Origin of the sequence: Variovorax sp. 278MFTsu5.1 (assembly GCF_048305045.1) — a bacterium.
Lineage (GTDB): Bacteria > Pseudomonadota > Gammaproteobacteria > Burkholderiales > Burkholderiaceae_C > Variovorax > Variovorax guangxiensis.
Genome location: NZ_CP157622.1, coordinates 5,605,179 through 5,660,886, shown reverse-complemented (window position 1 = coordinate 5,660,886; position 55,708 = coordinate 5,605,179). Strand labels below are relative to the sequence as shown.

The 55,708-nt window shown below is 68.4% G+C and carries 54 protein-coding genes (2 of these 54 only partly in view); 25 read left to right on the top strand and 29 right to left on the bottom strand.

What is annotated here, in order from left to right; genetic code table 11:
- From pxpB to ABL844_RS26210, 9 genes are all read left to right on the top strand, one after another.
- Window positions 1-622: the 3' portion of a 5-oxoprolinase subunit PxpB gene (pxpB, locus tag ABL844_RS26250; RefSeq protein ID WP_418129542.1), read on the top strand. The gene continues 35 nt to the left of window position 1, outside the view; only the last 622 of its 657 coding nucleotides appear in the window; its start codon lies off the left edge, out of view; its stop codon occupies window positions 620-622.
- Window positions 619-1,608 (top strand): biotin-dependent carboxyltransferase family protein, encoded by a 990-nt coding sequence (locus ABL844_RS26245; RefSeq protein ID WP_418129541.1) that lies wholly within the window; start codon window positions 619-621, stop codon window positions 1,606-1,608. The genes pxpB and ABL844_RS26245 overlap by 4 nt, the downstream gene beginning before the upstream one ends.
- On the top strand, window positions 1,605-2,003 hold the full coding sequence (locus ABL844_RS26240; RefSeq protein WP_418129540.1) for an acetyl-CoA carboxylase biotin carboxyl carrier protein: 399 nt from the start codon (window positions 1,605-1,607) through the stop codon (window positions 2,001-2,003). Before ABL844_RS26245 ends, ABL844_RS26240 begins: the two co-directional genes overlap by 4 nt.
- Window positions 2,004-2,032: 29 nt before the next feature.
- Window positions 2,033-2,797 (top strand): LamB/YcsF family protein, encoded by a 765-nt coding sequence (locus tag ABL844_RS26235; protein WP_418129539.1) that lies wholly within the window; start codon window positions 2,033-2,035, stop codon window positions 2,795-2,797.
- A 191-nt stretch (window positions 2,798-2,988) separates the two neighbouring features.
- Window positions 2,989-3,741 carry an SDR family oxidoreductase gene (locus ABL844_RS26230; RefSeq protein ID WP_418129538.1) on the top strand — a complete coding sequence of 251 codons (753 nt, stop codon included), beginning with the start codon at window positions 2,989-2,991 and terminating at the stop codon, window positions 3,739-3,741.
- Window positions 3,742-3,780: 39 nt separating this feature from the next.
- Window positions 3,781-4,482, top strand: a complete 702-nt coding sequence (locus ABL844_RS26225) for an amino acid ABC transporter permease (RefSeq protein WP_184642220.1) — start codon at window positions 3,781-3,783, stop codon at window positions 4,480-4,482.
- A 12-nt stretch (window positions 4,483-4,494) separates the two neighbouring features.
- Window positions 4,495-5,259 (top strand): amino acid ABC transporter permease, encoded by a 765-nt coding sequence (locus ABL844_RS26220; RefSeq protein WP_369660944.1) that lies wholly within the window; start codon window positions 4,495-4,497, stop codon window positions 5,257-5,259.
- A gap of 47 nt (window positions 5,260-5,306) precedes the next feature.
- The gene (locus ABL844_RS26215; RefSeq protein ID WP_418131958.1) at window positions 5,307-6,041 is read left to right on the top strand and encodes an amino acid ABC transporter ATP-binding protein; all 735 of its coding nucleotides are present in this window, start codon (window positions 5,307-5,309) and stop codon (window positions 6,039-6,041) included.
- Window positions 6,042-6,109: 68 nt separating this feature from the next.
- Entirely contained in the window at window positions 6,110-6,952 is an 843-nt protein-coding gene (locus ABL844_RS26210) for an ABC transporter substrate-binding protein (RefSeq protein WP_369660945.1), read from the top strand.
- An 8-nt stretch (window positions 6,953-6,960) separates the two neighbouring features.
- Here the strand turns inward: ABL844_RS26210 and ABL844_RS26205 are convergent, their stop codons facing one another.
- The 4 genes from ABL844_RS26205 to ABL844_RS26190 are packed head-to-tail and all read right to left on the bottom strand — an operon-like array spanning window position 6,961 to window position 11,936.
- A complete protein-coding gene (locus tag ABL844_RS26205; RefSeq protein WP_418129537.1) occupies window positions 6,961-9,351 on the bottom strand; it encodes an LPS-assembly protein LptD in 2,391 nt (796 codons plus the stop codon).
- A gap of 37 nt (window positions 9,352-9,388) precedes the next feature.
- Entirely contained in the window at window positions 9,389-10,078 is a 690-nt protein-coding gene (locus tag ABL844_RS26200; protein WP_418129536.1) for a response regulator, read from the bottom strand.
- Window positions 10,079-10,082: 4 nt separating this feature from the next.
- Window positions 10,083-10,820 (bottom strand): nuclease-related domain-containing protein, encoded by a 738-nt coding sequence (locus ABL844_RS26195; protein WP_184642215.1) that lies wholly within the window; start codon window positions 10,818-10,820, stop codon window positions 10,083-10,085.
- A gap of 18 nt (window positions 10,821-10,838) precedes the next feature.
- On the bottom strand, window positions 10,839-11,936 hold the full coding sequence (locus ABL844_RS26190) for a hypothetical protein (protein WP_418129535.1): 1,098 nt from the start codon (window positions 11,934-11,936) through the stop codon (window positions 10,839-10,841).
- 222 nt (window positions 11,937-12,158) lie between these two features.
- Here ABL844_RS26190 and ABL844_RS26185 point away from each other — a divergent pair, with 222 nt between their 5' ends.
- Together ABL844_RS26185 and pilQ are read left to right on the top strand one after the other, a co-directional pair.
- Entirely contained in the window at window positions 12,159-13,319 is a 1,161-nt protein-coding gene (locus ABL844_RS26185; protein WP_184642193.1) for a porin, read from the top strand.
- Window positions 13,320-13,476: 157 nt separating this feature from the next.
- Window positions 13,477-15,600: a type IV pilus secretin PilQ gene (gene pilQ / locus ABL844_RS26180; RefSeq protein WP_418129534.1), complete on the top strand. Its 2,124-nt coding sequence runs from the start codon at window positions 13,477-13,479 to the stop codon at window positions 15,598-15,600.
- 153 nt (window positions 15,601-15,753) lie between these two features.
- On the opposite strand, the gene ABL844_RS26175 is transcribed toward pilQ, so the two are convergent.
- From ABL844_RS26175 to ABL844_RS26155, 5 genes are all read right to left on the bottom strand, one after another.
- Window positions 15,754-16,236, bottom strand: a complete 483-nt coding sequence (locus tag ABL844_RS26175; RefSeq protein WP_418129533.1) for a hypothetical protein — start codon at window positions 16,234-16,236, stop codon at window positions 15,754-15,756.
- Between the two features lie 80 nt (window positions 16,237-16,316).
- Complete coding sequence (locus tag ABL844_RS26170) at window positions 16,317-18,401, bottom strand: TonB-dependent siderophore receptor (RefSeq protein WP_418131957.1); 2,085 nt, start codon at window positions 18,399-18,401, stop codon at window positions 16,317-16,319.
- Window positions 18,402-18,645: 244 nt separating this feature from the next.
- On the bottom strand, window positions 18,646-18,930 hold the full coding sequence (locus ABL844_RS26165) for a hypothetical protein (protein ID WP_184642210.1): 285 nt from the start codon (window positions 18,928-18,930) through the stop codon (window positions 18,646-18,648).
- A 95-nt stretch (window positions 18,931-19,025) separates the two neighbouring features.
- The gene (locus ABL844_RS26160; RefSeq protein WP_418129532.1) at window positions 19,026-19,817 is read right to left on the bottom strand and encodes a fumarylacetoacetate hydrolase family protein; all 792 of its coding nucleotides are present in this window, start codon (window positions 19,815-19,817) and stop codon (window positions 19,026-19,028) included.
- A gap of 155 nt (window positions 19,818-19,972) precedes the next feature.
- Window positions 19,973-20,416 (bottom strand): Lrp/AsnC family transcriptional regulator, encoded by a 444-nt coding sequence (locus ABL844_RS26155; RefSeq protein WP_418129531.1) that lies wholly within the window; start codon window positions 20,414-20,416, stop codon window positions 19,973-19,975.
- Window positions 20,417-20,555: 139 nt separating this feature from the next.
- Here ABL844_RS26155 and ABL844_RS26150 point away from each other — a divergent pair, with 139 nt between their 5' ends.
- On the top strand, window positions 20,556-21,458 hold the full coding sequence (locus ABL844_RS26150) for a DMT family transporter (protein WP_418129530.1): 903 nt from the start codon (window positions 20,556-20,558) through the stop codon (window positions 21,456-21,458).
- Window positions 21,459-21,477: 19 nt separating this feature from the next.
- Here the strand turns inward: ABL844_RS26150 and ABL844_RS26145 are convergent, their stop codons facing one another.
- The 7 genes from ABL844_RS26145 to ABL844_RS26115 all read right to left on the bottom strand — a co-directional run bounded on the left by ABL844_RS26145 (window position 21,478) and on the right by ABL844_RS26115 (window position 31,520).
- Complete coding sequence (locus ABL844_RS26145; RefSeq protein ID WP_418129529.1) at window positions 21,478-24,606, bottom strand: efflux RND transporter permease subunit; 3,129 nt, start codon at window positions 24,604-24,606, stop codon at window positions 21,478-21,480.
- 16 nt (window positions 24,607-24,622) lie between these two features.
- Complete coding sequence (locus ABL844_RS26140) at window positions 24,623-25,762, bottom strand: efflux RND transporter periplasmic adaptor subunit (RefSeq protein WP_418129528.1); 1,140 nt, start codon at window positions 25,760-25,762, stop codon at window positions 24,623-24,625.
- A 234-nt stretch (window positions 25,763-25,996) separates the two neighbouring features.
- Window positions 25,997-26,539, bottom strand: coding sequence for an Rrf2 family transcriptional regulator (locus tag ABL844_RS26135; RefSeq protein ID WP_418122459.1), 543 nt, complete (start codon window positions 26,537-26,539; stop codon window positions 25,997-25,999).
- A gap of 34 nt (window positions 26,540-26,573) precedes the next feature.
- Window positions 26,574-27,272 (bottom strand): Bax inhibitor-1/YccA family protein, encoded by a 699-nt coding sequence (locus ABL844_RS26130; RefSeq protein ID WP_126024971.1) that lies wholly within the window; start codon window positions 27,270-27,272, stop codon window positions 26,574-26,576.
- Between the two features lie 196 nt (window positions 27,273-27,468).
- On the bottom strand, window positions 27,469-27,864 hold the full coding sequence (locus tag ABL844_RS26125; RefSeq protein WP_418129527.1) for a hypothetical protein: 396 nt from the start codon (window positions 27,862-27,864) through the stop codon (window positions 27,469-27,471).
- A 77-nt stretch (window positions 27,865-27,941) separates the two neighbouring features.
- Window positions 27,942-30,161 carry a YccS family putative transporter gene (gene yccS, locus ABL844_RS26120; protein ID WP_418129526.1) on the bottom strand — a complete coding sequence of 740 codons (2,220 nt, stop codon included), beginning with the start codon at window positions 30,159-30,161 and terminating at the stop codon, window positions 27,942-27,944.
- Window positions 30,162-30,224: 63 nt separating this feature from the next.
- Entirely contained in the window at window positions 30,225-31,520 is a 1,296-nt protein-coding gene (locus ABL844_RS26115) for an NUDIX hydrolase (RefSeq protein ID WP_418129525.1), read from the bottom strand.
- Between the two features lie 142 nt (window positions 31,521-31,662).
- On the opposite strand from ABL844_RS26115, the gene ABL844_RS26110 reads away from it, so the two are divergent.
- On the top strand, window positions 31,663-32,880 hold the full coding sequence (locus tag ABL844_RS26110) for an acyl-CoA dehydrogenase family protein (protein WP_126024968.1): 1,218 nt from the start codon (window positions 31,663-31,665) through the stop codon (window positions 32,878-32,880).
- Between the two features lie 31 nt (window positions 32,881-32,911).
- Here ABL844_RS26110 and ABL844_RS26105 read toward each other — a convergent pair whose 3' ends face one another.
- Together ABL844_RS26105 and ABL844_RS26100 are read right to left on the bottom strand one after the other, a co-directional pair.
- Window positions 32,912-33,613 (bottom strand): response regulator, encoded by a 702-nt coding sequence (locus ABL844_RS26105; protein WP_184642200.1) that lies wholly within the window; start codon window positions 33,611-33,613, stop codon window positions 32,912-32,914.
- Entirely contained in the window at window positions 33,610-35,247 is a 1,638-nt protein-coding gene (locus tag ABL844_RS26100) for an ATP-binding protein (protein WP_418129524.1), read from the bottom strand. The genes ABL844_RS26105 and ABL844_RS26100 overlap by 4 nt, the downstream gene beginning before the upstream one ends.
- A 176-nt stretch (window positions 35,248-35,423) precedes the next feature.
- On the opposite strand from ABL844_RS26100, the gene ABL844_RS26095 reads away from it, so the two are divergent.
- On the top strand, window positions 35,424-35,585 hold the full coding sequence (locus tag ABL844_RS26095; RefSeq protein WP_369660971.1) for a hypothetical protein: 162 nt from the start codon (window positions 35,424-35,426) through the stop codon (window positions 35,583-35,585).
- Entirely contained in the window at window positions 35,582-36,472 is an 891-nt protein-coding gene (locus ABL844_RS26090; protein WP_418129523.1) for an intradiol ring-cleavage dioxygenase, read from the top strand. The genes ABL844_RS26095 and ABL844_RS26090 overlap by 4 nt, the downstream gene beginning before the upstream one ends.
- Here the strand turns inward: ABL844_RS26090 and ABL844_RS26085 are convergent.
- From ABL844_RS26085 to ABL844_RS26075, 3 genes are all read right to left on the bottom strand, one after another.
- Entirely contained in the window at window positions 36,438-37,157 is a 720-nt protein-coding gene (locus ABL844_RS26085; protein ID WP_418122446.1) for a response regulator, read from the bottom strand. The genes ABL844_RS26090 and ABL844_RS26085 overlap by 35 nt on opposite strands.
- A gap of 16 nt (window positions 37,158-37,173) precedes the next feature.
- Window positions 37,174-39,576 (bottom strand): outer membrane protein assembly factor BamA, encoded by a 2,403-nt coding sequence (gene bamA / locus ABL844_RS26080; protein WP_369660974.1) that lies wholly within the window; start codon window positions 39,574-39,576, stop codon window positions 37,174-37,176.
- A gap of 83 nt (window positions 39,577-39,659) precedes the next feature.
- Entirely contained in the window at window positions 39,660-40,331 is a 672-nt protein-coding gene (locus ABL844_RS26075) for a nuclease-related domain-containing protein (protein WP_184642194.1), read from the bottom strand.
- Window positions 40,332-40,533: 202 nt separating this feature from the next.
- Between ABL844_RS26075 and ABL844_RS26070 the strand changes: the two genes are divergently transcribed.
- The 8 genes from ABL844_RS26070 to ABL844_RS26035 all read left to right on the top strand — a co-directional run bounded on the left by ABL844_RS26070 (window position 40,534) and on the right by ABL844_RS26035 (window position 47,768).
- A complete protein-coding gene (locus ABL844_RS26070) occupies window positions 40,534-41,694 on the top strand; it encodes a porin (RefSeq protein WP_184642193.1) in 1,161 nt (386 codons plus the stop codon).
- A gap of 122 nt (window positions 41,695-41,816) precedes the next feature.
- Window positions 41,817-42,080 (top strand): hypothetical protein, encoded by a 264-nt coding sequence (locus tag ABL844_RS26065; protein ID WP_418129522.1) that lies wholly within the window; start codon window positions 41,817-41,819, stop codon window positions 42,078-42,080.
- On the top strand, window positions 42,080-42,691 hold the full coding sequence (locus ABL844_RS26060; protein ID WP_418129521.1) for an ATP-binding protein: 612 nt from the start codon (window positions 42,080-42,082) through the stop codon (window positions 42,689-42,691). Before ABL844_RS26065 ends, ABL844_RS26060 begins: the two co-directional genes overlap by 1 nt.
- A gap of 233 nt (window positions 42,692-42,924) precedes the next feature.
- Window positions 42,925-43,608 (top strand): response regulator transcription factor, encoded by a 684-nt coding sequence (locus ABL844_RS26055; RefSeq protein ID WP_369660977.1) that lies wholly within the window; start codon window positions 42,925-42,927, stop codon window positions 43,606-43,608.
- On the top strand, window positions 43,605-44,975 hold the full coding sequence (locus ABL844_RS26050) for a sensor histidine kinase (protein WP_418129520.1): 1,371 nt from the start codon (window positions 43,605-43,607) through the stop codon (window positions 44,973-44,975). Before ABL844_RS26055 ends, ABL844_RS26050 begins: the two co-directional genes overlap by 4 nt.
- Window positions 44,976-45,108: 133 nt before the next feature.
- Window positions 45,109-45,597, top strand: a complete 489-nt coding sequence (locus ABL844_RS26045; protein WP_418129519.1) for a tripartite tricarboxylate transporter TctB family protein — start codon at window positions 45,109-45,111, stop codon at window positions 45,595-45,597.
- A gap of 50 nt (window positions 45,598-45,647) precedes the next feature.
- The gene (locus tag ABL844_RS26040; RefSeq protein ID WP_184642187.1) at window positions 45,648-47,159 is read left to right on the top strand and encodes a tripartite tricarboxylate transporter permease; all 1,512 of its coding nucleotides are present in this window, start codon (window positions 45,648-45,650) and stop codon (window positions 47,157-47,159) included.
- 78 nt (window positions 47,160-47,237) lie between these two features.
- Window positions 47,238-47,768: a hypothetical protein gene (locus ABL844_RS26035; RefSeq protein WP_184642186.1), complete on the top strand. Its 531-nt coding sequence runs from the start codon at window positions 47,238-47,240 to the stop codon at window positions 47,766-47,768.
- A 39-nt stretch (window positions 47,769-47,807) separates the two neighbouring features.
- On the opposite strand, the gene ABL844_RS26030 is transcribed toward ABL844_RS26035, so the two are convergent.
- Window positions 47,808-49,385, bottom strand: coding sequence for an ATP-binding protein (locus ABL844_RS26030; RefSeq protein ID WP_418129518.1), 1,578 nt, complete (start codon window positions 49,383-49,385; stop codon window positions 47,808-47,810).
- Window positions 49,382-50,863, bottom strand: a complete 1,482-nt coding sequence (locus ABL844_RS26025; RefSeq protein ID WP_418117696.1) for an ATPase domain-containing protein — start codon at window positions 50,861-50,863, stop codon at window positions 49,382-49,384. Before ABL844_RS26025 ends, ABL844_RS26030 begins: the two co-directional genes overlap by 4 nt.
- Window positions 50,864-50,874: 11 nt before the next feature.
- Here ABL844_RS26025 and ABL844_RS26020 point away from each other — a divergent pair, with 11 nt between their 5' ends.
- A complete protein-coding gene (locus ABL844_RS26020) occupies window positions 50,875-51,144 on the top strand; it encodes a hypothetical protein (RefSeq protein WP_418117695.1) in 270 nt (89 codons plus the stop codon).
- A complete protein-coding gene (locus ABL844_RS26015; protein WP_126024654.1) occupies window positions 51,134-51,313 on the top strand; it encodes a DUF3606 domain-containing protein in 180 nt (59 codons plus the stop codon). The genes ABL844_RS26020 and ABL844_RS26015 overlap by 11 nt, the downstream gene beginning before the upstream one ends.
- Before the next feature lie 43 nt (window positions 51,314-51,356).
- Here ABL844_RS26015 and ureG read toward each other — a convergent pair whose 3' ends face one another.
- The 6 genes from ureG to ABL844_RS25985 form a co-directional block, all read right to left on the bottom strand.
- Window positions 51,357-52,010, bottom strand: a complete 654-nt coding sequence (gene ureG, locus ABL844_RS26010; protein WP_184642184.1) for an urease accessory protein UreG — start codon at window positions 52,008-52,010, stop codon at window positions 51,357-51,359.
- A gap of 16 nt (window positions 52,011-52,026) precedes the next feature.
- Window positions 52,027-52,749: an urease accessory protein UreF gene (locus tag ABL844_RS26005; RefSeq protein WP_418129517.1), complete on the bottom strand. Its 723-nt coding sequence runs from the start codon at window positions 52,747-52,749 to the stop codon at window positions 52,027-52,029.
- Entirely contained in the window at window positions 52,700-53,329 is a 630-nt protein-coding gene (gene ureE, locus ABL844_RS26000) for an urease accessory protein UreE (protein WP_418129516.1), read from the bottom strand. The genes ABL844_RS26005 and ureE overlap by 50 nt, the downstream gene beginning before the upstream one ends.
- Window positions 53,330-53,421: 92 nt before the next feature.
- Window positions 53,422-55,140 carry an urease subunit alpha gene (gene ureC, locus ABL844_RS25995; protein ID WP_418129515.1) on the bottom strand — a complete coding sequence of 573 codons (1,719 nt, stop codon included), beginning with the start codon at window positions 55,138-55,140 and terminating at the stop codon, window positions 53,422-53,424.
- Window positions 55,140-55,445 (bottom strand): urease subunit beta, encoded by a 306-nt coding sequence (locus ABL844_RS25990; RefSeq protein ID WP_126024658.1) that lies wholly within the window; start codon window positions 55,443-55,445, stop codon window positions 55,140-55,142. Before ABL844_RS25990 ends, ureC begins: the two co-directional genes overlap by 1 nt.
- A gap of 10 nt (window positions 55,446-55,455) precedes the next feature.
- Window positions 55,456-55,708 carry the 3' portion of a HupE/UreJ family protein gene (locus ABL844_RS25985; protein WP_418129514.1) on the bottom strand. The gene runs 347 nt beyond the window's last position, so 253 of the gene's 600 nt are visible here — the last part of the coding sequence; its start codon lies off the right edge, out of view; the stop codon is at window positions 55,456-55,458.

The window sequence follows — 55,708 nt, the reverse complement described above, 5'->3', positions numbered from 1 at the left end:
CACCGCGCTGCTCTTCGAGGCGCCCGGCGGCATGAACCTGCCTTCGCAGCAGCGCATCTGGGCGCTGGCGCGCGAGGCCGAGCGCTGGCCCGAGGTGCGCGAGGCCGTGCCGGGCATGAACAACCTGATGCTCAGCTTCACGCGCGCGCCGCGCCAGCTCGACGCGTTGCGCACGCGCCTGTGCGAAGCCTGGGACGTGGCCACCGCCTTGCCGCGCGAGGGCCGCATCGTCGAGCTGCCTGTGGTCTATGGCGGCGAGGGCGGTCCGCACATGGCCGACGTGATGGCGCACACGGGGCTTGGCATCGACGCCATCGTCGAGCTGCACAGCACGCCGCTCTATCCGGTGTACGCGTTGGGCAGCCACCCGGGCTACTGCTACCTGGGCGGCATGGACCCGCGCATCGCCACGCCCCGGCGCAAGGTGCCGGTGCTGAGCATTCCCGGCGGCGCCGTGTCCATCGGCGGCGCGCAGACGGGCGTGTCGGCATCGGCCGGCCCCAGCGGCTGGAACACCATCGGCACCACCTCGATGGTGTTCTTCGACCCCGCGCAGGACCCGCCCGCGATGCTGCAGCCGGGCGACATGATCCGCTTCCGCGTGGAGGGCATCGTCCGATGATCGAGATACTTTCCTCCGCCGCGCTCGCCACCGTGCAGGACCTGGGCCGCACCGGCAGCCTGCGCTGGGGCGTGGGCACTTCGGGCGCCATGGACAACCTCGCGCTGGCCGCCGGCAACCTGCTGTTGGGCAATGCGCTCGGCGCGGCCGCCGTCGAGGTGCCGGTGTTCCCGTTCAAGGTGCTCTTCGACGACGACTGCGCCTTCGCACTCACCGGCGCCGACTGCGCCGCCCGGCTCGACGAGCAGCTTCTGCTGCCCTGGTGGGTGCACCAGGCGCGCGCAGGCCAAGTGCTCACGCTGGGCCTGCCGCGGGGCGGCGCCCAGCGCGGCAGCCGTGCCATGCTGTGCGTGGCCGGCGGCATCGACGTGCCCGAGGTGCTGGGCTCGCGCAGCACCCAGCTGCGCGGCGCCTTCGGCGGCCATGAGGGGCGCGCGCTGCGCAAGGGCGATCTGCTGCGCGCGGCTGGAGCCGGGGCTGTGTGCCGCACCGGGTTCGGTCTGGTTCCTCCGTCGCTCGCGCTGCCGCTGGAGCGCGGCGGCGTCGCGGCCGTGCGCGTGCTGCCCGCCGCCGAGTACATGGCCTTCGAGCCAGCCTCGCGCGAGGCCTTCTGGGGCGGCGAATGGAAGATCACGCCGCACAGCGACCGCTACGGCTACCGCCTCGAAGGCGAGGCGCTGCGGCCCATCGCACCGATGGAGCTGCGCTCGCACGGCATCGTGCCCGGCGTGATCCAGGTGCCGCACAGCGGGCAGCCCATCATCCAGATGCGCGACGCCCAGCCCTCGGGCGGCTACCCCAAGTTCGGCACCGTGATCGAGGCCGACATGTGGCGCCTGGGGCAGGCGCCCATCGGCAGCCGCATCCGCTTCATCGAGACCACCTGGGACGAGGCACTGGACGCGCTGGACGAGGTGCGCGGCTGGCTCGACAAGGTGGCGCGGATGGTCGAACTGCACCGCGGCGCGCCCGCCGCCACGAAATGACCGGCATGCAGGACGTCTCCCGACTCGCCGCCTGGCTGGCCGGCACCGACATCGGTTTGCTCGAACTGCGCACGCCGCAGGGCACGCTGCGCCTCGGACGGAAGGGCGACTACATCGTCGAGCTGCCGGAAGAAGAGGAGGAAGAAGAGATCGAACTCGTATCGATCCGCGCCCCTTCGCTCGGCGTCTTCCTGCACGGCCATCCGATGGCCGCCGTGCCGCTGGCACGCATCGGCGCGCGCGTGGCGGCCGGCCAGGCCGTCGGCCTGCTGAAGATCGGCCCGCTGCTGCTTCCGGTGACGGCGCCGCAGGCGGGCATCGTCGACGGCATCCGTGCGGCCGACGGTGTCGCCGTCGGCTACGGCAGCCCGCTGATCGATCTGCATCCTTTCTGACAGAACGAGAAAGAGAAGGACTCCCCATCATGGACATCGACCTGAACGCAGACCTCGGCGAAGGCTTCGGCCCCTGGCGCATGGGCGAGGACGAAGCCCTGCTGGACATCGTCTCCTCCGCCAACGTGGCCTGCGGTTTCCACGCGGGCGACCCGGTCATCATGGACCGCACCGTGCGCATGGCGCGCCAGCGCGGCGTGGACGTGGGCGCGCACGTGGGCTTTCCCGACCTGATGGGGTTCGGGCGCCGCCAGATGCAGATCGAGACGAAGGAACTGGTGGCCTATGTGCTCTACCAGTTGAGCGCGCTCGACGGCATGGCCCGCACCGCCGGCCACCGCATGACGCACATGAGCTTTCATGGCGCACTGGGCAACATGGCCGCGGCCGATGCCGCGCTGGCCGAGCCGCTGGTGCGGGCTGTGGCCGACTTCGACCCCACGCTCACCGTCAGCACCTCCGCCAGCCGAGCCATCGAGGACGCGGCCGAGCGCTGCGGCCTGCGCGTGCGCCGGACCTTCCTGGCCGACCGCGCCTGTGGAGACGACGGCCTGCTGGTGCCTCGCAAGCTGCCCGGCGCCGTCATCCATGAGCGCGACGCCGTGCTGGCGCGCGCGCGCCAGCTGCTGGAAGACGGCACCGTCACCAGCGTCACCGGCCGGAAGATCCCGATGCGCGTGCATTCGATCCTGCTGCACGGCGACACCCCCGGCGCGGTGGAGCTGGCGCGTGCCGTGCGCGGCGTGGTGGAGCAGGCGGGACGCGTGGTGCCCATCTCCAGGCAATCCACTTGACCGCACCTGAGCGCGCCTGACCGGTGGGGCGTCGGGGCACGAACATGGTGCTAACCCTTACCCATATGCACGGATCGCGGGCGACATAAGGGCGGCTTATCTCTCCACAGCCAATCCGTCTTGGCGCCGCCCGCGGGCGCTGGCTACAGTGAAATCCAGGCACTCATCTGCCCCCAACGAAAGAACCGAACATGCCGTTTTCCGACTACAAGACCGCACTGGTGACCGGAGCCTCCTCGGGCATCGGCGCCGCCGTCGTCGAGCGCCTGAGCAAGGAAGGCCTGAAGGTGCATGCGCTGGCGCGCAGCGCCGGCAAGCTGGCCGACCTGGCCGCGCGCACCGGCTGCGTTCCGCACGCCGTCGACGTGAGCGACGTCGCGGGGATCACCCGGCTCGCGCAGGAAGTCGAGTTCGACGTGCTGGTCAACAACGCCGGCGTCGATCGCCCCGGCTCCATCCTCAAGGCCGACGCCGAGGGCATCGATCTGCTGGTGGACGTGAACCTGCGCGCCGTGCTGCACCTGTGCCGGCTCGTGGTGCCGGGCATGGTCGCGCGCGACCGCGGGCACGTGGTCAACATCAGCTCCATCGCCGGCGCCTACAACTTCGGCGGCAACAGCACCTACCACGCGACCAAGGCTGCGGTGAGCATGCTGTCGCGCCAGCTGCGCATCGACTGCTTCGGCAAGCGCGTGCGCGTGACCGAGATCTGTCCGGGGCGCGTGGCCACGGACATCTTCGCGCACGTGCACGGCGACTCCGAGGACACCTACAAGCGCTTCGTCGAGGGATTTGAGCTGCCGCAGGCCGAGGACATCGCCGGCGCCATCGCCTTCGCCATCGCGGCGCCCATTGCGGTGAACGTGGGGCACATGGAGATCACGCCCACGCTGCAGGTGCCCGGCGGCCTCTCGACCACCCGGCCCGAAACTCCGCGCGGCTGATTCCCCCAGGTCCATGCACGCCAGCCAAAGGAACAGCGCATGAAGGACTTCGACCTGTTGGCGATCCTGCTGAAACCGGAGTTCGGCGACATGCTGCTGCACGGCATGCTGGAGACGCTGAGGATCGCGGCCGGCTCCTGGCTGCTGGCGATGACCATGGCTGTCGTGCTGCTGGTGGTGCGGCTCACGCCGAACCGCATCGCCGAACGCGCGGTGGCCGGTTATGTCTCCTACCACCGCAACGTGCCCACGCTGGTGCAGCTCATGTTCTGGTACTTCGGCATCTTCAGCCTGCTGCCCGACGCGCTGCAGGGCTGGCTGTCGGCCAACAACGCGGAGCGGCTGCTGTCGATCGTCGCGCTCGGCCTGTGCCAGGCCGCCTACTTCAGCGAGGACATGCGCTCGGGGCTGCGCGCCGTGCCGGCGGGGCAGGCCGAGGCCGCTCGCGCGCTCGGCCACGGCTACATCGGCTCGATGCGCCACGTGATGCTGCCGCAGGCGATCCGCAATGCGGTGCCGGCGCTGGTCAACCACAGCGTGTCGCTCTTCAAGAACAGCAGCCTGGCCATGGCCATCGGCGTGGCCGAGCTGACGCACGCGGTGAAGGAGATCGAGAGCCAGAGCTTCCGCACCTTCGAGGCCTACAGCGTGGCCACCGTGCTGTACCTGGTGTGCTCGCTGCTCATCATGGCCGTGGGCGGATGGCTGTCGCGGCGCTATCGCATCGCGGGAACAAGGTAAGCGGGGCATCGCATGTACAGCGTCTACGAAATTCTTCGCGACAACTGGCTGCTGCTGCTGGTCGGCCAGTACCCCAACGGTCCGCTCGGCGGCATCGTCGCCACGCTGATCCTCTCGGTGCTGGGCATTGTGCTGGCCTTTCCGCTGTCGGTGCTGCTCGCGCTGGCGCGGTTGTCGCCCTGGCGCGTGCTGCGCTGGCCCGCCACCGTGCTGGTGTACGTGGTGCGCGGCGTGCCGCTGCTGATGGTGATCCTGTGGGTCTATTTCCTGGTGCCGCTTCTCATCGGGCGCGAGGTGTCGGGCTTCACCACCATGCTGTGCACGCTGGTGATCTACGAGGGCGCGTATCTCTCCGAGGTGGTGCGCGCGGGCATCCAGGCCCTGCCCAAGGGCCAGACCGAGGCGGCGCGCGCGCTGGGCCACAGCCACCTGGGAACCATGTGGTTCGTGATCCTGCCGCAGGCGCTCTACAACATGCTGCCGAGCATGCTGAGCCAGTTCATCTCCACCATCAAGGAGACCACGCTGGGCTACGTGATCAACGTGCAGGAACTCACCTTCGCGGCCAACCAGATCAACAACCAGCTGCTGACCAAGCCCTTCCAGGTGTTCTTCATCCTGGCGATGACCTACTACGTGGTCTGCTTCAGCCTGACCCAGCTCACCCAATGGCTGGAGCGGCGCATCGCGCACAAGCGGCTCGGCGCGGTGCAGGTCCAACCCGCGGCCGGAGACAGCACGCCGCTTCCTTCGCCGGTGGCGGCGCCACAGCCATGACCATGACGACGCCCGCTCCCCACACATCGCCCGCCAGGGACGACACCATGATCCTGTTCTCGAACATCAACAAGTGGTACGGCGACTACCAGGCGCTGGCCGACATCAACGCCGAGGTGAAGAAGGGCGAGGTGGTGGTGGTCTGCGGCCCTTCGGGCTCGGGCAAGTCCACGCTGATCCGCACCGTGAACCGGCTGGAGGAAGTGAAGTCGGGACAACTGCTCTTCGACGGCCACGACATCCACGCACCCATGGGCAGCGCGGCGCTGAACAAACTGCGCAGCCGCATCGGCTTCGTGTTCCAGAGCTTCAACCTGTTTCCGCACCTGTCGGTGATGGAGAACATCATGCAGTCGCCGATGCGCGTGCTGGGTGTGAAGCGCGCCGACGCGAAGGCCAAGGCCGGGCAGCTGCTGGAGCGCGTGGGCCTGTCGAACAAGGCGGGCGCATACCCGGCACAGCTCTCCGGCGGCCAGCAGCAGCGCGTGGCCATTGCCCGCGCGCTGGCGATGGAGCCGCCGGCCATGCTGTTCGACGAGCCCACCAGCGCGCTCGACCCCGAGATGGTGGGCGAGGTGTTGTCGGTGATGCGCGCGCTGGCGCACGACGGCATGACCATGATGTGCGTCACCCACGAGATGAACTTCGCCCGCGAGGTGGCCGACCGCGTCTGGTTCATGGACGCGGGGCGCATCCTCGAGAAGGCCGACCCCGCCACCTTCTTCGGCAGCCCGCAGCATCCGCGCGCGCAGCGCTTCCTGTCGGACCTGCGCGCGCACTGAGCCGCACCGGTTTTCTCTTCGCCTTTCTCTCCGCTTTCTCGCCTCGAATCCCACACAAGGAGTTCCCCATGTCGAACCAGACCGTCTTTCGTCTCTGCGCCGTCGGTGCATGTCTTGGCGCGGCCTCGCTGCTCGCGCACGCCGACCAGTGGAGCGACATCAGCCAGCGCAAGGAACTCAGGTGCGGCACCTTCGCCGACGTTCCGCCCTTCGCCGCGCCCGACCCCAAGACGCGCGAGATGGTGGGCCACGACGTCGACCTGTGCAACGCGCTGGCCAAGGAGCTGGGCCTCACCGCCAAGGTCACGCCGCTGTCGGTGGAAGCGCGCGTGCCCGAAGTGAAGCTCGGCCGCGTCGACGTGACCATCGCGAACCTGGCCTACACCAGGAGCCGCGGCGAGCAGATCCAGTTCAGCGACCCGTACTACGTGGCCAAGGAGATGCTGGCCGTGAAGGCCTCCGACCCCGGCACCACCAAGGCCGACTTCAAGGGCAAGCGCCTTAGCTCGACCAAGGGTTCCACCTCCGAGCTGTCGATCAAGATGAACGGCTCCGAGCCGGTCACCTTCCAGGACACCGGCTCGGCCTTCATGGCGGTGCAGCAGAACAAGTCGGTGGGCATGGTCGCCAACACCATGACCATCACCAAGCTGGTCAACCAGTCGAAGACCGGCGGCGTGGCGCTGAAGATGATCAGCGAGCCGATGGTGCTGCAGCCCGTGGGCATCGGCATGAAGAAGGACGAGCCCGTGCTGCTGTCGAAGGTGAACGCGGCCCTCTATGCGCTGGAGAAGTCGGGCGAACTCGACCGCCTCTGGGCCAAGTGGCTGGGCCCGAACACCGAATACAAGATGGTGCGCGAAGAGAAGGTCACGCCGCTGGCCGAGCTCAAGTTCGAGATGCTGCCCTGAGCTGAGCCTCAATCGTAGTTGGTGAAGCGGCTTGGTTCCTGCGTTTGGGTGTTCAGCGGCTGATAGCCCTGAATGTTCTGCAGCAGCGTGCTCGTCGGGTTCGAGCCGATGTTGCCGAAGCCGTTGAACTGGATCTGGAACATCAGCCGCGTGTCGGGCGTCGTGCGGCCCGACACCAGCCGCTCCAGCACCACGCGGCCGACCCAGCAGCAGGCGTTGTACTCGGCGCCGATCAGGCTGTCTGACATCGCGCGGTCGTGCAGGCTGTAGCTCAGCCGGCCCACCGCGTACCAGCGGCCCGGGTCGCCGGGTTTTCTTTCGCCGAAGAGCCCTCTGGTCAGCTCGCTCAGCGGCCACTGCCAGTTGAAGTCCACCGTCTTCGTGCCGTCGTTCGCGGTGGTGGTGCTGTCGGCCTGGTAGCGGAAGGCCGCGGTGAGCGTGTGATACGGCGCGGGCGTGTAACGCAGGGTGAGCGCGTCGCGCGTGCTCTTGCCGGTGTCCATGTTGTACTGGGCCAGGCCGTCGATGCTCCACTTGGGGTTCCAGTGCACCTGCCCGCCGAGGATGAAGTCGCCCGAGCGGTCGGTCACTGCGGTGCCGCCCGGCAGCGTGACGTTCTGGTCGCTTAAGCGCAAGCGCTGCGCGATGCCGAAGCGCGCCGACTCGGCGCCGGTGGTCGGGTCGATCAACCGCGTGGTCACACCCGTGGTCAGCGTGTTGGTGTCGGAGATGCGGTCGTTGCCCGAAAACGCGTTCTCCGTGTAGAGGGTGGCGAAGCTGATGTCGTTGGCGGCCGTGTCGTACACCGGCAGCTGGCTCTGGTCGCGGTAGGGCGTGCGCACGTAGAAAGCTCGCGGTTCCAGCGTCTGGCGCCATGCGCGGCCGAAGAGATTGGTGTCGCGCTCGAACACCAGGCCGCTGTCGAGGCTCACGGTGGGCACCACGCTGCTGATGGAGGTCGCACCGCTGGCCAGCGCCGAGTCGAGCTGGTAGGAGGCCGTGTGCAGCAGCAGCTTCGGAATGACGTAGCCGCCCGGCGTGATCCACGGCCGGCTGATCTGCAGGTTGCCCACCATTCGCTCGCCATTGGGCTGCTTGATGCCGTTGAGCGTGGGCGAATAGGCCGAGTCGACCTCGAAGCGCGAGTAGTCCAGCGTGCCCGACACGTCGAAGCCGTGCCAGTCGTACTTGTTGTAGTTGGCCGTGATCTGCGGCACGCGGTTGTACGAGGGCGTGATCGGCGAGGCCGCGTATTGCAGCGTCTGGTAGGAGAGAGTGCGCGCCTGGCCGCTCCAGTCGCCCTTGCTCCAGTTGAGGTCCACCTCGTTGGTGAGCGTGCGCGAGGTCAGCGTGGGCGAGTGCGTGAAGTCGCGCCAGTAGTCGTCGTCGCTCACGCGGTTGATGTTGAACGAGGTGCTCAGCGAATCCAGCCCGAAGGGCTTGGGGTCGAACTGCTGGCTGTGCCTGGCCCACAGGCCCCAGCGGTTGCGGTCGCGCAGGCTGTCGCTGGGCATCTCGTCGATGCGGATCTGGCCGCTGTAGGTCTTCTCCAGGTAGCGGAACTCGGTGCCCAAGTTCACGCCCCGGTTGCTCATGAGTTCCGGGTACAGCGTGAGGTCGCGGTTCGGCGCGATGTTCCAGTAGTAGGGCTGCAGATACTCGAAGCCGTTGGTGGTGTCGAAGCCGATCACCGGCGGGAGCAGGCCGCTCTGGCGCGCGTTGTTCAGCGGGAAGCTCACCGACGGTATGGGCGGCGTGGTGATGCCGAGGAAGGTGATCTGTGCGTCGGTGGCGGTCGCGAGGTTGGTCTCGGAGTCGGTGGCCATCGTGACCGCAGTCAGCATCCACGCGGGCATCCAGCCCGGGTAGTTCTCGCGCAGGCAGGTGGTGTAGGTGACATGCCGCGCCACAGACACCTTCGGATCGACGAAGTCGATGCGCTCGGCCTTGCCGTGCGCGCCGTTGGCCAGCAGCGTGTAGCGCACATGGTCGAAGAAGCCTTCGAAGCTCTCGACCTTCAGGTGCAGCTCGGGGCCTTCGTACACGTTGCCGGCCTGGTTCAGGTGCACGTTGCCGGTGGCCGAGGCGAGGTCGCCCGGCGGCTGGTATTCGAGCCGGTCGGCGGTGATGCGCGTGTCGCCGCGCCGCAGCGTGGCATTTCCCTCCACCGTCACTTCGAGGTCGGGCCGGCCGCGGAGCCTGTCGCCATCGACGATGCTGGGGCGCAGACCGCGCTCGGCCGGCGGGATGGCTTCGGCCAGCTCGGGCGTTCGGCGCAGCGTGAGCGGCGCCTCGGTCCATGTGTCTTCCTGTGCCGTGGCCGTCTGCGCGCGCAGCATGAGCAGCGAAAGCAGCACCATCGGCGGCAGCGGAAACAACCCGCGCCAGCGTAGTTTCATGTGAAGAGAAGAGTGTGCGAGAGAGGCCGGTATCCGCTCAGGCGTCCTGCCTGGCCTGCGATTCCCATGCGAAGCCGACGCCGTAGACCGAGCGGATCCAGTCGTGCGCGGCCGAGACGGTGGCCAGCTTCTTCCTGAGGTTCTTGATGTGCGTGTCGACCACGCGCTCGTTGACGTCCAGCGCTTCCGGGAAGGCGGCCTCCAGCAGCTTGGAGCGCGTCAGCACCTTGCCCGGCTCCCTGGAGAGCGCGCGCAGCAGCAGCGATTCGCGGCGGGTCAGCGGCAGGTAGTGCCCGTCGAGGATCGCGCAGCCGCGTACCGCGCCGAAGGTGATCGGCATGCTCGGGCGCGCGACGCGCTGGCGCTGCGCGTAGCGGCGCAGCACCGTGCCGATGCGCACCGCCACCTCGCGCGGCGAGAAGGGCTTGCACACGTAGTCGTCGGCGCCGAGATCGAAGCCGCGCAGCCGGTCCGACTCCTGCGCGAGCGCCGTGAGCATGATGATCGGGTGGTCGCTGCGCGCGCGGATCTTCTCCAGTATCTGCAGGCCGCTGACGCGCGGCAGCTCCACGTCGAGCAGGGTGAGCGCGGGCGGCGAGGTCAGGATGCGGTGCAGCGCGACCGCGCCGTCCTCGATGTGCTCGGTCTCGTGCCCCGCGCGGCGCAGTTCGTCGAGCAGCACCGAGGCGGCGTCGTGGCCTTCCTCCACCAGCAGGATGCGGCTCATCGCGTCATTGCAGCTTCAGGGCCCCGGGCTGCGCGGTGCGCTCGCGGCAGTTGCGCATGTGGTCGTCCACCGTGAGCTCGCCCTGCAGGTCGGTCAGCAGCTGCAGCGTGCGGTCGATGGCGGCGTTGTCGAGCATGGGGTAGCCCTGCTCGCTGCGGCCGTTGTTGCGCGCCACACGCGCGATGTAGGGAAGGTCTTGCGGCGTGATAACGACGGTGGGCATCACGCCTTCGAGCTCCACGCCGTCGAAGGGCAGCATCACGAAGTACTGCACGCGCAGGTCGGAAGGCATCAGGCTGCGCAGGTGTGTGGTCTTGCGGCCGCACTGCCAGGCCGGGTCCTTCACCTCGCGGGCCAGAGAGTGCCCGTGCTGGCGCAGGAACCAGCGCGGCACCGTTTGCGTGGAGGTCTTGCGATACACCACCGCGTTGCGCCAGCCCTTCACCTCGAACAGGTACACGCCGGCCTCGCAAACCAGCGCGACGTCGAAGCGGGCCGTGGGAACGGCGCTGCCTTCGTACATGGGAATGACGAGGTCGCGCAGCACGTGCATGCGTCCGAACGCAGGCTGGAACGCGGCGGCGAGCTGCTGGATGGCCAGCGTGGTGGCGGCGCTGGTCGCGGGTTCGCTGTCGGGGGAGCAGGCGCGGCGCGCGAGCGCGGCGGGGTCCGGCTTCTTGTGTCCGTGGCCGGCCAGTGTCAGCACGGGGCGGGCCGGAACTTTGTGCAGGGCTGTGGTCATTCGGTGCTCCTTCGGAACTCAAGGATTGCGCAACTTTCGGGAGACTTTGTGCAGAAACGGCATTTGCTCGTTCTGTCCTGTGCGCTCGGCTTGTGCGGAGCGCGGGTCGGCGACGGTGTCGATGGATGCACCGCTTCCGATGCTTCCCATGAGAACGACCCATGCGAGCGCGAGCTCGCCGTTGGCCGCGGCCAGCACATGCAGGTCGAGCAGCAGGCCCTGGAAGTCCTCCATGAGCTGCACTTCTGAAATCTCTCCACGGTCGCGCCGCCGCTTCGACACCTCGAAGCCCGCGCGCGCATTCACCACGCGCGCGTAGGCGGTGTTTGCGATGTCGCTCTGCATCTGCAGGCGGCGCAGCGCCTCGGCGACCTGCTCGCGCGCCTGCGCGACCGCGCGTGCATAGAGCGGCTTGCCGGGCACTTCGATGTCCTGCGCTTCGTCGGTTGCCGCCGCATCGATGGTGCCCGCGGGCATCGCCGCCGGGTCGGCGTCGTAGAGCGCGGCAGCCAGGTTGATGTCGTTCCTGTTGGCGAGCACCGTCATCGGCAGCTCGCGCGGCACCTCGGCCGCGAAGCGGGGAAGCGATTTGTCCTGCAATGCATCGGCGAGCATCTCGCCGAGCGCCGCTTCGCTCATGTGGCACTGTTTCGCGAGGTAGGCGATGTAGCTCGCGCGCTGTGCCTGCAGTTTCTCGATGGTGGCCTGCGCGCCCGACTGGCGCTGCGCGAGCTGTTTCGCAAAGTCGTCGTACGGCAGCTTCGCGCCCTTGATCAGCATCGTCTGCCGCGCGATGGCCGCGCGCGTGTTCTCCAGGTAGCTCGACTCCAGCGTCTTCACCTTGAGCGCGATGTAGGTCGCGGCAATGCCGGCTTCGGCATTGCCGTCGCGCGACGCGGCAATCAACCTGTCCAGCGCGGGGTCTTCGAAGGCGGACCACCAGGAGCGTGTGTCCGCCTGCGCGCGTGGCGCAGTGGGTGCTCCTTGCGTGGCATGGCCGGCGAGCATGTGCGCGGCAAGCTGCTGCGAAGTGCGATGGACCATCGCGATGCTCGTGCTGGCGCAGGCGATGGCGAGTACGCCGCACATGGCCGCCAGCAGGGTTCGTGAACGCATCACCTTCGGGTCTCCAGCTTCGTCATGCACGGATCTTTTCAGGTGATCTGGGAGAAATTTGAAGGGCGGTGTAACGCTCACGCGAAGAGGTCTGATGTGCGCGAACAACACTCCGCGCGCAGGAAAACCAAACCACCAAATTCCTCCCGAATTGGACGAAACGATGCGTACAGCCGGTCGATACCGAGCGGCCGCAACAGACCTGAAACTGGAGAACCCTGAATGAAGAAAACCCTCACGGCATTCGCTGCCCTGGCCGTCTGCGGCCTGGCTTGTGCCCAATCGTCCGTCACGTTGTTCGGCGTCGTGGACGCCGGCCTGACCTACCAGTCGACGACCTCGCGCGACACCACTACCGGCGCGTCGGTCAAGCAAAGCAAGACCAGCCTGGGCAACTCGGGCTACAACTCCAGCCGCATCGGCTTCCGCGGCACCGAAGACCTTGGCGGCGGGCTGGCCGCGAGCTTCTGGCTCGAAGCGCCCATCACCAACGACGACGGCGCCACCGGCATCTCCACCTTCGCCCGCCGCTCCACCGTGAGCCTGTCGGGCGGCTTCGGCGAACTGCGCCTGGGCCGCGACTACACGCCCACCTTCTGGAACGACACCGTCTTCGACCCGTTCGGCACCAACGGCTCGGGCACCAACGTCATCAGCACCGTCAGCGGCAACACCACCCTCAACAACGCCAACTACGTGCGCGCCAGCAACTCGATCGGCTACTTCCTGCCGCCGAACCTGGGCGGCTTCTACGGCCAGTTCCAGTACGCGCTGCACGAGAACGCCAGCACCGACGCCACCAGCACCACGGCCGCCTCGAGCAGCAGCGCTGGCCGCTACGTGGGTGGCCGCTTCGGCTACGCCAACGGCCCGCTGGACGTCGCCCTGGGCGTGGGCCGCAGCACCGTCGTGGACACGACCGCGCTGCAGCGCAGCGTGCAGACCATCAACCTGGGCGCCTCGTACGACTTCGGTCCCGTGAAGCTGTTCGGGGAGCTGTCGAACGTGAAGAACAAGTTCGACTACGCGGCAGTGGCCGACACGCACGACAGCTACAACGGCTACCTGATCGGCGCGACGGTGCCGGTGGGCGCGGGCCTGATCCGCGTGGCGTACTCGCAGGTGCGCTACAACGAAGGCGCGGCCGGCATCACGGGCGAGGACCCGCTGGCGCGCAAGTTCGCCATCGGCTACGTGCACAACCTGTCCAAGCGCACGGCGCTGTACGCGACGGTGGCGCGCGTGAACAACCGCAACGACGTGAACTACACGGGCAGCCTGGTGTCGGCCAGCACCACCGGCTATGGCAGCACGGGCACCAGCTACACCGGCCTGCCGCGTTCCTCCACCGGCTACGACTTCGGCATCCGCCACGCGTTCTGATCGCGTGAGGATGTGACGGGGCAGCGCGGCCGCCACAGAGGCGCCGCGCTGCCCGTTCCGGCCGCGCGCAACGGCTTGCGCGGTCTCCGGAACACGCTGCACTCGGGAGGGAAGCTCAGGGCAGCGAGGAGAAGGTGCCGCATTTCAAGGCAGTCAAATGAACAAACAGATATTCGCGATCGCGCGCCGGTTGCGCGCGTCCGTGTTCCTGCTCGTCGCCTTCGGGTCGCTCACGGCGGCGCAGGCGCAGAACAGGATCGAGTCGGTCACGGGCTCCTTGCAGGCAGGCAGCGAAGTGCTGCGTGTCGATTTTTCCGAGCCGCTGGCCGCAGCGCCCAACGGCTTCGCCATCCAGTCGCCCGCGCGCATCGCGCTCGATTTTCCGGGCATGCGCAGCAGCCTGGGCCGCGAGGCCATCGAGATGAACCAGGGCAACCTGCGTTCCGTGAACGTGGTGCAGGCGGGTGAACGCACGCGCCTCGTGCTCAACCTGAAAGAGGCCACCGCCTACAAGACCGAGGTGCGCGGCAAGTCGCTGCTGGTGTCGCTGCAATCCGCGGCGGGCCCGGCTCTGGTGGCCGCTACGCCCTTCGAATTCGCGGAGAACCGCAACCGCGACGTGCTGCCGCTGCGCGACGTCGACTTCCGCCTGGGCACTGAAGGCGCGGGCCGCGTGATCGTGAGCCTGCCCAACGACCAGGTCGGCGTGGACATCCGCCAGCAGGGCAAGAACCTCGTCGTCGAATTCACGAAGTCGCAGCTGCCCGAGGGCCTGAACCGCAAGCTCGACGTGGCCGACTTCGGCACGCCCGTGCAGACGGTGAGCATGCAGCAGGCCGGTGACCGCGTGCGCATGCTGATCGAGCCGCGCGGCGACTGGGACCACAGCGCCTACCAGAGCAACAGCCAGTTCGTGGTGGAGGTGCGCCCGCGCAAGGTCGATCCGACCAAGCTGACGCAGGGCGTGGGCTACAACGGCGAGAAGCTGTCGCTGAATTTCCAGAACATCGAGATCCGCTCGCTGCTGCAGGTGATCGCGGACTTCACCAGCTTCAACATCGTCACCTCCGACTCGGTCACCGGCTCGCTCACGCTGCGGCTGAAGGACGTGCCGTGGGACCAGGCGCTGGACATCATCCTGGAGGCGAAGAACCTCGGCATGCGCAAGAACGGCAGCGTGCTGCGCATCGCGCCCGAGGACGAGCTCAACGCCAAGGACAAGATAAAGGCCGAGGCCCAGGCCACCTTGCAGGGGCTCGAGCAACTGCGCACGCAGTCGTTCCAGCTCAACTATGCGAAGGCGGCCACGGTGGCGCAGGGGCTCTCCGGCACCGGCACGAGCGCCGGCGGAGGCAGCGGCAGCTCGGGCGGCGCGACGCGCATATTGAGTTCACGCGGCAGCGTGCTGGCCGAGGTGCGCACCAACCAGCTCTTCGTGACCGACATTCCCTCGCGTCTTTCGCAGGTGGCCGAGCTCATCCAGAAGCTGGACGTGCCGATACGGCAGGTGCTGATCGAGGCGCGCTTCGTCGAGGCGACCGACACCTTCAGCAAGTCGCTGGGCGCGAAGCTGGGCGGCGGTTTCGTCAACGCGAACTCGTCGGTGGGCGTGACGCCTTCCGTGAGTTCAAGTACCACGGGCGGCGTGACCACCACCACGAGCACCAACACCTATTCGAGCACCAGCTTCGTCAACCTGCCGGCGACCAGCACGACGGGCGACGCGGTCGGCACCTTCGCGCTGTCGCTCTTCAACTCGGGCCTGACGAAGATGCTCAACCTCGAGATCTCGGCGCTGGAAGCGGACGGCAAGGGCAAGGTGGTGTCGAGTCCGCGCGTGGTGACGGCCGACCAGACCAAGGCACTGATCGAGCAGGGTACCGAGCTGCCCTACCAGGTCGCGACATCGAGCGGCGCGACTTCCATCGCCTTCCGCAAGGCCAACCTCAAGCTGGAAGTGACGCCGCAGATCACGCCCGAGGGCAACATCATCCTGGCGCTGGACGTGAACAAGGACACCGTGGGCCAGTCGACCACGGCAGGCTACGCCATCAACACCAAGCACATCCAGACCGAAGTGCTGGTGGAGAACGGTGGCACCGTCGTCATCGGCGGCGTCTTCGAGCTGACCGACACCAACTCGGAATCGCGCGTGCCGGTGCTGGGCGAACTTCCGATGGTCGGCGCGCTGTTCCGCACCCGCAGCCGGGTCAACAACAAGACCGAGATGCTGATCTTCATCAGCCCGAAGATGATTTCGGATCGGAACGCGGCGCGGTGAGCCGGGTCGGCCCGGTCCATGTACCTGACCATGTGGGAGCCTTGCGCGGCTTCTTCAGGCTGCCCGCGATCGAACGGGAAGCGCCCGGCTCATCGGCTGCCGTCGGCTAGCCGTGGACGGCCAGGCGCAGGATCTGGCGCAGCCCTTCGATGATCAGAGACAGCAGGGCGCCAGCGAGCCCGCTCCAGAAAAGCCATCGCTCCTTCCGCCCGGAGACACCGAGCGAGTCTTCGATTGCCCGAAGCCGCCTGGGCTGCGCTTGCAGCCGCCGTCGCGCGGGCTCGTGCTTGCGGTGTCGCTCGCGGTGATCGGTGCGAGGGTCGATCGGCTGTAGCTGCCGCCCGCGGCAGGTTCGCGCCGCGTGCAGGTGTCGCTGCCGGCCAAGAAGATGCCGAAGGCCAGCGCACCGAAGGCCAGCAGGCCCGCGATGCGCGGCAGCCAGGAGGACCTGCGGGAACGCGCCGTGGCAATGGAAGAAGACTGCGTCCTGCCGTCCCATCGGGCCCGCATGGTGAGCTCCGGAGGGAAGCCCTGCGCATGCGCCAATGCCGGCAGGCCGTCGAGGCGGAAGGCGCGCAGTGCCGCGAGGGACTCGCGCGAGGCGCTGGGTGGGTTGCGATACCGGGGACTGTTCATGACCCGTATCGTGAATTTCAAAGGGGGAGAAAAATTGGATGGCCGCGCTGCGCTGGGCCGCGGTGCGGCCATCCTGCGCGCTAGAAGTCGATCTTGGCGCTCAGGCTGAAGGTGCGCGGATCGCCGGGCTTGATGTAGTTGTCGTACTGGTATTCCCAGTAGCGGCGGTTCGTCACGTTGTTGATCGCGGCGCGGAAGGTCGTGCTGTGGCCCGCGATGCGCGTCGTGTAGCTCGCGCCGATGTTGGCGACGGTATAGCTCGGCAGGTTCAGCTGGTTCGATGCGTCGAGCATGGTGTTGCCCGTGTACTTCATGTCGGCCGAGAGCTTCAGGCCCGGCACCTGCGGCACGAGGTACGACACCTGCGCGGTCGCCACCAGCTTGGGCGCGCCCGCCACACGGTTGCCGATGTAGCTGCTGCCGCGCTCGTACGAGCTGTCGAGCAGCATCAGGTTGCCGCCGATCTGCCACTGCGAACCCAGCCAGGTGGAGGCGCCGACTTCCAGGCCCTGGTAGATCGACTGGCCGTCCTGCACCAGCACGTTGGAGCTGTTGGCGTACTCGGCGCCGCGCTCGATGCGGAACAGCGCGGCCGTGGCGCTCCAGCGGTCGTGCTCGGTCTTCACGCCCAGTTCGTACTGCTTGCTCTTCAGCGGATTGAGCAGCTGGCCGTTGTTGGCGTACATGGTGCTTACCGTGCTGCCGGGTTCCAGCGATTCGACATAGCTGGTGTACAGCGTGGTGTCGGGCGCGGGCTTGTACATCAGCGCGAGCGTGGGGGTGATCACGCCGCTCTTGCGGTAGCTGGAGTTCCGCGCGCCGGTGGTGTCGTAGCCGATCTGCTCGTAGGTGGTGCTGCGCAGGCCGGCCAGCACCGACCACCTGTCGGACAGCTTCAGCGTGTCGCTCGCGAACAGCGCGCGCTGCGTGATGTCGCTGTTGCGGTAGGTCCTGAAGTCGGTGGAGGTGGCGTAGCTGTTGGTGTTCTGGCCGAAGATGCTGCCGGTGCCGATCAGCTGGTAGACGGCGTTGCTGCTGTAGTAGTTGACCTGCTTCTGCCACGAGGTGCCCAGCGTGATCCGGTGCTCGAAGTCGCCGGTGCGCAGCTTGCCGTTGACCATCGCCTGCCACTGGTTGAAGCGGTGGCCCTCGGCGCTGTCGGAGCGGTAGTCGTCATAGCCGCCGCCGGCGTCCTGCAGGTAGGCGATGCCTTCGTTGCGGCTGCGGGTGGCGCTGCTGTGGCTGTAGCTGGTGCTCAATGTCCAGTCGGGCGCGAGCTGGTACTGCAGGCCGGTCGAATAGAGCCTAAAGTCGGTATTCAGGTGCTGGCCCGGGCCCACCAGGCGCTGGCTGCTGGCGCTGATGGTGGAGGGCAGCTGCGTGCCGGTGTAGCTGCCGAGGTAGATCGAGGGCGTCTGGCCGGAGGTGTTGCGCTTCTGGTAGAGCGAGTCGAAGGTCCAGGTGAGCTTGTCGGTGAGCTTCGCGTCGAGGCCGAGCGACACCGAGTTGCGGCGCACGTTGCCGTCGTTGTAGGTCTTGCCTTCCTCGTGCGTGGCGTTGAGCCGGTAGCCGAAGCGGTTGTCGGTGCCGAAGCGCCCGCCCAGGTCGACGTGCTCGCTCCAGATGCCCGCGGTCTTGTAGCCGACCTCGATGCTGCGCACCGGCTGGTCGGTCGGCTTCTTCGTCACGTAGTTGACGATGCCGCCCGGCGCGCCGAAGCCGTACATGAAGGCCGACGAGCCCTTGAGCAGCTCGATCTGCTCGAAGTGTTCGTAGGGCAAGGTGATGGCGTAGCTGAGGAAAGGCTGGCCGTTGATGCGGTAGCCGTTCTGCCAGTCCAGCGGCAGGCCGCGCACCGTGATGTAGCTGGCCCAGGCGCTATAGGCGCCGCTGTTGTCGGACACCGACGCGTCGAGCGCGAACACGTCACCGAGCTTCGACACCTGGCGCTCGGCCATGTCCTCGCCTCGGACCACACTGGTGGAGAAAGGCGTTTCCAGCTGCGAGCGCGCACCGAGCGCGCCGCTGCTCACCTTGGCGCCCAGATGCTGCTGCGTGCCGTCCTGCGATTCGGCCGTGACGGTCACCGTCGGCAGCGAGGCGGAGGCAGCCGCTTCCTGCGCGTGCGTGCGCCCGACCAGCGTGGCGGCCCACAGCACCAGCAGCGTGGCTCGCGCGGGCGGGCCGAACGGGCTGCGCCGGAATGAAACCGGGGAGGGAGAAGAAGGAGATAGGGAGGAGGGAAAGGAAAGGACCGAGGCTGCGGCGGCGGATTTCTTGCGTCCGGGGTTCAACGTTGACTCACTCTGTAGATAAGAATGAATCTCATTTTCGCAATGAATCTGGCAGGAATATTGGAGCTTGCCCCTTCGGCGAGTACGGTTTGACCTCCTGTCCGTTGTCCGCCGCTCAGTGCCCGTTGCCCGGCGAGGGCGCCAGCCCGCGCTGCTTCAGGAAGTCGTAGAGGCTGACCGCCAGCACCTGCGCGATGGGTATCGGCAGCGTCACGCGCAGCACCGCGGCCCGGTGCACCGGGCACCGGTCGGAGCTGTGGTCGACGCGGCTGGCGTCGAAGGTGATGTGCACGCAGCCCGCGTTGACCCAGTAGCCCGAGACTTCGTCCGCGAACACCTGCGGGGCGTGCAGGTCGTCGATGTAGGTGGCTTGCGGGATCTGCTGCTGTTGCTGGGACATGGTGGCTCTGTGTTTGCGTGAGCCCCGATGATCGACACCAATCTCGTAGAAAAAATGGTGCCCCGGCCCAGCTCCCGGCACCCTTGGCGTCTTCCTCAGACGATCCTCACCGACAGCTCCGGCAGCCGGTCGATGTGGATCTGGATCAGGTCGCCGCGCATCACCGGCCCGACGTTCTCCGGCGTGCCCGAGTAGATGATGTCGCCCGGCTTCAGCTCGAAGGCCTGCGACAGCCGGCTGATCTGCTCGGCCACCGACCAGATCATGTGCCTGAGCGTGGCGTTCTGCTTCGTCTGTCCGTTCACCTTGAGCCAGATCGCGCCGTCGCTGAAGTGCCCGACCTTCGCCACCGGGTGGATCGGCCCGACGGGCGCCGAGTGGTCGAAGCTCTTGCCGATCTCCCAGGGCTTCTTCTGGTCGCCCATCTCGCGCTGCAGGTCGCGGCGTGTCATGTCCAGGCCGAGCGAGTAGCCGTACACGTGGTCGAGCGCCGCGCTCGTCGCGATGTTGCGTCCGCCCTTGCCCAGCGCCACCACCAGCTCGACCTCGTAGTGGTAGTTCTTCGTGAGCGTGGGGTAGGGATGGTCGGCCACCACGCCCGGCGTCACCACCTGGATCGCATCGGCGGGCTTCTGGAAGAAGAAGGGCGGCTCGCGGCTCGGGTCCGAGCCCATCTCGCGCGCGTGCGCCTCGTAGTTTCGGCCGATGCAGTAGATGCGCCGCACCGGGAAGACCTGGTCGCTGCCGACGATCGGAATGGTCGACGATGCGACGTCGAACGGCGTGGCGGCCGAGCGGCCGGCCCCGGCGGGCAGTGCACAGCCGGCGATGGCACCGGTGGCCATGGCGGCGGAACCGGCCAGCAGGCCGCGGCGGGAAGTGATCATGGGCATGTGTCTCCTTGGTCTTGTGGATGGACGTCGTGCGCCGTGCCTCTCACGGCCGATCGATTCTGGAAGGGCGCATCGCGTGGCGATGGTGCGCATCTATGCAAAAACAGGACATAACCCATCGGAAGGCGCCGCCGATCGGCTGCGGCGCCTCACCGTGCCGCGAAGGGCGGCAGCCGCCTCGGGATCGTCTGGGCCTTCACGATGGAGGTGTTGGTCTCCGCCCTGGCCGCGATGCGGTCGAGGATGCCGTCGAGCTGCTCGAGCGACTGCAGATGGAGCCGCGCGACGAAGCAGTCTTCTCCCGTGACCTTGTCGCACTCGCAGAACTCGGGCGTGTCCCCGATCAGTTCCTGCACCGCCTTCAGCTGCCCCGGCAGCGGCCGGATGCGCACGATGGCCTGGAACTGATAGCCCAGCGCCTTCGGGTTCAGCTCGAGCGTGTAGCCGCGGATCACGTCGCGCTCCTCGAGCCGGCGCAGCCGCTCCGACACGCTGGGCGACGACAGCCCCACGTGACGGGCCAGTTCCTTCAGCGACATGCGCGCATTGCCCGAGAGGGCCAGCACGATGGCTTCGTCGGTTGCGTCGAGCATTTTCCTGTTCTCCGGTGCAATGGCATGGATGCCTTCTTTTCGAAGGCCATCAGGGGCTTTCTCCTTCTTCGCAGCATATCCATGCGACACAATCCATGGCACTCTTGTTTCCCCTGAACAGCGGCGACAACGGACGGACATGCAGACCCAGCTTCGCGGCGCGCTCGAGATGAGCGCGGCCATGGCGATCTCGGGAACCATCGGCTGGTTCGTGGTGCGCTTCGACCAGCCCCTGTTCGACCTGCTGTTCTGGCGCTGCGTGTTCGGCGCGGTGACGCTGCTGGTCGTGTGCCTTGCGCTGGGTCTGCTCCAGGGGGGCCTCGCGCCGCGCAAGTTCGCGCTGGCCGCATTCGGTGGCGTGGCCCTGGTGGTCAACTGGGTGCTGATCTTCGCGTCCTTCTCGCGCGCATCGATCTCGATCGCCACGGCGGTCTACAACACGCAGCCCTTCATGCTGGTGGCGCTGGGTGCGTTGCTGCTGTCGGAGCGGCTCACCGCGATGAAGGCGATCTGGCTGTGCATCGCGTTCGCCGGCGTGGTGCTGGTGGCGCAGGCCAAGCCGGGCGGCGGCGCCGGTGGTTCCACGTATTTCATCGGCGTGCTCATGGCGCTGGGTGCGGCCTTCTGCTACGCGGTGGCCGCCTTCGTCGCGAAGAAGCTCGACGGCATCGCGCCGCACCTCATCGCGCTGGTACAGGTGTGCGTGGGCATCGTGATGCTCGCCCCCTTCGCGAACCTGAAGGCGCTGCCCACCGACGCGGCCACCTGGGGCGTGCACCTGACGATGGGCGTTGTCTACACGGGGCTGGTGTTCGTGCTGCTGTACGGCGCGCTGCAGAAGCTGTCGACGCCGGTGGCGGGGGCGCTCTCGTTCATCTATCCGCTGGTGGCGATCGGTGTCGACTACGCCGTCTTCGGACAGCGGCTGGGCGCGCTGCAACTGGTGGGCGCAGCGGCCATCCTGATCTCGGCGGCGGGCATGACTTTCGGATGGACCCTGCCGGGCCTGCCGAGGCAGGTGCCCGCCGCCGGAAAGAACTGATCCAGCGTCTTCGCTTCGCTCAGGATGCGGCGGTGACGCCGCTGCTGCGCCTGAAGAGCGTGCCAGCCGCCCGCTTCACCAGCAGATAGAACAGCGGCACGAAGAAGATCCCCAGCGCCGTCGCGGCCAGCACGCCACCGAACACGCCCGTACCGATGGCCACCTGGCTCGCCGATCCAGCGCCGGTGGCCAGCGCCAGCGGCACCACGCCGGCCAGGAAGGCCAGCGAGGTCATCAGGATCGGCCGCAGCCGCAGGCGCGCGCCTTCGGCCACCGCGTCGAGCAGCGGTATGCCCCGGCGCAGCGCGGCTTCGGCGAACTCGATGATGAGGATCGCGTTCTTCGCCGACAGCCCGATGGTCGCGAGCAGGCCGACCTGGAAGTAGATGTCGTTCGACAGGCCGCGCAGCGACGCCGCGATCACCGCGCCGAGCACGCCCAGCGGAATCACCAGCATCACCGAGAAGGGCACCGACCAGCTTTCGTACAGCGCCGCCAGGCACAGGAACACGACGAGGATCGACAGTGCGAACAGCAGCGGCGCCTGCCCGCCCGAGAGCCGCTCCTGGTACGACAGTCCGCTCCATGCATGGCCGGTGCCGCGCTGCTTCTTCGCGATGCTTTCCACCGCGGCCATCGCCGTGCCCGAGCTTGTGCCGTGCGCGGCCGCGCCCTGGATCTGCACCGCCGGCAGGCCGTTGTAGCGCTCCAGCTGCGGCGCGCCCTGCGACCAGCGCGTGGTGGCGAAGGCCGAGAACGGCGTCATCGCGCCGGTGGCGCCGCGCACGAACCACTGCCGGATGTCGTCCGGGTCGGAGCGGTAGGGTGCGTCGGCCTGCACGTACACGCGCTTGACGCGGCCGCGGTCGATGAAGTCGTTGACGTAGCTGCCGCCCCAGGCGATGCCCAGCGTGGTGTTCACGTCGTCCAGCGACAGCCGCAGGGCCGAGGCCTTGAGCTGGTCGATGTCGATCTGCAACTGCGGCGTGCCGGCCACGCTGTTGGCGCGCACCGACTGCAGCCGCGTGTCCTTGCCCGCGTCGCGCAGCAATGACTCGCGCGCCTGCACCAGCTTCTGCGCGCCCATGCCCGAGGTGTCCTGCAGCCAGAACTCGAAGCCGTTCGACTGCCCCAGCCCCTCGATGGGCGGCGGCACCATGCCGTAGACCTCGGCGTCGCGCTGCTGCCTGCCCAGCGCTGTGCCGGCACGCTCGACGATGGCCTGGGCGCGCTGGTCGGCATGGCCGCGCTCGGACCAGTCCTTGAGCGAGACGAAGGCCATGCCCATGTTCTGCCCCGAGCCGCCATAGCTCCAGCCCGAGAGCGTGAAGATGGTGTCGGTCGTGTCCTTCTCGGTTTCGAGGAAGTGCTTCTCGACCATGCGGTTCACCGCATCGGTGCGGCCGATGGTGGAGCCCGCCGGCAGCGTGAGCTGCACCATCACGCTGCCCTGGTCTTCCTCGGGCAGGAAGCCGCCGGGCAGGCCGAGGTACAGCAGGCCCATGCCGGCCACGATGGCCGCGTACACGGCCGCGAAGCGCAGCGGCTTGCGCAGGATGCGGCCCAGCAGGCCCACGTAGCGGCCCTGCGCGGCGTCGAAGCGGCGGTTGAAGGCGCCCAGAAAACCGCGCGTGCGCGGCGCATCGCTCGCACGCAGGAAGCGCGCGCACAGCGCAGGGATCAGCACGATGGCCACCACCACCGACAGCGCCATCGACGCGATGATGGTCACCGAGAACTGCCGGTAGATCACGCCCACGGAGCCGCCGAAGAAGGCCATCGGCAGGAACACTGCCGAAACCACCACCGCGATGCCCACCAGCGCGCCGGTGATTTCCTGCATCGACTTGATGGTGGCGGCCTTCGGGTCCAGCCCTTCCTCGTGCATCACGCGCTCGACGTTCTCCACCACCACGATGGCGTCGTCCACCAGCAGGCCGATGGCCAGCACCATGCCGAAGAGCGTGAGCACGTTGATCGAATAGCCGAAGGCCGCGAGCACGCCGAAGGTACCCAGCAGCACCACCGGCACGGTGATGGCCGGGATGACCGTGGCGCGCCAGTTCTGCAGGAACAGGTACATGACGACCACCACCAGCGCGATGGCCTCCAGCAGCGTCTTGATGACCGACCTGATCGAGATCTTCACGAAGCGCGTCGTGTCCTCGGCGTAGGCCACGCGCAGGCCGGCGGGCAGCGAGGGCTCCATCTCGGCGATGCGAGCCTTCACCGCGCTGGCGGTGGTCAGCGCGTTGGCGCCGGGCGCCAGCATGACCGCGGCGCCGGCGGCGGGGTGGCCGTTCAGGCGCGTGGTCTCGGCATACGACTCGCTGCCCATCTCCACGCGCGCCACGTCGCCCAGGCGCACCACGGCGCCGTCGGCCTGCGTCTTCAGCACGATGTCGCGGAACTGCTCCGGCGTCTGCAGCCGCGACAGCGCCGTCACGGTGGCGGTGAGCTGCTGCTTCGCGGGCGAGGGCCGCGCGCCGATCTCGCCGACCGACACCTGCGTGTTCTGCGCGGTGATGGCGGCGGTCACGTCAGAGGGCATCAGCTGGTAGCTCGCGAGCCGGTGCGGATCGAGCCAGATGCGCATCGCGTACGAAGCGCCGAAGGCCTGCACCGAGCCCACGCCGTCGACGCGGCTGATGGGATCGCGCAGGTTGCTCGCCATCCAGTCGGCCACGTCGGTGTCGGTGCGGCGGTCGGTCTCGTCGTAGAGGGCCACGATCAGCAGGAAGTTGTTCTGCGACTTCGCAACCGTCACACCCTGCTGCTGCACCGCCTGCGGCAGGCGGCTGGTGGCCTGGCTGACCTTGTTCTGCACCTGCACCTGGGCGGTGTCGGGGTTGATGCCCTGGCGGAAGGTGACGGCGATCTCGGCCCAGCCGGCCGAGCTGCTCGTCGACTTGAAGTACAGCAGACCGTCGATGCCCTTGAGCTGCTGCTCGAGCACCTGCGTGACGCTGCTTTCCACCGCCTGCGCCGAGGCGCCGGGGTAGTTGGCCGAGACCACGACGGTGGGCGGCGCGATGTCCGGGTACTGCGAGACCGGCAGCGTGCGGATGGCCACGCCGCCGGCCAGCATGATCAGGATGGCGATGACCCATGCGAACACGGGCCGCTGGATGAAGAAGTTGGCTATCACGGGTGTTGTCTTTTCTTCAGTCGGCCGAGGCGGGCGTCGGCGCCGCCGATACCGGCACCGGCTTCACCTTGTCGCCCGGGTGCGCGCGCTGCAGGCCGTCGACCACGAGCCGGTCGCCTTCGCGCAGGCCGCCGGTCACGATCCACTGGTCGCCCGAGGCGCCGCGCACTTCGAGCGCGCGCAGTTCGACCTTGTCGTCCTTGCCCACCACCAGTGCGGTCGGCTCGCCCTTGTCGTTGCGCGCCACGCCGCGCTGCGGCGCGAGCACGGCCTGCCGTTCGACGCCGGCCTCGACCTGCGCGCGCACGTACATGCCGGGCAGCAGCAGCCCCTGCGGGTTCGGAAACTCCGCGCGCAGCGTGACCGAGCCGGTCGCGGCGTCGACCGCCACTTCCGTGAACTTCAGCGTGCCGGCGTGCGGGTAGGGCAGGCCGTCTTCCATGCGCAGGCTCACGCGCGTGCTCGCAGGCGCCATGTCGCCCGAGATGAAGCGGCGCTTGAGCCGCGTGAGTTCGAGGCTGGACTGCACCACGTCGACATAGATCGGGTCGATGCGCTGGATCGTCGCCAGCGCCGTGGCCTGGCCCGGCGCCACCAGCGCGCCCTCGGTCACGCTGGAGCGGCCGATGCGGCCCGAGATTGGCGCCTCGATGCGCGTGAATTCGAGGTTGATGCGCGCCGCCTTCAGGGCAGCCTGCGCGGCCTTCACGCCGGCCTGCGCCTGCACGAGCGCGGCCTGCGCCTCCTCGTGCTCCTGCCTGCTCACGGCATTGGCCTTCACCAGTTCGCCGAATCGCTCGGCCTTGCCGCGCAGGCTCGCGATACCGGCCTGCGCGGTCGCGAGCGCGGCCTGCGCCTGCTCGTGCGCCGCTTCGAAGGGGCCGGGCTCGATCTCGTACAGCACCTGGCCCGCGCGGACCATGCTGCCTTCCTCGAACAGGCGCTTGCGCACGATGCCGTTGACCTGCGGGCGCACCTCGGACACGCGGAACGCGGCCGTGCGGCCCGAAAGCTCGGTGTGCACGGGCACATCGCCCGCGTGCATCGCCATCACGCCGACTTCGGGCGGCGCGGTCTCGGTTTGAGGGGCCTGCCGGGCGCCGCACGCGGCGAGCACGAGCAGGGAAAAGGGTAGAAGCAGAAGCTTGAAAGTCATGGCCGTCCGGAAACGCGCTGCGGCGCGAGCCGGGATCGCCCGGGTCGCGCGTCTGTATGGATTTGCACTGTTGTGGTGCATTCTGCCTGCCGTGTTGCGTCGCAACATGAAGGGTTCCTGAGGCTTCCTTGGGGAAGCCAACGAAAAAAGCCCATGCGGGCGAGAGCCCGCCGCCACGTCGATCCGTGGCAACGGGCCCTGCCGCATGGGCCGGGCGGGCTGGCTGGCTCGGAGCTAGCTGGCGCTTTGCTGTCGCCGTCCCAGCGCGAACACCGAGTTCGGCGCGTCGACGACGAAGGGCTTGCGCGTGGCGGGCTGGCCGCTGGGCGAACGCCGCACTTCGCTGCGAACCGCCGCCTGCACGCCCTTGGCCTTCTGCTCGTCGACCAGGCTCTGCAGCGAGATCGACTTGAGGAACTCGACCGCCCGCAGGTTCACGGTGGCCCAGAGCTCGTCGATCTCGCAGCGGCCGGCCTCGCCCGGCGCGTCGGCATCGCGCTGGCGGGTGGTTTCAGCATCGTGGTCCTCGATCGAGAGGACGATGTCGGCCACGGAAATCTCGGCCGCCTTGCGGCTGAGCGAATACCCGCCGCCCGGGCCGCGGGTCGATTCGACCAGGCTGGCGCGGCGCAGCTTGCCGAACAGCAGCTCCAGGTAAGACAGCGACACGCGCTGGCGCAGGCTGATCGAAGCCAGCGTGACGGGGCCCGAACGCCCATGAAGGGCGATGTCGATCATCGCGGTGACCGCGAAGCGGCCTTTGGTGGTGAGACGCATGGGATGTTCCTTCCTTTTCTTCCTTCGTGGGGAATCACTCGTCCCGGCCGCCGGCGATGCCCAGCAGGGCCAGCAGCGACTGGAAGACGTTGTAGATGCTGAGATACACACCCAGCGTGGCGGAGATGTAGTTGGTCTCCAGTCCGTCCTTCACGCGCTTGAGGTCGTGCAGGATGAAGGCCGAGAAGATGCCGATGGCCAGGACCGACAGCGTCATCATCAGAGCGCTCGACTTGATGAAGAAGTTGGCGATGCCCGCCACCAGCAGCAGGATGGCGCCGATGAAGAGCCACTTGCCCATGGCCGACAGGTCGCGCTTGATGACCGACGACAGCGTGGCCATGCCGAAGAAGATCGCGCCGGTGCCGGCGAAGGCCGTCATCACCAGGCTGGCGCCATTGGCCAGGCCGAGCACGGTGCCGACCAGGCGCGACAGCATCAGGCCCATGAAGAAGGTGAAGGCCAGCAGCACCGGCACGCCGGCGGCCGACTCCTTAGTCTTCTCGATGGCGTACATGAAGCCGAAGGCGCCGCCGAGGAAGACCATCAGGCCGATGCCCGGCGACATGGCGCGCGAGAAGCCGGTGGAGACGCCGATCCAGGCGCCGAGCACGGTCGGCAGCATCGACAGCGCGAGCAGCCAGTAGGTGTTGCGCAGGACGCGGTTGCGCTCCTGCGGCGAGGCGATCGGCAGCTCGATGCCGTCGTGATAGGTGGTAGGGCTGTTGTTCATTCTGTGTTGATTCCTTGAAGCTGGACCGGCGCCGGGTGCGCGCAATGGATGGCGCGCGCAAAGGGGCACAGGGCCGTGAATGAGAGAGATCAGGTAGCGGCGGTTGCGATGCGGGTGCCGCCCGATGGCGGCCGGCCCTGGTCACAACAGGGGAGCGGGAGCCATGGCGGCTCCCGGTCGCGAAGGCTTTTGGGGCCTAGGCGACGAGGGACGTGGCGCGGGGTGGCCGCTTGGGTCGCGCCAGGAACGGCGAGACGATGGTGGTCAGGCCGAGTTTCGGCGGCTGTTCCGTGAAGCGCAGCAGCGCGGGCGCGCCGTTGCGTGCATCGACCAGCTCGGCGTGTTCAGAGCCGGCTTCATCGATGGAGAGGGCGTCGTCCGATGCCTTGTCGGCATCGCCTGCCGGCTTCCTGGCTTCGGAGAGATCGGAGATGTCTGAGAAGGCGACGCTGACGATCAGCGTCTGGGTCGCCTGTGCCGCCTGCGGTTCGGCATGCGAATGGCCGGCACCGAGCATGTTGTGGGCAAGCACGGCGAAGCCGTAGCAGGACAACATGATTGCGAGGACGGTAGCGGCAAACCAGCGGGACATGTAGGGGTATTTTACCTGCCGCGCCGGGCCTTTCTTCGCGGCGGCGGTTTCAACCGACCGGATCGCATGGATGTTCCTCAGGCCGGCGCGGTCGTCGTATCACCGCCTTCGGGCTGCAGCCATTCGCTTGCGTGGGTGCGCAGGGCGTCTATCTGCAGCCAGATCAGACCGAGTTCGGTATGGAAAGTTCGCGCCTGCGGGTCGCCGCTTTCCCCGCCTTCGGCTGCGGCCTGTGCCAGCGCGGCCCGCGCTGCGGTTTCATCTTCCGTGCCGCCTGTTGCATCCACCACGCCCTTTTCCAGCCCGGTCGCCAGCGCCTCCAGCGCCGCGATCGCCCCCTCGGCAGAGGCATGCAGCACCGCCATCTGGGCCGAATCGGGCAGCGCCGAGCGGTGGGCGCCCAGCGCTGACAGGTAGCTCAGCAGCGTGTGCGAGCGGATCAGGAAGCGCAGCGCCACCCCCGCGCGCGGCCTCACGTAGCCCGGCTCGCGGAACATGTCCGACACGGCGGTGGACAGCGCCGCATCCGCGTTGTGGTCGTTGCGCCGCGCCAGCCGGTAGTCGAGGTGGTCGCGCGCGCCGGTGCGGTACTGGCCGACGATCTGCCGCAGGTAGCCCGCGTGGCCGCGCATGGCGGCCGCCGCAAGCTCGTTGATGCGGCGGGCCTGCCAGTGAGGCAGCACCAGCAGCACCGCCAGCCCGGCGATGGCGCTGCCGATGGCGGTGTCGACCAGCCGCGGCACCAGCAGCACGCCGCTGTCGCCGACCTGGTTGAAGCACATCAGCACCAGCAGCGTCATGGAGGCGGTGGCCAGCAGGTAGCGCGTGGTGCGGGTCGCAAAGAACAGCACGCCGGCGATCACCGCGAGCACCGACTGCACCAGCGGCTGCGGAAAGAGCTGCAGCAGCGCCCAGCCCGCCACCACGCCGAGGGCGGTGCCGGCAATGCGCTGCCCCATGCGCGCGATGGTGTCGCCATACGTCTGCTGGCAGACGAAGAGCGTGGTCAGCAGGATCCAGTAGCCCTGCGCCGGGTGGATGACATGCATCACCCCGTAGCCCGCCACCAGCGCGATCGACAACCGCAGCGCATGCCGGAAGAGCGGCGATCGCACCGTGAGCTGCCGCCGCACCCGCTCGACCGCGTCGCGCCAGGAGCGTGGCGAGCGGTCGAACAAACCCATCTCCGTGCGGCCCGCGCGCGCCGAAGGCTGGCTGGCCCCCGCGAGCTGGCCGTCGAGCAGCGCGAGATTGCGCGCCAGCGCCTCCACCGAGGCCAGCAGCACCAGCCGCTCGGGTGTTCCGGCCCGCGCGCGTTCGTGCTCGATGGCGCTGCGCAGATCGGCCAGAGCCTGCACGGTCTCGGTCCCCACCTCGAAGGGCTCGCGCCGCTCCACCGAATCGGCCAGCCGCTGGCAGGCCAGCCCCTGCAGGCCCAGCACGCGCTGGCAGCGGTAGAGCAGGTCGCTGTGGAAGAAGGCATCGGCCAGTGCGTTGTAGTCGTCGTGCGAGGAGCTGGCGCGCTCGTGCACGTCCTGCGCGATCAGGTACAGCCCCCGGTAGCGCGAGATGCGTCCGGTCGGCGCCCGCGCGCTGATGCGGCGGAAGATGCTTTCCTTGGCCGCGTTGAGCTCCGTCACCACCTCGGCATTGAGCTGCGCGAGCGCGAGCCGCTTGCGCTCTATGTCGATGCCGCGCAGCGGCTCGAAGAGCGACGCCTTGAAGCGCACGTAGTTGCCCAGCACCGTGAACAGCGTCACCAGTCGCGCCTGCACGGGCTGCGCCGGAAAGGCCGCGCACCACAGTACAGAGAACACGCCGTACCAGGCGGCGCCCGCCACCAGCAGCAGGGGCTCGCGGCCGCGATGCGCCACGCCGTGCGCGCCCATGTTCTCGATGCCCAGCGTGGCGTACATCGCGAGGATCAGCGTCGCGTACGCGATCGCCTTGTAGCGTGCCTCCACGGCGCCGAGCATGGTGAGCCAGAAGGCCGCGAGCGCGAGTCCGGCGATGAACAGCAGCGGCATGCCGAAGGCCGCCTCCACCGCGAACGCGATGGCCGCGAAGCAGGCCAGCGTTACCACCTGCGCACGCAGCCTGCCGCGCCAGCTGTCGTCGGTCTCGGCGAGCGCGCTGGCGATGGCACCGAGGAAGAGGGGGATCACCGCATCGGCGTGGCCGCTCCAGGCGCAGCCCGCCATGAGGCTGCCGAGGGTGAGAAGGATGCGCACGGGCTGCGCGCGAGAGGCGAAAGACCGCAGCCGCTGGCGCAGCGCGTCGGGAGACAGGGGAAGCATGATGGGCCGATCTTGCACGATGCATGCCACGGCCATGTGGCGGGATGAGGCGCTGCGGGGTGGTCAGCGCCGGCTGCGCAGGAATCCGTGGCGCGGCGCGATCCACCGCACCTGTTCGTCGTCGGCCGTGGGCGCATCGGAAGTGCCCGCGAACAGCATGCCTTCCTCGACCAGCAGGAACCGGCGCGACTGCGCATCGCCATCGTCCGGCAGCACGCGCAGCGTCGCATCGCCGACGCTGATCTGCTCGCCCGGTGCCAGTACCACGGTGCCTGCATCGGAAGCCGCCCGCGTCGACAGGAGCCATCGCACGCGTCCCGGCGCGGCGGAGGCAAGCGCCTCGGCATGCGCGGGGTCCGCGGGCGATGCGTCGATCAAGGCGCAATCGCCGCCCGCCGTTCCCACGAAGTAGCTGTGCACCAGCGTGCCCGATCCGTCGCCGGCTTCTCCGGTCACCCGCAGCACCCGCGCAGAAAGCCGCATCGCCAGTCCGGCCTCGTGCGCGTAGCGGCCGCCGCCTTCGCCATCGGGATCGACAAAGCCGACTTCCTCGTACGAAGGCTCCTCCATGTTCACCGGCCGCCGTCCCTTCGGACCGTCCGCCAGCCGCGGCATCGCGCGAGGAATGTGCTTCAGGCCGCGCGCATGCGCCATGAGCTCGCCCACGCTTTCGAACCGCGCGAGTTCCAGCAGGATGCGGCGCGTCACGTTCATCAGCTTGAGCCCGCGCGCCGGGTCCACGGCATCGGCGGGACGCAGCCACATGTGCTCGACCGTCTCGCGTCCGTCGGGCTGCACGCTCTGCGACTCGGGCATGGTGGCGAGGAAGAAGCGCGTGTCGAAGCGGCGCGGCATGCCCGGCGGCGTGAGCCAGTGCGAGAAGTACGCGAGCCGGTCGGCTGCGAGCTTCCAGCCGTGCCGCGCGCACAGCGACAGCAGCGCGTCGGTGCCTTGCTCGGCGGCATGGCGCATTTCGGCGAGCTGGCCGGAGGGCAGGCCGTCCAGTGTCACCGGCCGTCCGGCGTCGTCGGTCGCGAACAGCAGGCCGGCTTCCTCGAAGCATTCGCGGATCGCCGCCGCGTAGTAGTCCAGGCCGCCCTCGGGCACTTCGAGCCGTTCGCTCGCGGCCCGGTCGTCGAGGCCGCTGCAGCAGCCGTGCAGGCCGCGGTCGTGCGCGTCGATCACACCGCCCGGGAACACGCTCGCGCCGCTGTTCTGGTCGTTGGCCTTCTCGGCACGCCGCAGCATCAGCACTTCCAGGCCGGCACTTGCGTCGCGCAGCACGATGAGGGTGGCCGCCATGCGCACGGGACGTGGCTGTGCGGTGGGGGGCGTGTCGTGCGTGGGGCTGGCTGTCATGCACCCATTGTCGCGCCGGCCGGTGCTGCCAAGGTGACAGCACCGGCCCCGCGCTGTCACCCTGAAGACCGTGCGAAACGCCGCGCGCAACGTACCTTCAAGGCGCACATGCACAACACCGACTCTTGCTGAAGGACGCACCATGCATTTTGAATTCACGCCCCGGGTGATCGCGCTGCGCGAGGAACTGCTCAGGTTCATGGACGAGTACGTCTATCCCAACGAGAAGCGCCACGAGGAGGAACTCGCCGCCAACGCCCGCGCCGGCCGGCCGTACGCCGAGCTGCCGATGATGGCCGGCCTCAAGGCCAAGGCACGCGAGCGCGGTCTGTGGAACCTGTTCCTGCCCGAGTCGGAGCACGGCCCCGGCCTGAGCAACGTCGAGTACGCGCCGCTGTGCGAGATCATGGGCCGGCGCTACTGGTCCTCCGAGATCTTCAACTGCTCCGCCCCCGACACCGGCAACATGGAAGTGCTGGCGCGCTACGGCACCAAGGCGCAGCAGGAGCGCTGGCTCAAGCCGCTGCTGGCCGGCGAGATCCGCTCCTCCTTTGCGATGACCGAGCCCGAGGTGGCTTCCAGCGACGCCACCAACATCCGCTGCAGTATTCGCCGCGAGGGCGACGAGTACGTCATCAACGGCCGCAAGTGGTACATCACCGGCGCGATGAACGAGCGCTGCGAGATCTTCGTGCTCATGGGCAAGACCGACCCCGACAACGCCGACCGCCACAGGCAGCAGTCGATGATCCTCGTGCCGAAGAACACGCCCGGCGTGACCATCGTGCGCGACATGGCGCTGCTCGGCGTGTACGACCCGCCCTTCGGCCACCCCGAGATCGTGTTCGAGAACGTGCGCGTGCCGGTCGAGAACATCCTGCTCGGCGAGGGCCGCGGCTTCGAGATCGCGCAAGGCCGCCTTGGCCCCGGCCGCATCCACCACTGCATGCGCGCCATCGGCATGGCCGAGGCCGCGCTGGAGATGATGTGCCAGCGCCTCGTGTCGCGCACCGCCTTCCACAAGCCGCTGTCGGAGCAGGGCGTGTGGCGCGAGCGCATCGCCGAGTCGCGCATGCTCATCGAGCAGTCGCGCTGGATGGTGCTCAACGCCGCCTACCGCATGGACACCGTGGGCAACAAGGTCGCCGCCAAGGAGATCGCGATGATCAAGGTGCTCACGCCCAACAACTGCGTGAAGGTGGTCGACTGGGCCATGCAGGCCTTCGGCGCGATGGGCCTGAGCCAGGACACGCTGCTCACGCACTTCTACGCGTATGAGCGGCACCTGCGCGTGGCCGACGGTCCCGACGAGGTGCATCGCAACGCGATTGCGAAGCAGGAGCTGGCGGCGTACCAGTAAGTGGGCGAGAAGGGTGCGCGAGAACGCGCGCTCAGTCCTTCGCCTCTGCCGGCGCTTCCCAGGCGAAACCGACGCCATATACCGACCGTATCCAGTCGTGCTCCGGCGTCACCACGCCGAGCTTGCGGCGCAGGTTCTTCACGTGGCTGTCGATGGCGCGTTCGGTCACGTCCACCGTGTCGTCGTAGGCCAGTTCGAGCAGGCGGGCGCGCGAGAAGATGCGCCCCGGGTGCCGCGAGAGCACCTGCAGCAGCCCGAATTCGCGCCGCGTGAGGTTCAGCGGCGTGCCTTCGAGCGAGGCACGCCAGTGCACGTCGTCCAGCACCAGTCCCGGCGCGTCGCCCTGCGGGGACGCTCCCTGTGCGAGGCCCGGCGCGGTGCGGCGCAGCACGGCGCGCACCCGCGCCACCAGCTCGCGCGGCGAGAAGGGCTTGCACACGTAGTCGTCGGCACCCAGCTCCAGGCCCAGCAGCCGGTCGACTTCCTCGATGCGCGCGGTCAGCATGATGATCGGGTGCGCCGTGTGCTCGCGCGCGCGGCGCAGCACCTCGATGCCGTCGAGCCGCGGCAGCATGATGTCCAGCAGCGTGAGGCCGGGAGGCGAGGCGACGATGCTTTCGAGCGCGCTCTGCCCATCGGTGAAGAGTTCGGTGTCGTAGCCCGCGTGGCGCAGGTAGTCCTGCACCACCGAGGCGATGTCGGTTTCGTCTTCGACGATGACGATGCGTGTCATGACGTTGCTGCCAGTGGAAGGGTGATGGTCAGGCGCAGGCCGCCCAGTGGCGAGGCCGACGCGTCGATGGTGCCGCCGTGCGCCTCGACGGTCGCGCGGCAGATGGAAAGGCCGAGCCCGGAGCCTCCGTGTTCGCGGCTGCGAGAGCTCTCGCCGCGGAAGAGGCGGTCGAACAGGCGCGGCAGCTCGGACTCGGGCACGCCTGGCGCGCTGTCGTCGAACACCAGCGTGAGGCGGTTGCCCGTCCACGCGCCTTCGACGATGACGTCGATGCGCAGCTCGCCGCCCTCGTCGGTGTAGGCCAGCGCGTTCTCCAGCAGGTTCATGAAGACCTGGTGCAGCCGGTGCGCGTCGCCCTCGATCACGGGCTGCGCGGAGGCGCCGATGCGGTCGACCGCGCGACGGTCCACCGTGATGTTGCGCGCGTCGAAGCGGTCGCGGGTGTGGTCGAGCGCTTCCTTCAGCAGCGAGAGCGGGAACACGGTGGTCGCGAGCAGGTCGCTCTGCGGCTCGCGCATGCTGCTGCGCAGGTCGTCGACCAGCTGGCCCAGGCGGATCACCTGCCGGTGCAGCCGCAGCGCGGTGCGCTCGTCGAAGGTGCGCACGCCGTCCTGCAGCGCCTCGATTTCCGCGCGCATGGCGGCCAGCGGCGTGCGCAGCTCGTGGGCCGCGTCGGCCAGCCAGGCGCGGCGCGAGGCCTCCATCGTGTCCAGGCGCTGCGCCATGTCGTTGAAGGTGCGGCCCAGCAGCGCCAGTTCGTCGGAGCCCTGCACCGCGACGCGGGTGGAGAGCCGGCCGCGCGCCACGTCCTGCGCGGCCTGCGTGAGTTCGTCGATGGGCCTGAACCAGCGGCGCGCCAGGAGCCACGACAGCACCAGCGCGAAGCCGAGCCCGCACAGGCCGGTGAGCACGATCACGCCCGACTGCCGCGCGACGAAGGCCCGGTCGGCCTCGCTCTCCAGGCCCTGCATCGGCGTCAGCGCCAGGTAGCCGATGACGCTTCGGTCGCGCCGTATCGGTATGCGCGCCGCGTTCGCCAGGTCGCCCTCGGCGCCCACCACGCGCGCGCCATGCGCGTCGAGCAGGGCCAGCCGCTGGAAGATGGAGTCCGGCATCTCGCGCGGATCGCGGAAGAACCACGGCGGCGGCAACGTCGGCAGCCGGCGCGGCACCAGGTCGAGCTGCTGCGACGGCAGGCCGGATTCCGGCGGTGGCGGGGGCGGAGGCGGGCGGCCCTCGTCCTCGTTGTTGCCGTCGCCGGCATTGCCGCGGTTGCCGCGATTGCCCTCCGGCGGCGGGTTGCCGCGCATGGCGCGGTGCTCGTACCAGGGCGGCAGGCGCCTTTCGTCGGCGCTGCCGGTGCCGTTGTCGAGCGCGGCGGCCAGCCGGCCCATCTGCAGGCGGCGCCATGCGTCTTCGTTGTCGTGCAGGCCCTTCCAGTCGCCGTTGGCCACGTAGTACTTCAGGAGGATCTGCGAGAGCCAGTCCATGCGCCGGATCTCGATCTCGGCCACGTAGGAGCCCAGCCCGCGCTGCAGCGCGATGATCGACAGGCCCGCGAAGCTGATCAGCAGCACGATCAACAAGGCGGCCAGCGCCAGGAAGATCTTTCTGGAAAGGGTCAGGTGAGGCATGGGCTCGGAGGGGCAGTGCCGCATTCTGCGGCATGCATGGCGGGCGAGGGGAGGCGGGCTGAGGACGGCTGGAGGGGACGGCCACCGATCATCGCGGCCGAATGTGGAGGAATCTGGGAGGAAATCCGCTCGGGGATCTCCATCTTTTCTCCACCATGCGGCCCCAGCATGAGGCCATGAATCCGGAACCGAGCCTTGCGCTGCAGGGGGCGATCGTCGTGTCTTTCTGCCTTCTTGCCCAGGCGTGGGTGCTGCTGGTGCTCTGGGCCGAGGTCCGGGTCACGCGGCCGGCCGGTACGCAACTCACAGGCTCCAACGTTCACAGGGAAGAAGAGTGACAAGTCACGACGACACCGCCATCGGCCGCCGCGGCCTGCTGGCCACCTTGGGCGCCGCCACGCTGGCTGCAGCCTCCGCCCGGCCCGCCGGGGCCGCCACCGCGCTGAAGAAGCTGCCGCTGACCGCGCAGACCACCGAAGGCCCCTACTACCTCGACCTGGACCGGATGCGCCGGGACATCACCGAGGGGCTCGAGGGCGTGCCGCTGGAAGTGCGCTTCAACGTCTGCGACGCCACCGGAAAGCCGCTGCCTGGGCTGCGCGTGGACATCTGGCATTGCGACATGCAGGGCCGCTATTCCGGCTTCGGCGAGCAGGGCGACGACCGCTCGCTCGCCTTCGAGGGCAAGACCTTCCTGCGGGGCAGCCAGCTCACCGACCGCGAGGGCGTCGCCGCCTTCGCCACCATCTACCCGGGCTGGTACGCGGGGCGCACCACGCACATCCACATGAAGGTGCTCGACGGAACGCGTGCGGTGCTCACCTCGCAGTTCTTCCTGCCCGATGCGCTCAGCGAGTTCCTGTACACGCAGGTTCCGCTCTACCAGCGCACGCGGGTGCGCGACACGCTCAACAGCGTCGACGGCATCGCGCTGAAGGCCGGCGACACCGTGCTCGGCGCGGTGCGCGAGGAGCGGCAGCGCTATGTGACCACGCTCGCGCTGGTGGTCGATCCGGCCGCGAACCCCGCGATCGATCGGCCGCCACCGCCTTCCGCGGGCGGCATGCCGCCGGGCGCGCAGGGCATGCCGCCAACAGGCGGTGCAGGAGGCGCAGGAGGCGCAGGAGGCGCAGGAGGCGCAGGCGGCTGGCCGCCCATGCATCCGCGCGCGCTGGCCGGCGCCGCGCGCCTCAAGGCGCTGGTGCCGCCGCGCACCACGAGCTGACGATCGGCCGCTCCGCGAAGCTGAAGCCAACGCCGTAGACCGAGCGGATCCAGTCGTGCGAAGGCACGGCCGCCGCGAGCTTCCTGCGCAGGTTCTTGATGTGCCCGTCCACGGCGCGCTCGTTCACGTCGAAGGCCTCGGGAAAGGCTGCCTCCAGCAGCTTGGAGCGGGTGAACACCCGTCCGGGGTCGCGCGACAGTGCCCGCAACAGCAGCAGCTCGCGGCGCGTGAGCGTCAGCGCGCGGCCTTCGAGGCAGGCGTTGCCGCGAGGGTCGTCGAAGCGCACGGCGGTCGAGGGCCGCGCCACGCTGTCGCGCCACTGTGCATGCCGGCGCAAAACCGTCTGGATGCGCGCCACCACCTCGCGCGGCGAGAAGGGCTTGCAGACATAGTCGTCCGCGCCCATGTCCAGCGCCAGCAGCCGGTCGGCCTCGTGCGTGCGCCCGGTCAGCATGATGATCGGGTGCTTGCCGCAGGAACGCACCTTCTCCAGCACCTGGATGCCGTCGATGCGCGGCAGCACCACGTCGAGCAGGGTGAGCGCGGGCGGTTCGCCCAGGATGCGCTCCAGCGCGGCCTCTCCGTCGCCGACCTGCTCGATCTCATGGCCCGCGCCGTGCAGGTGGCCCAGCAGCAGCGAGGCGCTGTCGTGCCTCTTGTCCTCCACCAGCAGGATGCGACCCATGGCCAGCCCCCCGTGCTCAGAACGAGGTTCCGATCTGGAACTGGAAGCGCTGCGTGCGGTCGGCCGCGATGTTGTTCGCGGTGTCGGCCTTCTGGTAGATCAGCGGCACCGCGTAGGCCAGCCGCAGCGGGCCCAGCGGGGAGATCCAGCTGATGCCGATGCCGGTGGAGGCGCGGATGCGGTTCTGCGCCTTCCACTGCGCGTCGGTCATGCTCGCGGTGCGGTCGGCGAACACGTTGCCCGCGTCGAGGAAGGTGTACAGGCGCAGCGTCTTGTCGTTGCCCGCGCCAGGGAAGGGCGTGCTGAACTCCATGTTGAAGATCGCCTTGCGCGTGCCGCCCAGCGCGCCTCCCGTGACCGAGTCGGCCGGGCCGAGCGAGTTCTGCTCGAAGCCGCGGATCGAGCCCAGGCCGCCGGCGTAGAAGTTCTTGAAGATCGGGTAGGTGCTGTCGCCCAGCGCGCGCGCATAGCCCAGCTGCCCGTTGATGGCCAGCGTGTACTGCTTGGACAGCGGGAAATACTGCTGGTACTGGTAGTTGGTCTTGAGGTAGCGCAGCTCGCTGCCGACGCCCATCTCGAGGTTTGCGCTCTGCAGGCGTCCGCGCGTGGGAACCAGCGCGCTGTCGCGGTCGTCGCGCGACCAGCCCAGCGTGGCCGGGATGGCGATCATGCTCGACTTGGCGCAGCTCACGCTCGGCGCGGTGCCCGTGCACTTGAAGTAGTCGAGGTAGGCCTGCGGTGTAGCGGTGTAGACGTACGAGCCGTCGACCAGCGTGTAGGTGCCGTTGGTGCCCGGCGTGAACGACCAGCGCTCCAGGCCGATGCCGAGGAACACCGTGTCCTGCTCGCCCACCGGGAAGCCGAATCGGATGGAGCCGCCGTCGCTCGCGAGCTTGTAGTTGCCGTCGGCCTCGTAGTAGGGCCGCGTGGTGGTGTGGAACACGTTGATCGTGCGCGAGATGCCGTCCTTGGTGAAGTACGGGTCGGTGGCCGTGAGCGAGATGGTGCGGTTGTACGAGCTGGTGTTCACGTTCAGCCCCAGGTAGTTGCCGCTGCCGAACACGTTCTCCTGCGTGATGCCGAAGGTCAGCGAGACCTTGTCGGTCGACGAGTAGCCCGCGCCCAGCTGCAGCGAGCCGGTGGGCTTCTCGGTCACGTTCACCGCCAGGTCGACCTGGTCGGGCGAGCCGGGCACGTCGACGGTGTCGACGTTCACGTCGGTGAAGAAACCCAGGCGGTCGATGCGGTCGCGCGAGGCGCGGATCTTGTTGCCGTCGTACCAGGCGCCCTCGTACTGGCGGAACTCGCGGCGGATCACCTCGTCGCGCGTCCTGGCGTTGCCGCCGATGTTGATGCGGCGCACATAGGCGCGGCGCGAGGCTTCCGCCTTGAGCACCAGCGTCACGCGGTTGTTCTGCCGGTCGATCTCCGGCTCGGCCTTCACGCGCGCGAAGGCATAGCCGAAGGTGCCGAAGTAGTCGGTGAAGGCCTTGGTGGTGGCGGCCACGTCCTCGCCGTTGTAGGGTTTGCCGGGGCGGATGGTCACCAGCGTCTTGAACTCGTCCTCGTGGCCCATGTAGTCGCCAGCGAGCTTCACGCCGGCCACCACGAACTTCTCGCCCTCGGTGATGTTGATCGTGAGGGTCAGCGTCTGCCGGTCGGGCGAGATGGCGACCTGCGTGGAGTCGATGCGGAACTCCAGATACCCGCGCGTGATGTAGTAGGAGCGCAGCGTCTCCAGGTCGCCGTTGAACTTGGTGCGCGAGTACTGGTTGGACTTGGTGTACCAGTCGAGCCAGCCGCCCGTGTCCTGGTCGAAGAGGTCGAGCAGCGTGCTCTCGCTGAAGGCCTTGTTGCCGACCACGTGCACTTCCTTGATGCGAGCGGGCTCGCCTTCGGTCACGGTGAAGGTGATGTTCACCCGGTTCCTCTCCAGCGGCGTGACGGTGGTGATGACCTGCGCGTTGTAGAGGCTGCGGCTGATGTACTGCCGCTTGAGCTCCTGCTCGGCGCGGTCGGTCAGCGCCTTGTCGTAGGCCTGCCCTTCGGACAGCCCCACCTCGCGCAGCGCTTTCTGCAGCGCCGCCTTGTCGAATTCCTTGGTGCCCACGAAATCCACGTCGGCGATGGAGGGGCGTTCTTCCACAACCACCACCAGCACGTTGCCATTCACGTCGATGCGCACGTCCTTGAAGAGACCGAGTTCGAACAGCTTGCGGATGGCCGCGCTGCCGCGTTCGTCGCTGTAGGTGTCGCCGGCTCGCAGGCCCATGGTGGCGAAGACGGTGCCGGGCTCGACGCGCTGCAGGCCTTCGAGCCTGATGTCCCTGACGGTGAAGGGCTCGACCGCCCAGGCGGAAGATGTGGCGACGGATGCAAGCAGCGCGGCGGCAGCTGCGAGTGACTTGGGAAACTGCATCGCCGCATGGTTCCCGCCAATGTCGGAGAAATTTGGGACTTTCTCCTGCCTGCCCCGGACCGGCCGGGGTCTTTACCTGCGGCTTACTGCAACCCCATTGCGTTCGATGCCGCCCATGCCGGCGCGGCGGCGGCTTCCGGCATCTGCGCGCTTCTTTCGCGGCAGTTGCGCAGGTGGTCCTCGATCGTCAGGCTGCCCTGTATCTCCAGCAGGCGCTCCACGGTGCGGTCGATGGCCCGCTCGTCCAGCAGCGGGTAGTTGCGCGCGAGGCGGCCGTTGTTGCGAACCAGGCGCGCGATGTAGGGCAGGTCCTGCTGCGTGATGACGGCCGCCGGCATCACGCCTTCCAGCTCGATGCCCTCGCAGGGCAGCAGCACGAAGTACTGCAGCCGCAGCTCGTCGGACAGCAGGCTGCGCAGCTGCGTGGTCTTGCGCCCCCCTTGCCATGCGGGGTCTTTCACCTCGCGCGCGTTCTTGCCGCCGTGCAGGCGCAGAAACCAGCGCGGCGGCGACTGGTCCGATTTCTTGCGGTAGACGAACGCGTTGCGCCAGGCCTTGATCTCGAAGAGATACACGCCGGTCTCGCACACCAGCACCGCGTCGACGCGCGCGGTGGGCACCGTGTGGCCCTCCGGCATCGGGATGATGAGGTTGCGAAGAATGCGCAGGTACGAAAAGGTGGGGCTGAATGCGCTGGCGAGCTGCTGCACGCCCAGCGAGGTGGCGGTCGTGCTCGGCGGCAAGGCGATGGTCATGGAGGGCTCCTTCGATCGAGGGAGCATCGCGCCGCTTTTGGGAGACTTCTTGAACGAGGTGTTTCCTTCGGTGGAGCGCCATGGTTTGCGTGCAAACAACAGTTCTCCCAAAGCAATGGTCAATCACAAGATTCCTCCGAATTTGAACGGGACCATGCGTGTCTGCTGCTCGATGTAGAGCCGCTGCAACTGGAGAACCTGAATGAAGAAAACCCTCACGGCATTCGCTGCCCTGGCCGTCTGCGGCCTGGCTTGTGCCCAATCGTCCGTCACGTTGTTCGGCGTCGTGGACGCCGGCCTGACCTACCAGTCGACGACCTCGCGCGACACCACCACCGGCGCATCGGTCAAGCAAAGCAAGACCAGCCTGGGCAACTCCGGCTACAACTCCAGCCGCATCGGCTTCCGCGGCACCGAAGACCTTGGCGGCGGGCTGGCCGCGAGCTTCTGGCTCGAAGCGCCCATCACCAACGACGACGGCGCCACCGGCATCTCCACCTTCGCCCGCCGCTCCACCGTGAGCCTGTCGGGTGGCTTCGGCGAGCTGCGCCTGGGCCGCGACTACACGCCCACCTTCTGGAACGACACCGTCTTCGACCCGTTCGGCACCAACGGCTCGGGCACCAACGTCATCAGCACCGTCAGCGGCAACACCACCCTCAACAACGCCAACTACGTGCGCGCCAGCAACTCGATCGGCTACTTCCTGCCGCCGAACCTGGGCGGCTTCTACGGCCAGTTCCAGTACGCGCTGCACGAGAACGCCAGCACCGACGCCACCAGCACCACGGCCGCCTCGAGCAGCAGCGCTGGCCGCTACGTGGGTGGCCGCTTCGGCTACGCCAACGGCCCGCTGGACGTCGCCCTGGGCGTGGGCCGCAGCACCGTCGTCGACACGACCGCGCTGCAGCGCAGCGTGCAGACCATCAACCTGGGCGCCTCGTACGACTTCGGTCCCGTGAAGCTGTTCGGGGAGCTGTCGAACGTGAAGAACAAGTTCGACTACGCGGCAGTGGCCGACACGCACGACAGCTACAACGGCTACCTGATCGGCGCGACGGTGCCGGTGGGCGCGGGCCTGATCCGCGTGGCGTACTCGCAGGTGCGCTACAACGAAGGCGCGGCCGGCATCACGGGCGAGGACCCGCTGGCGCGCAAGTTCGCCATCGGCTACGTGCACAACCTGTCCAAGCGCACGGCGCTGTATGCGACGGTGGCGCGCGTGAACAACCGCAACGACGTGAACTACACGGGCAGCCTGGTGTCGGCCAGCACCACCGGCTACGGCAGCACGGGCACCAGCTACACCGGCCTGCCGCGTTCCTCCACCGGCTACGACTTCGGCATCCGCCACGCGTTCTGATATCGAACGCGCGCCGCGCGGAAGGGAAGGGGCATGCACGCGCTGCCCTTTTTTCTTCCGCGCGGCTTTTTCGTTTGCGCCTGTATTCCTCATTCCACACAACCAGCAGTGAGCTTCGACCGATGAACCGAGTCCGACTTCTCGCGGGCGTGCTGGCGGCCTCCGGGCTGGCCGGCTGCATCATGCTGCCCCCGCCGCCCATGCCCTATCGTCCGCCGCCGCACGGCTTCCGCGGCGAGGGACCGCCGCCTCCAATGCTCTTCGGCGATGCGCGCCGCCCGCCTCCGGGCTGGGGCGCATGCGAGGCCGGCCGCGCACCGGCGCAGGAGCGTTGCGCGCGCGGCCTGCCGGGCGAACCCGCGCCGCAGCCGCCGGGAGCGCGCTGATGACGGGCGGAGGGCAGCTGCAATCGGGCAACCTCGGATTCATCATCGCCGCCGCGATCCTGCTGGGGCTCGGCGGCGTGGCCGGCATGATGTTCTCGCTGTTCGTCGCCAACCTGCGGCAGAGCGCCAAGGCGCGCGAACTCGCCGCGCAGGCCCGCGGGGAAGCGCGGCAGCGCATGAGCGCGAGCCGCGCGCAGGACATCGGTGCGCTGCTCGACGCCGCCTCGGCCCAGGCCGACGGCAAGGCCATCCGCCTCGACATCCAGCTGCCGCAGGAAGCGGTGCGCGTGTTCGCGATCGAGGCCGAGCTGCGCGAGCTGCTCGCGAAGGTCACGGCCTACGCGGCCAGCGTGATGCGCGCCGGCACGACGCTGCAGGTGTCCGCGCATGCCGATGGCGAGCAGGCGGTAGTCCACTGGCGAGACCTCGATGCGGTCGATGCCCATCCGCCGCTCGCGAGGTTCTTCGACGGCAGGCTCCCGGCCGCAATGGCGGCCAGCGCCAAGGCCTGCGAGCGCATCGCCGGCCACCATGGAGGGCGCATCTACTCGGCGCCGCATGGCGGCGGCGTGCTGGGGCTCACGCTGCGCCTGCCGCTGCTGCGGGCCTGAGCGCGGCTTTGGAACATGGACAAACGGTAATGAAGGGGCAGCGCTTTCTCTGATCCAATGGCGGCTAGGATGGCCCCGGCGGTGCCCGCGTGAACGTGACGATGGGCGCCGGCCGACCCCGTCGCCATGAGCATCATCAGAACGCAGCCTCTTCCCCGTCTTCATCCTCCGTCGCCAGCCTCCATCGCCGCTCCCTGCCGGAGCGCCGCGCAGGGGTGCTAGGCCCCACCGCCATGTGGCGCTGCCTCATCGTCGAGGACGACGCCGACAACGCGCGCTACATCGCCGACGGCTTTCGCTCGCTCGGCCACGTGGCGGTGATCAGCCGCGACGGCGCCGACGCGCTCGCTCGCGCCACCGGCGAGCAGTGGGACATCGTCATCCTCGACCGCATGCTGCCCAACGAGGTGGACGGCCTCTCGATCCTCTCGACCATGCGCGCGCTCGGCAAGAAGACGCCGGTGCTGGTGCTCAGCGCGCTGAATGCGCTCGACGAGCGCGTGCGCGGGCTCAAGGCCGGCGGCGACGACTACCTGGCCAAGCCCTTCGCTTTCTCGGAGCTTGCAGCGCGCGCCGAAGCGCTGGTACGGCGCTCCCGCACCGGGCCCGAGATACGCATGCTGCAGATCGCCGACCTCACGCTCGACCTCGCGCGCCGCCATGTCGAGCGCGGCGGCCGGGCCATCGCGCTGCAGCCGCGCGAGTTCAGGCTGCTGGCCTATCTCATGATGCATCCGGGCCAGGTGGTCACGCGCACCATGCTGCTGGAGGCGGTGTGGGACTACCAGTTCGACCCGCAGACCAACGTGATCGACGTGCAGGTCAGCCGGCTGCGCGGCAAGCTCGACGCGGGCGGCGCCCCCACGCTGATCCACACAGTGCGCGGCGTGGGCTACACGCTGGCAGCGCCGCAATGACCGCGGCCCTGCGCCGGCTGTGGCGCTCGGTCGGCTTCCGCCTCGCCTTCTACTACGGGCTGCTGGTGGCGATCACCATGCTCGCTGCGCTGGCCATCGTCTACATGCAGACGGTGGGTGTGCTGCAGCAGCGCATGGTGCGGCAGGTGGCCGCGAGCATGCAGCAGCTGATGGTGCGCTACGACGCGCGCGGCGCCGACGGCGTGGCCGGGGAGATCGCGAATGCGCTCTCCGACGGCCGCAACTCCGACAACGAGATCTACCTGCTGACCGACCGCGAAGGCCGCAAGCTCGCGGGCAACCTCGACCAGATGCCATCGCAGGCCCCCGATGCGGGCGACGGCGTGCACCGCCGCGTGGTGCGCACGGGCCAGACCGTCATCGCGTACCTGGTGATGCGTCCGCTGCCCGATGGCGGCCTGCTGGTGGTGGGGCACGACCTGCGCGACCAGGAGTCCATCGAATCGCTGGTGGCCAGCGCCAGCGCGGCGGCGGGCATCGTGGCGGTGCTGCTGCTGATCGGCGGCACTTTCGTTTTCCGCCAGGAGCTGGAGCGCAGCGTGGGCGCGGTGCGTCGCACGGCGGCGCGCATCGCCGAGGGCGAGCTGCAGGAGCGCGTGGAGCCTTCGGGCGAGGAAGACGAGTTCGCGCTGCTGGAGCACGACATCAACGCCATGCTCGACCGCATCCAGTCGCTGATGGACGGCGTTCGCCACGTCTCCAACACCATCGCGCACAACCTGCGAACCCCGCTCACGCGCGTGCTGGTGCGGCTGCGCGCGGTGGAAGCAGGGCTCGATGCGGGCGATCCGCAGCGCGAGGCCGTGAGCACCGCCATCCGCGAACTGGAGGAGCTGGCCGTGGTGTTCGAGAAGCTGCTGCAGATCGCCGAGGTGGAAGCCGGCGCGCGGCGGCAGCAGTTCGCGCCGGTGGCGCTGCACGTCATCGCCGACGACGTGGCGGAGCTCTACGAGGCCGTGGCCGAGCTGCGCGGCATCGTGCTGCTGCGCGAGCCCGCCGACATGGCCGTGGCGCTGGGCGACCGCGACCTGCTGGCTGGCGCGGCCGCCAACCTGCTCGACAACGCGCTGAAGTACGCCGGCACCGGCGCCACCGTACGCATAGGCACGCACACGGTGGACGGCAGGGCGCAGCTCTTCGTGCAGGACGACGGGCCGGGCATTCCGCAGGCCGAGCACGAACGCATCGGCGTGCGCTTCCACCGGCTCGACCGCAGCGTGCCGGGCCACGGGCTGGGCCTTGCGAGCGTGCTGGCGGTGGTGGCGCTGCATGGCGGGCGGCTCGATTTCGCGGATGCGAAACCGGGCCTGCGCGCGTGCATCGACCTGCCGATGGCGGACGGCTGAACGCCCGCCTTCGTTCCCAACCATTGCCGAATGGCAATGTTCTGTTCATGCACAGCGGGGCCGTGAATTCCTAGGATCGACCGAGCGCACATACCGTGCGGATCAACGCAGTTCCTTCCAGGAGACATCAACGGTGAGAATCAAGAGTCAGAGAGACTTCTGCTCGGGCGTGCTCTTCAGCGCCTTCGGCGTGGCCTTCGCATGGGGCGCCACCACATACAACGTCGGCACCGGCGCCCGCATGGGGCCGGGCTACTTTCCCCTGATCGTGGGCATCCTCATCGCGCTGATGGGCGTGCTCATCACGCTCAAGGCGCTGGCCGTGGAGACGGAAGACGGCGAGCCCATCGGGCGCATCGCATGGAAGCCGCTGGTCTTCATCATCGGCGCGAACCTGATGTTCGGCGTGCTGCTGGGCGGCCTGCCGGGCATCGGGCTGCCGTCGATGGGCCTCATCGTCGCCATCTACGCACTCACCTTCATCGCCAGCCTCGCGGGCGACAACTTCGGCTGGAAGGGCGTGGCCATCCTCGCCACCATCCTCGCGCTCGGCAGCTACCTGGCCTTCGTGGTCGCGCTGAAGCTGCAGTTCCAGGTGTGGCCGACCTTCATCTCGGGCTGATCCGCGGCAAAGAAGACACAAGAACAAGACACAAGAACAAGACAAGAAAAATGGACCTGATCACCAATCTCTCGATCGGCTTCGGCGTCGCCTTCACGGCGCAGAACCTCGTCTATGCCTTCGTGGGCTGTTTGTTGGGCACGCTGATCGGCGTGCTGCCGGGCATCGGCCCCGTGGCGACCATTGCGATGCTGCTGCCTGCCACGTATGCGCTGCCGCCGGTGTCGGCTCTCATCATGCTGGCCGGCATCTACTATGGTGCGCAGTACGGTGGCTCCACCACGGCCATTCTGGTCAACCTGCCAGGCGAATCCTCGTCGGTGGTGACAGTGATCGATGGCTACCAGATGGCGCGAAAGGGGAGGGCCGGACCGGCGCTCGCCGCTGCCGGCCTGGGCTCGTTCTTCGCGGGCTGCGTGGGCACGCTGATCCTGGCCGCCTTCGCGCCGCCGCTGACCGAGCTGGCCTTCAAGTTCGGCCCGGCCGAATACTTCTCGCTGATGATCCTGGGCCTGATCGGTGCCGTGGTGCTGGCCTCGGGTTCGCTGCTGAAGGCCATCACGATGATCCTGCTGGGCCTCGCGCTCGGCCTCGTCGGCACCGACGTGAACTCGGGCGTGGCGCGCTACAGCTTCGACATCCCGGAACTCACCGACGGTATCGGCTTCATCGCCATCGCGATGGGCGTGTTCGGCTACGGCGAGATCATCGCCAACCTGGCGGTGCCCGAGCATGAGCGCGAAGTGTTCACCGCCAAGGTGAAGGGCCTGTGGCCCACCAGGCAGGATTTCAAGGACATGACGCCCGCCGTGCTGCGCGGCACGGCCCTGGGCTCGGCATTGGGCATCCTGCCCGGCGGCGGCGCGCTGCTGTCGGCCTTCGCGGCCTACACCATCGAGAAGAAGATCAAGCTCAAGCAGGGCGAGATGGCCTTCGGCAAGGGGAACATCCGCGGCGTGGCGGGCCCCGAGTCGGCCAACAACGCTGGTGCGCAGACTTCCTTCATTCCGCTGCTGACGCTGGGCATTCCGCCCAATGCAGTGATGGCGCTGATGGTCGGGGCCATGACCATCCACAACATCCAGCCGGGCCCGCAGGTGATGACCAGCAACCCGGAGCTCTTCTGGGGCCTGATCGCCTCGATGTGGATCGGCAACCTGATGCTGATCGTGCTGAACCTGCCGATGATCGGTATCTGGATCAAGCTGCTGACCATTCCCTACAAGTGGCTCTTCCCGTCGATCGTGCTGTTCTGCGCGGTGGGCGTCTACTCGGAGAACAACAACACCTTCGACGTGTGGATGGTGGCGATCTTCGGCATCGTGGGCTACCTGTTCCTCAAGCTGAAGTGCGAGCCCGCGCCGCTGCTGCTGGGCTTCATCCTCGGGCCGATGATGGAAGAGAACCTGCGCCGGGCGCTGCTGCTGTCGCGTGGCGACTGGAGCGTGTTCGTGATGCGGCCGCTGTCGGCGGGCCTGCTGGTCGCCGCCGCGCTGCTGCTGATCGTGGTGCTGCTGCCTTCGGTGAAGGCCAAGCGCGAAGAGGCCTTCGTCGAGGACTGACGGGCCGGGGGAGGGCGGCTGGTCGGAACTCCGCGCGATACTTGCGGTCCCACGCTGCCGCCGCCTTCCTTCCCTCCGATGCCCGACGTGCGTTTCCCTTCCTTCTCGATCCTTCTTCGCTCGCTCGCCCTGAGCGCGACCCTTCTCACCGCAGGCGCCCTGCACGCGCAGGCCCTGCCGCCCGGCGTGCGGCTGGGCATGTCGGCCGAGGAATTGCAGGCCGCGCTGCCCGCCGCCGAGCGCGTGCCGAGGCCGCAGCGCCTGGGCGGCGGCCTCGTCGGCTCGTGGCGCGCGGCGCCTGTGGAGATGGCCGGCCTGCTGTTCGAGCCGACCTTCTTCTTCGCGGCCTCGGAACTGCGGCGCGTCGAGTACGTGGCCTCGGCCCAGTCCACGCCCGACGGCGGCTCGGCGGCCTTCGCGGCGCTGGTGCAGTGGGGCCGGGGCGTTTTCGGCAACGAGCTGGCGTCGCGCGACCCCGGCAGCGCGTACGCCGCATGGGCGAGCAACGACACCGACATCTACGTGCAGCAGCAGGCCGGCGATCCGCGCAGGGCGAGCGTGCGGCTGGTCTACAAGGCGCGGCAGCTGCGCGACGGCAGCGAGCTCTGAGCGCGGCTTTCGGGCAGCTTCGCCTGTGCCGCTGTTTCGTCAGCTGCGCCGGCGCTGCCCCAGGTCGCGCAGCGCGGCCGAGAGCGCATCCTCGTTCACCGGCTTCAGCAGATGATGATCGAAGCCGGCCTGCGCGATGCGGGCCCGATCGCCGGGCTGGCCCCAGCCGGTGAGCGCGATCAGCCCCATGTGCCGGTGACGCGGGTGCGCGCGAAGCCGGCGCGCCAGTTCGCAACCGTCCATGCCCGGCATGCCGATGTCCAGGATGCCGAGCGTCGGGCCGAAGTCTTCCGCCGCGCGCAGCGCCTCCATGCCGCCGAAGGCGATGGCCGTCTGGGCGCCCAGCAGGTCCAGCAGCGCCGCGAGCGATTCCGCCGCGTCGCGGTTGTCGTCGACCACCAGGATGCGCTGCCGCGCGGCGGCGGCCTCCGCGTCAACGCCGGGCCGCGTACCGGCCTTCACGCCGCGGCCTAGCAGCGGCAGCGACACGACGAACTCGCTGCCGTGGCCGATGCCTGCGCTCCTCGCGTCGACCGAGCCGCCGTGCAGCTCCACCAGGCTCTTCACCAGCGTGAGGCCGATTCCGAGCCCGCCCTGCGCGGCGCGCGCCGTGTCGCTCACCTGCACGAACATGTCGAAGATCGCGTCGAGCATGGCTGCGGGAATGCCCGTGCCGCTGTCCTTCACGCGCACCACGGCATCGCCGTGGTCCCCCTGCTCGAGGAACACCTCGACGGTTCCGCCCTCGGGCGTGTACTTGGCGGCGTTGTTCAGCAGGTTGGCGAACACCTGCGTGAGCCGCACGCTGTCGCCTTCGACCGCCAGTGAGGCATCGGGCATGTTCAGCGCGAGGGTGTGCTTGCGGGCTTCCATCAACGGCCGGCTCAGTTCGACCGCGTCGCGGATCACCTGCGCCAGCGTCAGCTCGGCGAGCTGCAGCTCGATCTTGCCGCGGGTGATGCGCGAGACCTCCATCAGGTCGTTCACCAGGCGCACCATGTGCTCCACCTGGCGGCCCATGAGCTCGTAGTAGGGCAGTGCCGCCTCGGGCGTGGGGGCCTTGCGCTTGAGGATGGCCAGCGCGGTGCTCAATGGCGCGAGCGGGTTGCGCAGCTCGTGCGCCAGGGTGGCGAGGAACTCGGTCTTGCGCTTGTCGGCTTCGCCCAGGTCGTCGAGGATCCGGCGCAGTTCGTACTGCCGGCGGCGCGCTCGCAGTGCGCTGCGCAAGGCGCTCACCAGCGAGGCCACGCGCATGGGCCGCTCCAGCACGGTGACGTTGGCCATGCCGTCCATGGCGACGCCGATGGCACGCGAGTCGGCCCCCTGCCGGGCAAGGATCAGCACAGGCAGGTCGGACCATGGCGGCTGAGCCGAGACCGCATCGGCCAGTTCCGCTGCGCCGGTCCCAGAGAGCATTTCCTCCGACACCAGCAGCGCACCCGCGCCATGCGGAATTTCCTGCAGCAGGTCGCGCAGCGAGGGGCACGCAAGCGATTCGATGCCGGCGTGCTTCAGCACGGCGGTGGTCATTGCCGCATCCTTCGACGTGGCTGTGCGCAGCAGCACGCGCAGCTGCGTGTGCACGGGAGAGGCGTCGGGGGCGTCGGTGTTCGTCACGGTGGAACGGCCGACACGCCGTCGATCGGTACGGGCACCCCCGTCAGGATGCCCCTGAAGCGGCGCAACGGCTCGCCCACGTTGAGCCCGTTGTGGTCCATCGAGAAGGCGCGGATCGAACGCTCGTGCACGCCACCGCGCTTCTTGAGCACCGAGATCGCCTGGTGCACCTCGCCATCGGATTCGAAGTAGCGCAGCAGCACGACCGCGTCGGCGAGGTAGCTGGCGTCCACCGGTGTCTGCATCTGCATGCCGACGAGCCCGTGCTGGGCGCCCACCAGCAGCGTCGCCACGCCGGACTGGCCGAGGTAGGTGAGCAGCTCATGCAGGTGCACGATCAGGAAGCGCTCGTCGGGCATCGCGTTGAGGTAGCCGTTGAGGCTGTCGATCACCACCACCGCCGCCGAATGCCGCGTGACCGCGAGCCTGATCTCGTGCACCAGCTCGCCGGGCGAGAGTTCGGCCGGGTCGATCTGCTTGATGCGGATCAGGCCCGATGCAAGGTGCGGCTCGATCTCCATGCCCAGCCCCATGCACCGCGTGCGCAGCGTATTGATGCTTTCGTCGAAGATGAAGAGCGCGGAGCTCTCGCCCCGCTGCGCTGCCGCGATGGCGAACTGCACCGCCAGCGACGACTTGCCGGTGCCCGGAGCGCCGACGAAGAGCGTGCTCGTGCCTTTCTCGAGGCCGCCGCCGAGCAGTGCGTCGAGCTTGTCGATGCCGCTGGGCAGCTTGGTCAGCATCATTTCGCGCGAATGCTCGGCCGCCACCAGCCGCGGAAATACATGCAGGCCGCCGCGCTCGATCTTGTAGTCGTGGTAGCCGCCGCGGAACGACTGGCCGCGGTACTTCACAACCAGCAGGCGGCGGCGAGCCGCGCCGTAGTCGGAATTGGACTGCTCCAGCCGCAGCACCGCGTGCGCGATGCTCTGCACCTGCAGGTCGTGCTCGGTGGCCGTCATGTCGTCGAGAAGCACCACGGTGCACTGGCGTCCCGCGAAGAACTGCTTGAGCGCCAGGATCTGGCGCCGGTAGCGCAGCGAGTTGCCCGAGAGCAGGCGCAGCTCGGAGAGCGAGTCGAACACCACGCGCGAAGGCTTGAGCGTTTCCACGTCGCCGAGGATGCGCAGCGTGGTCTCGCTGAGCTCCATCTCGGACGGGTGAAACATGGTGTATTGCTCTTCGGGCTGAAGCGCATCCTGGGTGGGCAGCATCTCGCGGATGTGGATCGCCGAGAGATCCCATCCGTGCGAGGCGGCCACGCCGCGCAGTTCGGTTTCGGTTTCCGACAGCGTGACGTAGAGCACCGACTCGCCCGCGCTCACGCCCTCCAGCAGGAACTGCAGGGCAATGGTGGTCTTGCCCGCGCCGGGCATGCCTTCCAGCAGGTAGAGGCGGTTGGGTTCCAGGCCTCCTCCCAGCACATCGTTCAGGCCTGGTACGCCGGTGCTGAGGGGGCCGCTGGCGTTCGGCTCCATCGTCGTTCTCCATGAAACATGCGGACACTCATTCCATCATGGAGCGTTTGAAAATGCATGCGCGCCGCGCCAGCCGGGAGGCCAAGCCCATGTCGGCGGCGATCCCTTTGCACATTGCGGTACGGGTGGTGCGAGGCAGAGGCGTTGTCCTGCACGCCGTGTCGGAACTGTCCGGTTGGCGCGCGGTGCGCGGCAAAGAGACTGCGGCTTCTGCTTCCTTCTTTCTTTCGTTCAACCCCAGACATTTCACTCATTGCCCAGGAGACGACGATGCCCGATGACAGCGAGATCCGCATTCCGCAAGACGACGAACGCATCGACGTCACCGACCTGAAGGAGGTCGACTACTGGACCCGCTGGTTCGGCGTGAGCGAGGCCAGGCTGCGCACCGCCGTGGCATCGGCCGGCACGCACAGGGACGACCTGCGGATCTATCTCGGGCTGCCCTGACCGCTGCCGAGGCGGCGGGCGCCATGCCTCGGGCCCTTGGACCTCAGGCCGCTGCGGCCAGCATGCCCTTCTGTTCGATGAACGCGACCACGTCGGCCACGCCCGAGAGCGTCTTGAGGTTCGTCATCACGTAGGGCCGCTGGCGGCGCATGCGCTGCGTGTCCTGCTCCATCACGTCGAGATTGGCGCCCACGTAGGGCGCGAGGTCGGTCTTGTTGATCACGAAGAGGTCGCTCTTGGTGATGCCGGGGCCGCCCTTGCGCGGGATCTTCTCGCCGGCCGCCACGTCGATCACGTAGATGGTGAGGTCCGACAGCTCGGGGCTGAAGGTGGCCGCGAGGTTGTCGCCGCCCGATTCGACGAACACCACGTCGGCGTCCGGAAAGTCTTCCAGCATGCGGTCGATGGCCTCGAGGTTGATCGAGGCGTCTTCGCGGATCGCCGTGTGCGGGCAGCCGCCCGTCTCCACGCCCATGATGCGCTCGGCCGGCAGCGCGCCGGCCACCGTCAGCAGGCGCTGGTCTTCCTTGGTGTAGATGTCGTTGGTGATCGCGATCAGGTCGTACTTGTCGCGCATCGCCTTGCAGAGCATCTCGAGCAGGGTGGTCTTGCCGGAGCCGACCGGGCCGCCGATGCCCACGCGCAGGGGCGGAAGTCTCTTGGTGCGGTTGGGAATGTGGTGCAGGGCGGAGGTCATGAGGATGGTGCTCGGTTCAGCTTCGGAAGAGGCGGGAATATTGTGTTTCGTGGCGAGCCGACAGCACCGCCAGCAGGGGCGCGAAGGCCTGGCGCTCGTTGTCGCCCAAGGCCATCGCGCGGGTCACGGCATCGGGAATCTCCTGCGCCAGCCGGCCCAGGATGCGCTGGCCCGCGCTCTGGCCCAGCGGCACGGCCTTGACCGCGGCGGCGACCATGTTCTCGGCCCAGCCGAAGGCGAAGGCCAGGCAGCCGTCGTGCACCGTGGCGCCCGCGCGGCTGGCGGCGAAGGCGAATGCGACGGGGTAGCTCGCACCCAGCTCGGCAAAGACTTCCGCCGTATCGGCGTGGTGCAGCTTCAGCCATTCGACGAAGGAGCGGCCCATCTGCTCTGTCTGCAGCAGGAACTCGGCCGACTCGCGGGTGGCCATCACCCAGTCGTTGAGCGCACGGATGCGCGGCATGTCGCCGGCGCTCCAGGCCGCGATGGCCTGCCCGCAGACGGCGAGGTCGCCGCGGGCGAAGCTCAGGTGCAGCTGGTCGGAGATCCACTCCGCCGCGCGCGGTTCGGTGTCGATGCCGGCCCATTCGACGGCGGCTTCGACGCCCTCGGAGTACGAGAAGCCGCCGACCGGCAGCGCGGGCGAGGCGAGCCAGATCAGCTGCAGGAGGCTTTGGGCGGACACGTCGTCAGTGGGAGTGACCGTGATGCCTGTGGCCGTGATCGTGGCCGTGGCCATCGTGGTCGTCCAGCAGCTCCGGCGCGAGCACCAGCGGCTTAGGGCCGTTGCCCTGGGCATGCGGGTGACCGTGATCGTGCGAATGCCCGTGGTCGTGGCTGTGGCCACGGCCATGCGAATGCTCGTGCGATCCATACGCACCGCCCTCGGGCTCGAAGGCTTCTTCCACCGCCACGACGATCAGGTGCATGGAGCGCAGCATGTCGGCCAGCACATGGTCGGGCTCGATCTTCAGGTGGTCGGGCTTCAGCTCGATCGGCACGTGCCGGTTGCCCAGGTGGTAGGCCGCGCGCGTCAGGTCGAAGGGCGTGCCGTGGGCGGTGCAGTGCGTGATGCGAAGCACCGGCTGCGGCGCCGCGATCACGCGCACCAGCGAGCCGTCCTCGGCCACCAGCACGTCGCCGCCACGCACGAGCGTGCCGCGCGGCAGGAACACGCCGATCTGGCGGCCCTGCGAGTCGGTGGCGTCGAAGCGGCTCTTCTGGCGGATGTCCCAGTCGAGTTCGATGGTGGCGGCACGCTTGAGCAGCACGGGCGCGAGGCCGCGGCCCTGGGGCATGAGTTTGTTGGCGGTGAGCATGGTGCAAATGGAGCGCTCCGGAGGGCGCCCGCTGGCTGGATGAATACCTTCGAGGATACGCAGCCTGTCAAGCAGCCGCGTTCCCCAGGGCTTCAGAACAGGAAATACCGCTGCGCCATCGGCAGCAGCTTCGCCGGCTCGCAGGTCAGCAGGTTGCCGTCGGCGCGCACCGCGTAGGTCTGCGCGTCGATCTCCATCTTCGGCGTGTAGCCGTTGTGGACCAGGTCCTTCTTGCGCACGTTGCGGATGTTCTTCACCGCGCTCAGCTGCTTCTTCAGGCCGTAGCGTTCGCCGATGCCAGCGGCCAGGCCGGCCTGCGAGACGAAGGTGAGCGAACTCCTCGCGAGCGATCCGCCGTAGGCGCCGAACATCTGGCGGTAGTGCACCGGCTGCGGCGTGGGGATCGATGCGTTGGGGTCGCCCATGGCCGCCAGCGCGATGCTGCCGCCCTTGATGATGGTGAAGGGCTTCACGCCGAAGAAGGCCGGCTTCCAGATCACGATGTCGGCCCACTTGCCGATTTCGAGCGAGCCCACCTCGTGCGCGATGCCGTGCGCGATGGCCGGGTTGATCGTGTACTTGGCGACGTAGCGCTTCGCGCGGAAGTTGTCGTTGCGCGCGCTGTCCTCGGGCAGGGTGCCGCGCTGCAGCTTCATCTTGTGCGCGGTCTGCCAGGTGCGGATGACCACCTCGCCCACGCGGCCCATGGCCTGGCTGTCGGAACTGAACATGCTGATCGCGCCCAGGTCGTGCAGCACGTCCTCGGCGGCGATGGTCTCCTTGCGGATGCGCGACTCGGCGAAGGCCAGGTCCTCGGCGATGCCGGCATCGAGGTGGTGGCACACCATGAGCATGTCGACGTGCTCGTCGAGCGTGTTCACGGTGTAGGGCATCGTGGGGTTGGTGGAGGACGGCAGGAAGTTGCCCTCGCCCACCACGCGCAGGATGTCGGGCGCATGGCCGCCGCCCGCGCCTTCGGTGTGGAAGGCGCAGATGCCGCGCCCGCCCACGGCGGCGATGGTGTTCTCGACGAAGCCCGATTCGTTGAGCGTGTCGCTGTGGATGGCCACCTGCGTGTCGGTGGCGTCGGCCACGTCCATGCAGTTGCTGATGGCCGCGGGCGTGGTGCCCCAGTCTTCGTGCAGCTTCAGGCCGATGACGCCGGCCTCGATCTGCTCGTGCAGCGCGTGCGGCAGGCTGGCATTGCCCTTGCCCAGGAAGCCCAGGTTCATCGGGAAGGCGTCGGCCGCCTGCAGCATGCGCTCGATGTGCCAGGGGCCGGGCGTGGAGGTGGTGGCGAAGGTGCCGGTGGCGGGGCCGGTGCCGCCGCCGAGCATGGTGGTCACGCCGGAGGAGAGCGCCTCCTCGATCTGCTGCGGGCAGATGAAGTGGATGTGGCTGTCGATGCCGCCCGCGGTGACGATGTTGCCCTCGCAGCTGATGATCTCGGTGCCCGGGCCGATGACGATGTCCACGCCCGGTTGCACGTCGGGGTTGCCGGCCTTGCCGATGGCGGCGATGCGGCCGTCCTTCAGGCCGATGTCGGCCTTCACGATGCCCCAGTGGTCGAGGATGAGCGCGTTGGTCAGCACCGTGTCGACAGCGCCCTGCGCCCGGGTGCGCTGCGATTGCGCCATGCCGTCGCGGATCGTCTTGCCGCCGCCGAACTTCACCTCTTCGCCGTAGCCGCCGGCGCGAAGCGTGTAGTCGGCCTCGACCTCGATGACCAGCTCGGTGTCCGCGAGACGGATGCGGTCGCCCACCGTGGGGCCGAAGATTTCGGCGTAGGCACGCCTTGAGATGGTCGCCATCAGAGCTTTCCTTGAACCAGGCCGCGAAAGCCGTAGACGATGCGATCGCCCGAAAAGTCGACCAGCTCGACCGTGCGCTGCTGGCCCGGCTCGAAGCGCACGGCGGCGCCCGAGGCGATGTTCAGCCGCATGCCGCGCGCGGCCTCGCGGTCGAAGCCGAGCGCGCCGTTGGTCTCGGCGAAGTGATAGTGCGAGCCGACCTGGATCGGCCGGTCGGCGGTGTTCTGCACCACCAGCGTGAGGGTGCGGCGGCCGGGGTTGAGCGTGTGCTCGCCCTCGTCGGTGAAGAGTTCTCCGGGGATCATGCCGGCCGCCTCAGATGGCCTGCGCCAGCAGCGTTGCGCCCAGGCCGACGACCGCGGCGCCGGCCACACGCGGCAGCCATGCGTTGGCGTTGCGCAGCGCCCAGCCGACTGCGATGCCGGCGGCGTGCAGCAGCACGGTCGCGCAGACCATGCCGGCCAGCGTGAGGGCGGCGCCTTGCTCGCTCGCCAGCTCGTAGCCGTGCGCCACGCCGTGGAAGACGGCGAACACGCCCACCACCACCATCGCCGCCACGGCCGGCAGG

Bases quoted from the DNA above. Each gene is read 5' to 3' on its own strand.
- ABL844_RS26210 (WP_369660945.1), top strand. From the start codon at position 6,110: ATGTCGAACCAGACCGTCTTTCGTCTCTGCGCCGTCGGTGCATGTCTT.
- ABL844_RS26185 (WP_184642193.1), top strand. From the start codon at position 12,159: ATGAAGAAAACCCTCACGGCATTCGCTGCCCTGGCCGTCTGCGGCCTG.
- ABL844_RS26035 (WP_184642186.1), top strand. From the start codon at position 47,238: ATGCCCGACGTGCGTTTCCCTTCCTTCTCGATCCTTCTTCGCTCGCTC.
- ABL844_RS26130 (WP_126024971.1), bottom strand. From the start codon at position 27,272: ATGAACAACAGCCCTACCACCTATCACGACGGCATCGAGCTGCCGATC.
- ABL844_RS26215 (WP_418131958.1), top strand. From the start codon at position 5,307: ATGATCCTGTTCTCGAACATCAACAAGTGGTACGGCGACTACCAGGCG.
- ABL844_RS26135 (WP_418122459.1), bottom strand. From the start codon at position 26,539: ATGCGTCTCACCACCAAAGGCCGCTTCGCGGTCACCGCGATGATCGAC.
- ureE (WP_418129516.1), bottom strand. From the start codon at position 53,329: ATGCTCACCGCCAACAAACTCATGCCCCAGGGCCGCGGCCTCGCGCCC.
- yccS (WP_418129526.1), bottom strand. From the start codon at position 30,161: ATGCTTCCCCTGTCTCCCGACGCGCTGCGCCAGCGGCTGCGGTCTTTC.
- ABL844_RS26060 (WP_418129521.1), top strand. From the start codon at position 42,080: ATGACGGGCGGAGGGCAGCTGCAATCGGGCAACCTCGGATTCATCATC.
- ABL844_RS26235 (WP_418129539.1), top strand. From the start codon at position 2,033: ATGGACATCGACCTGAACGCAGACCTCGGCGAAGGCTTCGGCCCCTGG.
- ABL844_RS26125 (WP_418129527.1), bottom strand. From the start codon at position 27,864: ATGTCCCGCTGGTTTGCCGCTACCGTCCTCGCAATCATGTTGTCCTGC.
- ABL844_RS26155 (WP_418129531.1), bottom strand. From the start codon at position 20,416: ATGCTCGACGCAACCGACGAAGCCATCGTGCTGGCCCTCTCGGGCAAT.
- ABL844_RS26140 (WP_418129528.1), bottom strand. From the start codon at position 25,762: ATGACTTTCAAGCTTCTGCTTCTACCCTTTTCCCTGCTCGTGCTCGCC.
- ABL844_RS26020 (WP_418117695.1), top strand. From the start codon at position 50,875: ATGAAACATGCGGACACTCATTCCATCATGGAGCGTTTGAAAATGCAT.
- ABL844_RS26205 (WP_418129537.1), bottom strand. From the start codon at position 9,351: ATGAAACTACGCTGGCGCGGGTTGTTTCCGCTGCCGCCGATGGTGCTG.
- ABL844_RS26190 (WP_418129535.1), bottom strand. From the start codon at position 11,936: ATGCGTTCACGAACCCTGCTGGCGGCCATGTGCGGCGTACTCGCCATC.
- ABL844_RS26175 (WP_418129533.1), bottom strand. From the start codon at position 16,236: ATGAACAGTCCCCGGTATCGCAACCCACCCAGCGCCTCGCGCGAGTCC.
- ABL844_RS26070 (WP_184642193.1), top strand. From the start codon at position 40,534: ATGAAGAAAACCCTCACGGCATTCGCTGCCCTGGCCGTCTGCGGCCTG.
- ABL844_RS26230 (WP_418129538.1), top strand. From the start codon at position 2,989: ATGCCGTTTTCCGACTACAAGACCGCACTGGTGACCGGAGCCTCCTCG.
- ABL844_RS26115 (WP_418129525.1), bottom strand. From the start codon at position 31,520: ATGACAGCCAGCCCCACGCACGACACGCCCCCCACCGCACAGCCACGT.
- ABL844_RS26055 (WP_369660977.1), top strand. From the start codon at position 42,925: ATGTGGCGCTGCCTCATCGTCGAGGACGACGCCGACAACGCGCGCTAC.
- ABL844_RS26150 (WP_418129530.1), top strand. From the start codon at position 20,556: ATGCAGACCCAGCTTCGCGGCGCGCTCGAGATGAGCGCGGCCATGGCG.
- ABL844_RS26105 (WP_184642200.1), bottom strand. From the start codon at position 33,613: ATGACACGCATCGTCATCGTCGAAGACGAAACCGACATCGCCTCGGTG.
- ABL844_RS26040 (WP_184642187.1), top strand. From the start codon at position 45,648: ATGGACCTGATCACCAATCTCTCGATCGGCTTCGGCGTCGCCTTCACG.
- ABL844_RS26225 (WP_184642220.1), top strand. From the start codon at position 3,781: ATGAAGGACTTCGACCTGTTGGCGATCCTGCTGAAACCGGAGTTCGGC.
- ureG (WP_184642184.1), bottom strand. From the start codon at position 52,010: ATGACCTCCGCCCTGCACCACATTCCCAACCGCACCAAGAGACTTCCG.
- ABL844_RS26200 (WP_418129536.1), bottom strand. From the start codon at position 10,078: ATGAGCCGCATCCTGCTGGTGGAGGAAGGCCACGACGCCGCCTCGGTG.
- ABL844_RS26015 (WP_126024654.1), top strand. From the start codon at position 51,134: ATGCCCGATGACAGCGAGATCCGCATTCCGCAAGACGACGAACGCATC.
- ABL844_RS26245 (WP_418129541.1), top strand. From the start codon at position 619: ATGATCGAGATACTTTCCTCCGCCGCGCTCGCCACCGTGCAGGACCTG.
- ABL844_RS26220 (WP_369660944.1), top strand. From the start codon at position 4,495: ATGTACAGCGTCTACGAAATTCTTCGCGACAACTGGCTGCTGCTGCTG.
- ABL844_RS26095 (WP_369660971.1), top strand. From the start codon at position 35,424: ATGAATCCGGAACCGAGCCTTGCGCTGCAGGGGGCGATCGTCGTGTCT.
- ABL844_RS26195 (WP_184642215.1), bottom strand. From the start codon at position 10,820: ATGACCACAGCCCTGCACAAAGTTCCGGCCCGCCCCGTGCTGACACTG.
- ABL844_RS26110 (WP_126024968.1), top strand. From the start codon at position 31,663: ATGCATTTTGAATTCACGCCCCGGGTGATCGCGCTGCGCGAGGAACTG.
- ABL844_RS26240 (WP_418129540.1), top strand. From the start codon at position 1,605: ATGACCGGCATGCAGGACGTCTCCCGACTCGCCGCCTGGCTGGCCGGC.
- ABL844_RS26025 (WP_418117696.1), bottom strand. From the start codon at position 50,863: ATGGAGCCGAACGCCAGCGGCCCCCTCAGCACCGGCGTACCAGGCCTG.
- ABL844_RS26075 (WP_184642194.1), bottom strand. From the start codon at position 40,331: ATGACCATCGCCTTGCCGCCGAGCACGACCGCCACCTCGCTGGGCGTG.
- ABL844_RS26065 (WP_418129522.1), top strand. From the start codon at position 41,817: ATGAACCGAGTCCGACTTCTCGCGGGCGTGCTGGCGGCCTCCGGGCTG.
- ABL844_RS26100 (WP_418129524.1), bottom strand. From the start codon at position 35,247: ATGCCTCACCTGACCCTTTCCAGAAAGATCTTCCTGGCGCTGGCCGCC.
- bamA (WP_369660974.1), bottom strand. From the start codon at position 39,576: ATGCAGTTTCCCAAGTCACTCGCAGCTGCCGCCGCGCTGCTTGCATCC.
- ABL844_RS25990 (WP_126024658.1), bottom strand. From the start codon at position 55,445: ATGATCCCCGGAGAACTCTTCACCGACGAGGGCGAGCACACGCTCAAC.
- ABL844_RS26165 (WP_184642210.1), bottom strand. From the start codon at position 18,930: ATGTCCCAGCAACAGCAGCAGATCCCGCAAGCCACCTACATCGACGAC.
- ABL844_RS26050 (WP_418129520.1), top strand. From the start codon at position 43,605: ATGACCGCGGCCCTGCGCCGGCTGTGGCGCTCGGTCGGCTTCCGCCTC.
- ABL844_RS26085 (WP_418122446.1), bottom strand. From the start codon at position 37,157: ATGGGTCGCATCCTGCTGGTGGAGGACAAGAGGCACGACAGCGCCTCG.
- ureC (WP_418129515.1), bottom strand. From the start codon at position 55,140: ATGGCGACCATCTCAAGGCGTGCCTACGCCGAAATCTTCGGCCCCACG.
- pilQ (WP_418129534.1), top strand. From the start codon at position 13,477: ATGAACAAACAGATATTCGCGATCGCGCGCCGGTTGCGCGCGTCCGTG.
- ABL844_RS26160 (WP_418129532.1), bottom strand. From the start codon at position 19,817: ATGATCACTTCCCGCCGCGGCCTGCTGGCCGGTTCCGCCGCCATGGCC.
- ABL844_RS26005 (WP_418129517.1), bottom strand. From the start codon at position 52,749: ATGGCCACGGCCACGATCACGGCCACAGGCATCACGGTCACTCCCACT.